Raw genomic sequence first — 57,671 nt, forward strand, 5'->3', positions numbered from 1 at the left:
TCTTCCTTGCAAGAAATCCTGACTCCAGTGTATTCAAGATCGTTTCCTTCGCATGGGCAGGCTTCGGCGGTGCATTTGGTGCTGTTGTGCTTTGTTCTTTATTCTGGAAACGTTGTAATCTTGCAGGTGCGATCGCCGGTATCATATCCGGTGGTGCTACCGTGTTTATCTGGAAGTACCTGGTTCGTCCACTTGGCGGAATTCTTGATATCTACGAACTGCTTCCTGCATTTATCGTATCCCTGATCTTCATTATTGTGGTCAGCCTGCTTACAAAAGCTCCTGATGAAGAAATCGTCCGGGAGTTTGAAGCAGCCGGCAAGAAGGCGTAGGAATCCCTACGAAAAAGGAAACCGATATACATATTATTACGCAAGTCGTTTGCACTCTATTTCAACGCAACGGTGCTAAGTTTCTCGCCTATAAGGCGACTCACTAAGTACCGGCGTTGAAAAAGGCTTGCTTTATAATAGTATATCGGTTTCCTTTTTCTTATGTATATTTTGAAATAACTTACATTTCCAAAATTACGGCTCTGTTATAGTTCACATATTATTACGCAAGTCGCTCTCGCTCTACCCTCATGTAGCGGTTCTAAGCTCACTGCTTACAGCAGTTCACTAAGTACCGACATTCGGGCAGGCTTGCTTCATAATAGTGAATCTATAACAGAGCCATAATTTTTATCTATATTAACTTTGCTCCAAAAAATATTTTTATATAATGAGAATGATTTGTAATATTTTACTATCAATTCTCTTCTTAATTATCTCCGATTATCTTTTAACGCTTTCTTTCCACACATAAATAAGTTGATTTTATCTGCTTTTGTTATATATCAGTGAGAAATAACTATTTTCGACAGGATGATTTTTATATGGCTGATTATATTACAACTTATACCGGGGATCATTTTGATCCAACTCTGCCGGAGGCAGAACATCTTCATATCGAGGACATCGCACACGCATTATCACTAATTTGTCGTGGAAATGGTCATGTAAAGACCTTCTTTTCCGTCGGCAGTCATTGTATCAACTGTGCAAAGGAAGCGGCTGCCCGTGGGTATTCCGGCCGACTGGTGCTTGCCTGTCTGCTTCACGATGCAAGCGAAGCCTACCTGTCAGATGTTCCAAGACCTTTTAAAAAACATCTTCCCGCATACAAGAAACTGGAACAAAATCTGTTAGATGTGATCTATACAAAATATCTGGGGTCTCCTCTGACAGAGGAAGAAGAACGCAGGATCAAATGTATCGACGACGACATGCTCTATTTCGATCTTCTCACTCTGCTAAATGAGCCCTCGGACAGACCGGAGCCTGAGCTTCACATCAACCTTTCTTATGAGGTCCGTTCGTTTGAGGATGTCGAACAGGAATATCTGCAGTTGTTTCATATGCTGTATAAATAGTATTTATTTTTCCTCTTTCGGCAAAATGATATTTAAAAGAATTGCTACCATTGCTGCCGGTACAATTCCAGATCCGCCAAACACCAACTGTACCACCTCCGGTGTATGTACCAGAATTCCGGGATTAGCTCCCATTCCATATCCAACGCCCAGTGCTACTGATACAATGGAAAGATTTCTGGCATTCAACGGATTCTTCGTGATCAACTGAATACCACTGATTACAATTGACGAAAACATCATGACTGCTGCGCCACCAAGTACAGACTGTGGCATGATTGATACCAACGCAGCAAGCTTTGGACACAAGCCGCAAAGGACAAGGAAAATGGCTCCGGTTGCAAGAGCAAACCGGTTTACAACCTTTGTCATGGCTACCAATCCAACATTCTGACTGAATGATGTGTTTGGCAGGACACCAAATATTGCTGCAAATGAAGAACCCAGTCCGTCACACATAACACCGCCTGCAAGTTCTTTATCTGTTGCTTCTCTGTCCAATCCGCCTTCCATAACACCTGATATATCTCCAACCGTCTCAACTGCAGTTACAATGAACATAATAAGAACCGGAAGAATCGCACGCAGATCGAAAACGGGTTTTACAGGCAAAAGCTTTGGAACCGCAAACCAGGAGGCTTCCGCAACTTTATCCCAGTTTAGCACCCATGCCTTTGTATATTCTACACCATCTGCCGTCACTCCGGTTTTCGGCAAAACAAAGCCCATGATCATTGCTGCAATGTATCCGAAAATAATGCCAAATAAAATAGATGAAGAACTCAAAAAGCCTTTTGTCGCATGTTTGAAAAACAAGATCGCAATAAGTACAAACAACGCAAGTAACAGATTCTCAATGGAGCCAAAATCTTCTGCTTTATTTCCTCCACCAAAAGAATTGATACCTACCGAAATCAGGCTTAATCCGATCGACATTACCACGGTACCGGTTACAACCGATGGAAAGAACTTACGAAGGGGCTTTAAGAAAAAGCCAAGCACTGTTTCAAAAAGACCACCTATAATAGATGCTCCCATGATCGCACCATATGCCAGTATACCACCACCCATGGTTGCTGCTACACTGTTAAAGACACCTATAAATCCGGAAGATGTTCCCATTATGATCGGTACCCGGCCTCCTACCGGACCAATTCCGAACAACTGTACCAATGTCACAATTCCTGCGATCAGCATCGCATTCTGAAGCAAAGAAAGCTGTAGATCTGCGAACTCACCGCCTGCCAGACCACATGCTCCTGTGATGATCAGAAGTGGGGTCAGGTTTCCTACAAACATTGCCAAAACATGCTGTAATCCTAACGGAATCGCCTGCGAAAGTGGCATCTTTCCATCCATCTGAAATGCTGTCTCAGACAGCTTAAATATTTTTTTCATTTGTGAATTCTCCTCATCTTTATTCTTTTTCATCCAACATGGACATCAATATCTTTTCCGGAGTGATCGGAAGTTCTCTGTGCCATACGCCTGTTGCACGATAGATTGCATGTGCAATTGCAGGTGCAGGTGTATTGATCACTATCTCTCCTATAGACTTGGCTCCAAATGGGCCTGTCGGTTCATAACTGTGTTCAAATTCTACCTGAAGATGTCCCATATCAAGGCGGGTTGGAATCTTATACTGCATGAAACTGGATTCAATCGGACCTCCTCTTTCATTGTAGGTGACATTCTCAAACAGTGTATGCCCGATTCCCTGTACGATGCCGCCTTCTGCCTGAATGCGTGCCAATGCCGGGTTGATAGGAATTCCACAATCAACAACAGCTACATAATCCAAAATTTTACCTCTCCTGTATATCGGTCTAACTCAATCTCAACCATGCCGACCATATAAGGCGGAGGCGATACAGGTGAAGAATGGGAAACCGTTGCTACTGCTGCGATATCATTTGCAATCTGGTCTTTTACACTAATCTCGGCAAGTGACACACTTTGATCTGTATTGACCCGACATGCCCTTCCATTTTCAAAGATCATTTCCTCCGGACTGCAGGAAAGCATACCGGCTGCTATCGCACAAAGCTTTTTTTTCAGTTTCTCACAGGCAAGTTCTACGGCCTTACCCGTAACATATGTTGTAGATGATGCATACGAACCGGAATCATATGGTGATGCATCTGTATCTGCCCCAAATACAGCTACATCATCCACGGAACAATCCATACATTCTGCCACCATCTGAGCCAGGATCGTGTCACATCCGGTTCCCATATCTGCAGCACCGATGATCAGATTAAATGTTCCGTCATCGGCCAGCTTTACCGTTGCCGATCCGACATCCAGATTGGAGATACAGGAACCTTGCATCGCCATAGCTACTCCGGCTGTTCTGACCTTTCCATCTCCTATCTCACGAACAGGATATTTCTCGTCCCAATGAAAGAGTTCTTTGCATTTTGCCATACATTTATCAAGTGCGCAGGCATTTGCTGTCTCTCCATAATATGCCGGCATCTTCATTCCTTCACGGATCATGTTGTTTTCACGGATTACCGTCGGATCAATTCCAAGTCTTTCTGCAAGTTCATTTACAGCACTTTCCAGTGCAAATATACCCTGTGTCGCACCATATCCCCGGTAAGCACCGGCTGCCATCGTATTGGTATATACTACATCATAATTAAACCGATATGCTTCAAGTCCACCTGTATAAAGGGGAATCGATTTATGTCCGCTCAGACCAACTGTTGTAGGTCCGTGTTCTCCATATGCTCCTGTATTTGAAAGTGTATACAGATCCAGTCCGCGGATATGTCCATCCCGGTCTGCTCCCAGACGTACACGGACTTCCATCTCATGCCGCGGAGAACCGGCAATCTGACTCTCTTCTCTTGTAAATATAAGTTTGGCGGGTTGTCCGGTCTTCAGTGTGACAAACGCCGGATATACTTCACTGACTGCTGTCTGTTTTGCTCCAAAACCCCCACCGATTCTTGGTTTCTCAACACGTATCCTGCTCTTTGGAATGCCCAGTGCTCTGGAAAGGATACGACGCACATGAAATACAATCTGTGTAGATGAGATCACATGAAGCCTTCCATATCGGTCAAAACAGGTATATGTGCGGAAAGTTTCCATCATTGCCTGGTTAAACGCCCGCATATGATATGTGTGTTCGAACACCTCATCACAATCCGCTATTACAGCATCCACATCACCATCTCCGTTTTTTTCACTTGCAACCAGATTTCGTCCGGGATCTCCTCCAACTTCCATAGGTGGAAACCAGTCCTCCTCCGGGTGTACAAGGACAGCACTATCCTTTGCCTGATGAAAATCAAGAACCGGTTCGAGAATATCATATTTCACTTTTATCAGCTTCATTGCTTTTAAAGCAGCTTTCTCATCCGTAGCCGCAATAATAGCAACAACATCCCCTACAAAACGTACATGCCGGTCTATGATCAGCCGATCATAGGGAGATGGTTCCGGATATGTCTGTCCTGCAATCGCAAACCTCTGCTTTGGAACATCCTTCCATGTATAAACATCTACAACTCCCGGAACTTTTTTTGCTATTGCTACGTTGATATCTTCTACAATAGCATTGGCATATGGGCTTCTTAAAAGCTTTACCGTCAAAGCATCTGATGATGTAATATCATCAACATAAACCGGTTTTCCCAAAAGGAGCTGCATTGCATCTTTTTTACGAACCGAATGATTGACTGAATTATACTTCTTTTCTTCCATGAATGCCCTCCTTTGATCTCTTATGTTCCAGATAATTTCGAATTCCCCGCAACTGACCTTCATATCCGGAACATCTGCAAAGATTTCCTGCCAGATAAGCACGGATCTCATCATCTGTAGGATCCGGATTCTCTCGCAATAATGCAATCGTGTTCATGACAAATCCGGGATTGCAAAATCCGCACTGATCAGCTCCCTGATCTGCAATAAATCCGACAAATTCAGAAGCTTCCTCCTGAAGTCCCTCTAATGTCTGTACCTCATGACCAGCTGCCCTTGCTGCCGGCACTGAACAGGAAAGCACAGGAATGCCGTCCAAAAAGACTGTACATAATCCGCAATTTGCAGTTTCACAGCCTCGCTTTACACTGTAGCAACCATGCTTTCTCAGAAAATCGATCAGAAGCAGATCCGGTTCAATAGAATCCACCAGTTTTTTTCCATTTACAATTATTGTTATCTCCATTTCTGCTCCTCTCTCAATTTATTTAATAATCGCTGACTTAATACACGAACCAATCTGGAACGATACTTTGCTCCGGCTCGATGATTACTTCCTGTCGGAATATGTTTCTCTGCCCACATAGCAAAGTTCTCTATAGAGTCTTCTGTCAGTCCCTCTGACAGAAGTCCTTCTTCATCCAGAAGAAGCATCGCTCGTCCCGGTCTTGCTCCCACTGATAAACGATATTCCCCACCTACAACAGAAGCCGCACATGCGATCACCGGAAAATCAGTACTTTGATTTCTTACAGATGCATAAGAGAAGCACCCGGACGTTTTCTTTATAACAAGACGAACCAGAATATCCTGATCCGGTTTCTGCCCCACAAATTCTCTAAGTGGTATTCTCCCACCCTGATATAATTCCACATATGTATCCATGGCAAGAAATACCGTCAGCACATCAGAGAAACCAAAACGTCCCCAGATACTTCCACCTACCGTTGCCAAGTTACGAAACTGTACACCGACAATATCTTTTACAGCGTCTCTGACAGAATTTTGTGTATAATTATTTAAGCCTCTATGCAATTCAAGCTGTCGTAGAGATACCATCGAACCGATAATGATCTCATTCTCTGTCTCCTCGATCTGATCCAGTTTCAGATCACACAGATCAATTGCTGTCAATATCGTCCGGTTCTGCATCTTTGTCCATAACATTCCACCGATTATACAGCTACCTTTTTTTTGATTTAACTGATAAGCCTCTTCCAGACTTTTAACACGTATATAATTCTGAATTGTTACCATAAAAAGCTCCTTTAAATGTTGCCTTAGCCGCACTATATCAAAATATATTATAGTAAAAATACTTGTTTTTGAAAAGATGCTTTGCTACAATACCGTTGTATTATTCGAAATATAACGAAAAGGAGTTATTATGAAAAACACACTAAAAAAATACTTATCCTTATTATTAATCTGTTCCCTGCTTTTATCTCTGGCAGGCTGTAATACTTCATCAAAGCCTGCAGACACAGGGACAACCGCTTCATCAGAAGCAACCTCAGAATTATCATCAGAAGCTTCTTCAGATGATGTGTCTACAGAAGCTGCCGAAAAAGAAACCTCTTATCCGATCACAGTTACGGATCAGGCAGACCGCACCGTTACCATTGAAAAAGAGCCAACTAAGATTGTAAGCGGATATTACATTCCTTCCAGTCTTCTGATCGCACTTGGATTATCGGACAAGGTGGTAGGCATTGAGGCAAAGGCAGACAAAAGACCAATCTACAAACTGGCTGCTCCGGAGCTTCTGGAACTTCCAAATGTCGGAACAGCAAAGGAATTCGATCTGGAAACCTGTGCTTCTCTTTCACCGGATCTTGTGATTTTACCGTTAAAGCTAAAAGATGCCGCAAAGAGTCTGACAGAGCTTGGTATTCCTGTGTTACTGGTAAATCCAGAAAGTCCGGATCAGTTATCCGATATGATCAGTCTTATTGCCACAGCTACAAATACCCAGGATAAAGCAGACCAACTGCTTGACTTCATTAATCAGGAAAAAGAAATGCTTACTACTTCTCTTGCAACCGCAGACGACACTCCGAATATTTACCTTGCAGGTAATTCTTCTCTCCTGTCAACTGCCGGTCCAGCTATGTACCAATCAGGTATTATCGAACTTGCAGGCGGTAAAAATGTAGCATCTGATATCTCTGATACCTATTGGGCCGAGATTAGCTATGAACAGCTTCTCTCCTGGAATCCTGATTATATTATTCTTGCTTCCGATGCAGAATATACAGTAGACGATGTATTAAGCGATCCGAACCTGAAAGACTGCACAGCAGTAAAAAATAACCACGTTTATGCCATTCCGGGAGATATCGAAGCACTGGATAGTCCTGTACCTGCTAGTATTCTGGCTTCCATCTGGCTTGCCGGAATCCTGCATCCTGATCAGGTTTCAACTGATACTTATACGAAAGAGATGAATTCTTTCTATGAAACATTCTATGGAATCAAAAAATAAAGTAAATTTATATCTTATTGCCGGAAGCGTAGGTCTGATTCTTCTGACAGCAGCTTCCCTGTTTATCGGAAAATACAGGATCACCCTGACCGGTCTGATAGCCGGAGACTCCATGCAATGGCGAGTATTTCTTACGCTCCGCGCCAGCCGCGCTGTTATCGGTGCTATCGGAGGATTTGTCCTTGGCATGGCAGGTTTTGTCTATCAGACCGTTTTTCGGAATCCTCTGGCCTCCCCTGATATCATTGGCGTATCTTCGGGAGCCAGTGCCGGTGCAGCATTTGGAATTCTGTTCTTATCCGGTTCTATGGCGATCACAGTCTCTGCTTTTGCAGGGGCTGTTTGTTCTGTTATCCTTGCACTGGTATTATCTTCCTTAACCGCAGACCGGGATGGTCACAGCATTGTACTTGCCGGAATCGCTGTTCACAGTCTCGCACAGACGGCGCTGGTTTGTCTGAAATTAATCGCAGATCCGGAAAAACAACTGGCATCAATTGAATATTGGATCATGGGAAGCCTAAATGGAATCAGCATCTACTCCATAAAAGGAAATATTATCCTATGTCTTTTCTGTTCAGTCATTCTATTCTTATTATATCGACAGATCATTCTTCTCTCTTTAGATGATAATGAAGGAAAAATGCTCGGTGTAAATGTACAGCAGATTCGTCTGATTGTTTTATTGATTGCGACACTGGCTGTTTCCAGTGTGATCAGTATGACTGGACTGATCAGCTTCGTATCTCTTCTGGCACCACACGGAGCACGTTTATTACTAAAAAATAACCGGCTATCCACCATGCTGTTAAGCGGACTGATCGGTGGATGTCTGCTAACCATGGGAGATATATTTGCTCGTAGTATAGCATCCACAGAACTGCCTGTAAGTATCTTTACAAGTCTTTTAGGAGTCCCATTCTTAATCTATTTATGTATAAGGAGAAATGATCGAATATGAAATTACTGACTGTAAACAATCTGTCTGCCGGATATAATGGAACAGACATTATCAAAAATATCAGTTTTTCCGTCGACTCCAGTCAGATTATTGGTATACTTGGGGCAAACGGTTGCGGAAAAACCACCTTGATCAAGTCCCTGGCAAATCTGCTTCCCCATACGGGGAACTGTCAGCTTGATACAATTACCGTAGAATCAGTTTCCCCAAAAGAACTGGCAAGGCTTTGTGGATATATACCACAAAATAACAGTATCTCTTTAGATCTCACGCTTTTTGATGTAGTTATGATGGGGTTCAACCCTGAACTGAAACTGTTGCAGACTCCAACCCGGCAAATGAAAGAAACAGCTATACAGGCACTTATCGATGTTGGTCTTGGCAACCGGATGTATGATAATTTTCAAAGTCTGAGTGCCGGTCAGAAACAGTTATGTATATTAGCACGTACATTTGCAGGCAAACGAAAACTTCTTCTTTTGGATGAACCGGAAAGTGCCTTAGATTTTCGGCTACGTTATCAGGCAATGGATCTTTTACAGGATTATATCCAACAAAATCATGCTTCTGCCCTGATCACACTACATGATTCAGCTCTGGCGCTAAATTATTGTGATTCACTTCTGATCCTGTCAGACGGCAGATTGATCGGTACGATCATTCCATCCGAAACATCAATTTCCGATATGGAACAGCTTCTTTCCAAAATATATGGTACAATCAGTCTGTCAAAGCTTAACGATCGTCTTGGAAATAGCAGGCTTGTTATGATGAAGGAGGCTGAAACATCTTGAAAGCAATAACAAAAATTTACTTTGTAAATGATAATAACGAAAAATTTTTTGGGGCCGGACCATGCCAACTGCTTCATATGATCGAAGAAACCGGCTCTCTCCGTTCTGCATCAATCTCTATGGGACTTGCCTATACAAAGGCACTCCGTATGATCAATAAGGCAGAAAAAGAACTAGGATTTTCTCTGACAAAACGTAGCACCGGCGGCAGATCCGGTGGTGGAAGTACTCTGACTCCAGAGGGAAAGGAATGGCTGAAAAAATATGAAACCTACCGGAATGCCTGTAACGAGGCCAACAGCAAACTCTATATGGAGATCTTTTCAGACTAGTGGAAAAAAACATCTGGTTCTGACAGGAGCATCCGGAAGTGGAAAAACAACACTTCTGTCATCTCTCTTTTCCTCCCCGATGCCCGGTGTTACCTCCTGGGTAGTACCGGAAAAAGGAGTCTACCTGAAAAACAACTGGTCAAAAGAAATAATCCAGATTGGACGTTATCATCCGGATCCAACCCATAAGAGAAATCAGATGCTTGCTATTCCCGAAAGCTTTGATGAAAAAGGAACCGCATTCTTACATTCCTGTCTGCATACAACTTCCGAATGGATCACGATTGATGAAATCGGCTTTCTGGAAAGTAATTCCTGCAAATACCGGCAAGCTATACGAACCTTAATGAAGCACAAACAGCTTCTCATGGTCGTGCGAAAACAAAAGCTTCCGTTTCTGGAGGAACTGCGTAACCATAAGGATGTTTTCCTTGTGGATCTCGATCAACCATATGGAAATGCAGGCTGTATCATCATGGCATCCGGTCAGGGTACCCGCTTTGGTGGAAATAAGCTGCTTGCTGATTTCAATGGACAACCATTGATCGATTTCTCTCTTAACATTATTAAGAATCTGTTTACAACATCTGTCGTGGTAACCATTCACAAGGAAATTCAGAGCCTATGTATAAAACAAAATATTCCGGTACTGCTTCATACCTTTCCGCATCGAAACGATATGATTCGCCTCGGTCTGGAAACCATTGGTGATCATATCGATCGCTGCGTCTTTCTCCCCGCCGACCAGCCTTTGCTTCAAAAAGAATCCATGATCTCGCTGCTTCTTTGTGCGGAAAATGACAGAAACTCAATCTGGCGAACCTGTTATGGCGATATAGTCGGTTCTCCTGTTATCTTTCCGGCTGAATTTTTTGAGGAACTTCAGAATCTTCCTTTAAGAAAAGGCGGCAGTCTGGTAATAAATAATCATCCTGATCGTATCCGTACCTTTTCTGTTTCAGATATAAACGAACTAAGGGATATTGATACACCTGATGATTTATCCCAATTACTCCACGGGAACCTTTAATCATTCTTGACATTTTATTTTATCGTTCTATAATTCATCATGTCATAAAAAAAGAAATGAGGACGAATAAAAATGAACAAGGATCTGACCGTAGGGAAACCGGAATCTGTGCTGTGGCGTTTCTGTCTGCCACTATTTGGAAGTGTGATCTTCCAGCAGCTCTATAACATTGCCGACAGTCTGGTTGCCGGAAAATTTATCAATGAAAGTGCTCTTGCCGCTGTTGGCAACAGTTACGAGATCACATTGATCTTTATCGCATTTGCATTTGGATGCAATATGGGATGCTCGGTTATCGTATCCAGATTATTTGGAGCAAAAGAATATCGGAATATGAAGACGGCTGTATCGACCACCTTTATCTTTACGGCTGTTTTACTGGCTGTTATGGTGATCGCAGGTCTGTTCACCAGCCGGGAACTGCTTGCTCTGATTCACACTCCTGACGATATCATGGACGCTTCCCTGCTGTATCTGAACATCTATATCTATGGTCTTCCATTTATGTTCTTTTACAACATTGCAACCGGAATCTTTTCCGCTCTCGGTGATTCCAGAACTCCATTTATCTTTCTTGCAATATCATCCGTTTCCAATATATTTGTCGATATCTTATTTGTAAAATCCTTTCAGATGGGAATCGCAGGTGTTGCCTGGGCAACCTTCCTCTGTCAGGGTGTCAGTGCTATTCTGGCTGTCGCTGTTGTGATACGCCGTCTTACCAGTATCAAGACAGACGGCCGTTTCCGGTTCTTTGATGGCAGCATCTTAAAACAGATCTTGGTCGTTGCTATCCCAAGCACCTTACAGCAGAGCTTATATCCATCGGAAATATTATCATCCAGAGCGTTATCAACGACTTCGGAACCAGCGTTATCGCCGGATATTCTGCGGCTGTCAAGCTGAACAATCTGGTCATCACCTCTCTCACCACACTGGGAAATGGTATCTCGAACTATACCGCCCAGAATATCGGTGCAGGCAAGATCGACCGTATCCGTTCCGGCTTCAAGGCTTCCTTAAAGCTGGTCTGGCTGTTATGTATTCCATTTGCATTGTTGTATTTCACCTGCGGAAGATGGCTGTTGCTGCTCTTTCTTGATAACCCGACTGCAACTGCGATCAAGACAGGTATCGTTTTCCTGTGTATCCTTGCACCATTTTATTTCATCGTTTCCATCAAATTAATGGCAGACGGAATCCTGCGTGGCGCAGGTATCATGAACAAATTCATGATCTCCACCTTTACCGATCTGATCCTTCGAGTAGTCTTATCCATCATCTTTTCAAAGATGTTCGGTTCTGTCGGTATCTGGTGCTCCTGGCCGGTCGGCTGGTGCTGCGGAACTGCAGTCTCCGTCCTCTTTTACCGCGGTGAACAGAAACGGAATTTTAAAAACGCATTTGAAGCATAGAGAAGCTATAACTTCTTTTAGCAGCTTTAAAGCGACTTGTCTCTCATCTTCTTATTCATATGAATATAGAAGATGATATTGATCACAATACCAAATATCGTTGCAACCGGTGCTGCAAGTCCGATCTTCGTCAGGCTGGCATCCGGCTGGATACTCATATAATAGGCCAGCGGCAGGCGGACAAGCAGGGTCTGGATCAATCCCTGTATCATAACCCACAGCGTCTTGTCATGTCCATTGAAATATCCGATCATGCTAAACAACACCGCTGTTACGATGGTCTCCAATGCGAAGCCCCGCAGATAATCATATCCTTTCTGAACAACGATTCTATCAGTTGTAAAGATTCCTGTCAGAAGATCTCCTTTAAACATTACAAAGATAAATACGATACATCCGATCACGAGGCCAACACCGATTCCGGAATACATTGCTTTCTTCGCCCGCTTCTCATTTCCGGCTCCCACATTCTGCGAAACAAAGGATGCCATCGACTGCATCAGGGAGCTTGGTATCAGCATGGCAAAATTTACAACCTTACAGGCTACACCATAACCCGATGATGCTTCCAGTCCCAGACGATTCACGAACGCACATAATGCTAGAAAGGATCCCTGGGTCAGGCACTCCTGAAGTGCCAGTGGCAGTCCTGTTTTCAGTGCTTTTCTACAATGCTCATTCAATCTGAAATCTGCCTTCGTGATCGTAAATGAAAGCTGCTTCTTTATAAGCAGACAGATCGCAAATACCACGCTCACTGCCTGTGCTGCTACAGTTGCGATCGCAGCTCCTGTCGCATCCATATGACAGCCTGCTACCAGGATCAGATCCCCAATGACATTTACCACACAGGCAACTGCCACAAAGATCAATGGGGATTTACTGTCTCCGAGTCCACGAAATATCGCCGCCAACAGGTTATATGCAACAATAAAGAAAATGCCTGCTCCACAGATACGGACATAACTTGCGGTAAGTCCTACTGCCTTTTCCGGCGCCTGCATCAGTATCGCGATTGGCCGCGAAAAGGCAATCATCACAACAAACAGCACGGCTGAGATCACCGCAAATACGATGGCAGATCCACCGATCAATGCTCCGATCTGTTCCGGCTTCTTCTCACCGATATATCTCGCGATCAATACTGTAATTCCCATAGCAAGCTGTGTGATCACAAATGTAACCAGATTTAAAACCTGACTTCCGGTCGATACCGCAGACAGACCGGAGGTACTGCCAAATCGTCCAACCACCAGAAGGTCAACTGCTCCATATGCCGCCTGTAATACAAGTGCACCAAGCACCGGCATCATAAACGGAATTAACTTCCCAAGTATACTTCCCTGTGTAAAATCTGACTTTGAACTATTCAATGGTAACCCTCCTCTCACTCATGACCTTATAGAATTTACTGATCGTATCGATCATACAGTCCGCTTCATCATCTGAAATGTCATCCATATATCGAACTAAACGACTGTAATAATTCTTATCATATTTATCTGACAGCAATTCACCTTTCTCTGTGATCTGAATATAAGTGATCCTGCCGTCCTCCTCTGAAGCATATTTGCTGAGATACCCTTTGCTTTCCATCTCTTTTACCGTCCTTGTCACGCCCGGTCTTGGCAGCTTCAGATAGTCACTGATATCGGAAATCTTTACATGCTCCTGCTGCTCCTTAATGATATGTATGACATCCATGTACTGAATATATGCTGGTGTAACACCCTCTGGCAGCTCCGGAAGCAATTCCCGGATACGTTTTGCCAGATAACAGGCATCTAACATCCGTTTGATCTTATCTGCATTCATGCTCTGATACTCCCTTCTGATCTTAATTTGTTGAAAAAATCTCTCATAAAAACTGCTCTTTCCCTGCAAATAATGATATAAATTTACTTTCATTTGATAATTACCTTTGTTAATTACCATAGGTAATTATATGGGTGTGTACATAAAATGTCAATACAAAATTCTTGAAAACAAAAAATCTCCCTTTGACTGCGATATATTTTCCACAGTCAACAACTGCGGTCATAATACAGACAATGGGGAGATTTTATTTATATTTTTAAATGAAGTTTTGCTTTTTATCCTACATCGAGATCCAGCCAAGTGCATTTGCAACCGAGCTTGCAAGAATGATCAGGGCGAAGACCGGACATATGTATTTGATCATCACAACAAAGATCTTCTTTCTGCGGAATGCACCCTCGCCATGACGAATCTCTTCTTCTATCTTATCGATTCCCACAACTCTTGAAACCAGTAAGCAGGTCATAAGTGCTGCGATCGGCATCATAACCGAATTCGTCAGGAAATCAAACAGATCTAAGAACTGCATACCGATGATCTTTACACAGGCGAGCGGTCCATATCCAAGTGATGACAGACTTCCAAGGATCAGCATGATCACACCTACAAAAACAGTTGCTTTCTTTCTGCTCCAACCGATCTCATCCTCAAATGTAGATACTGCACTCTCTGTCAGTGCGATTGAGCTGGTTACTGCTGCAAATAAAACCAACAGGAAAAACAGAATACCGACTATTGTTCCAAGTCCCATATTCTGAAATACCTTAGGGATCGTTATAAACATCAATGAAGGACCTGCCTGTAAGGTGTCAGGATTACCGCCTGAAAATGCGAATACCGCAGGAATGATCATAAGTCCTGCCATGATCGCAATCGCCGTATCAAACACCTCAACATTCCTTGTAGCATCCTCGATCGCCGTATCCTTTTTCATATAAGAACCAAATGTGATCAGAATACCCATTGCGATCGACAGGGAATAAAACATCTGTCCCATCGCCGCTACCACAGTCATCCATGAGAAATTATCAAAATTCGGAACAAGAAAATACTTCACGCCCTTTAATGCCCCCGGTCTTGTCACTGAATATACAGCAATAAGAATCGATAACACGATCAGTACCGGCATCATAATCTTTGATACACGCTCAATACCATTCTGAACACCTGCAAAGATGATCCCAAGCGTAAACAGACAGAATACGATGAAACAAAGCTCTGTCGAAACGCCATTCGAGATAAAGTCCGTAAAATATCCATCCCTTGCCAGATTCTTTCCATTTCCTTTGACATATTCCACCAGATATTTGATAACCCAACCACCGATCACCGAATAATACGGTACGATCAGCACCGGTATGATCGCATTGATCCAGCCGCCAAAGGACAACCATTTCTTCTTACCAAATGACCGAAACGCTCCGACCGGACTCTTTCTTGTCATACGACCGATCGCAGACTCAGCAACAATCATCGTATATCCAAATGTGAGTGCCAGCAGAATATAGATCAGAAGAAAGATTCCTCCTCCGTACTTTGCTGCCAGATACGGGAACCGCCATATATTTCCAAGACCGACCGACGCTCCTGCCGCCGACAGCACATATCCTATCTTCCCCGAAAATGAACTTCTGTTGTTATTGTTTTGTATATCCATCGTACTCTAACTTCTGCTCCATGTACCCTGAAGCAAAATATCCCTTCTCTTTTTTCTTTTAACAGTGTACAGCTTCGATTCTAACATGAATGATCGATTAAGTCACTACTTTATCATATTTTCAATAAATACAGCATACCCTTCCGTAGGATCATCCACAAGCACATGTGTAACCGCACCGATCAGCTTGCCATTCTGTACGATCGGGCTTCCACTCATGCCCTGACAGACACCGCCGGTAAGTGCGATCAGATCCTCGTCCTCTACCTTAAATTCCATATTTTTATTGGCTGTATCGGTATGAACCGCCAGAATGTTGATCTTGTATTTTTTCAGATTCCCATCCAATCTGGAATAAATATATGCCTCTCCGGTCTGAACTTCATCAGGATCTGCGATATACATGGCTTCTGCAGCTTTGTAATGCTTCGCCACATATTCTTCATCGAGATATCCGCCGATTCCGTTATCATAATTACCTTCTACAATTCCGATCAGATCCTTCTTGTAAAGGATCGTTCCCTGAAGCTGCCCCGGCATCGACACAAAGGATCGGTTGATCTTCGTTATATGTGTAGTATAGATACCCCCACCGGTGCTGCTGATCTTAAGCCCGGTATCATTATCCGATACGCTGTGTCCAAGTGCCATAAACTGATTGCCACATAGGAAGGTCACTGTTCCGATACCCGATATATCATCCTTCACCCACAGTCCTAACATATAAGCATTCTTATTTGTTTTCACAGGTGTAACCTCTGCTACCTGTGACTTTCCGTCCCGCAGAAATGTAAGTCTCATAGTTCTGGTATTATTCCCGGATAAAGCCTGCATCAGTTCCTTTTTTGTTGATATGGCTGTTTCATTCACAGCTGTGATGTAATCTCCTGTCTGAAGCAGGCCGTTACAGGGAGAGCAAATCTCTCCCTGTGCAGTTTCCACCTCGTCACAATCTACGACCATAACGCCATCTGTTTTCAGATAGATCCCGACCGGTTCGCCGGACGGTATTACTTTCTGTCCGGACAGATCATCGAATACAAGCTCCGCATCTTCATACCTGATCTCCTGATCTCCGATATTTTCATTCCAGAAATAAGCCACTGCCAACAGTGTAAATGCGATCAGATCCAAAATCAAAAATCCAATCAGCAACGAACGGTAACGACTTGAAGTTTTACTTTCTTCCATCCTAACTTCTCCTTTCCATTTACAGGCTGCTCTCAGAAAATCCACCGTAGAGACTTTGGCTCGTTGTCCGCGTAAACCATAAAAAAGAGCAGCAACTGATTTATTGCTACTCTTAGTATTGGTTATTTTGTTCTGTTTTTAATTAGTGTATTTTTGCTTTGTCTGCCAGTTCTTTCATATCCCTGGCATTTTCAACCGCGGCATTTGTGATCTCTGCACCGCCAAGCAGTCTGGCAATCTCAAGCACAGATTCTTCCCGGTCTAACTTGGAGATCTGCGTGATCGTCTTGCCATCCTTTACCACTTTTTCAATTCTGTAATGGCTGTCCGCCATTGCTGCAATCTGTGGCAGATGCGTAATACTGATCACCTGATGCGCTTTTGATATAACCGCAAGCTTTGCTGCCACACTTGATGCTGCTCTGCCGCTGATACCAACATCAATCTCATCAAATATCAGAGTATCAATGTTATCTTCCGATGCCATGCAGGATTTGATCGCCAGCATGATCCTCGAAAGCTCACCGCCGGATGCAACCTCATAAAGCGGACGTTCCTTTTCTCCGACATTTGTCGATACAACAAAGTAACAGTCGTCGATACCGGAAGTTCCCGGATGTGTCAGACGATCAAAATGCATATCGAACCGGATCTGATTAAAACTCAGATCTTCCAGTGCCTCTGATACCCGCTTACATAATTCTTTTGCCTGAATCTTTCGTTCTGCACTTAAAGCTTCCGCCGCCTGATCCAGTTCTTTTTTTGCTGTTTTCACTTTCTGTTGCAATTCTTCCGCATATTCCTCATACTGCACAAGCTTTGCTTCATCCTGCTTCAGCTGCTCCAGATAAGCAAGTACATCATCTAGGGTTCTTCCATATTTTCCTTTTAAATTATTAATGGTATTCAGCCGATCTTCAACCTCATGGAATTCAGACTCATCGAATTCCATACTCTGCATATAATCACTGACCGATACATTAAAATCATTTAACAGCGAATCAATATTTGTAAGCTCACTGAAGATGCTCTCTATCTCCTCATCCAGACCTTTTATCGCTTTTAAGCTTGCAAGCGCACGTCCGATCTCATTTCCGGCAGATGCGTTCCGGTTATACCCTGTGATCGAATAAACCTCAGAAACTGCTTCTACAATATCCTTGGCATTCACCATCTTACGGTACTGCTTCTCCAGTTCTTCATCTTCACCCGGAACCAGCCTGGCACCTTCGATCTCTCCTGCTTCAAACCGGATATATTCCAGTTTCCGTTTCCGCTCGCCTTCATCCATCTGTCCTTCTTCCAGTTCTTTTCGAAGATCTTCAAATGTTTTATAGCAGTCTTCATATTTCTGTTTTAATGAAGCAAGCGGTCTTTTTGCAAATTTATCCATAATATTCAAATGCTCTGCCTTCTTCAACAGGATCTGCTGCTCATGCTGTGCATGCATATCCACAAGAAGTGCCGAAACATCTTTTAACTTTGCTGCTGTTACTGTCTGGTCATTAATAGTATTCATGGTTCTGCCATTTACTATTCGTCTGGTTATGATGATCTCTCCATCCTCTGACGGTGTAACCCCAAGCTCCTGCAGCTGCTTCACCAGTGATTCATCATCAATAAAAAATAATAACTGACAGAAGCCTTCTTTTTCCGGATCTCTCAGCATATCTTTGGGAAGCTTGCCTCCCATACCAATCTTTAAAGCTCCCATAATAATAGACTTACCTGCACCGGTCTCACCGGTTAAGATATTCAGTCCATCTGTAAAATTGATATTTGCATCTTCAATCAATGCAATATTTTTTATGTGTACATTTAAAAGCATATGTCCTCCTGTGTATTCCATGCACAAAATAACAGAATTTACATCTTTTCAATCTGCGCCTTGATCGACATCGTCAGGTTCTTATCCTTCACAGCAAGGAAGATCGTATCATCTCCTGCGATACAGCCCATCAGCCATCAATAGCCATATGATCCAGTGCAGCCGCTACAGCCATGGCAACACCGGAGATTGTCTTGATCACGATCAGGTTCTCTGCTGCATCTACAGAAATAATTCCTGTGCTCAGAACCTTCTTATAGGAATCCAGCGTCTCATAACGATTGTTCTTCTCAACGGCATACTTCTGTCTGGCTCCCGGTACGGATACCTTGGTCAGATTCATTTCCCGAATATCTCTGGAAACAGTTGCCTGTGTTGCCTGAAATCCCTCTTCCTTCAGTTTCTCCAGAAGATCATCCTGTGTTTCAATATCATATTTTTCAACAAGCTCCAGTATCTTTGCCTGTCTTTGATATTTCATCTCAGTTTCCTCCTAATTTATTTCTAAGTATCTCATAAAAATTTACATTACTTGCTTTGATCAGTCTGGTTATCTTCTCCGCCTTGCGGATATCTACCCGGTCACCAACAGATAATTCCACATCATTACCACCATCAAAAGAACAGATCGCCTCTGTATCCTGTGTCTTACGCTTCTTGGTGATCTCTATCGTAATCTCCTCTTTACCGGATAATACGATACTCTTTGCAGTCAATGAATGTGGTGATACCGGCGTGATCACTAATAGCTCTGCATCCGGGCTGACGATTGGCCCTCCCGCTGACAGATTATAGCCGGTTGAGCCTGTCGGTGTCGATATCACAACACCATCTGCCTCATATGTATCAAGCACCTGTCCATCAACAGACACATTAAGTCCGATCAGTCTGGAAAATCCTGCCCGGCTGATCACGATATCATTTAAAGCACTCTTGCGATACGTTGTGCCATCCGCTTTCGTAACCGTACCTGTGACCATCATTCGTTCTTCAATCGTAAAATCATCCGTCAGCAGCCGATCCAGTATCTCTTCGATATTTGCAACTTCCCCTTCTGTCAGAAAGCCTACCGTACCCAGATTAATGCCAAATAACGGTATATCAATATCTTCCGTCTCACCTGCCATGCGCAAAAGCGTTCCATCACCACCAAGAACCAGTACACAGTCAAACTGCTCTTTCTTTAAAGCTTCCCAGTCCGAAGACTCCAGATGGAATACATCCCGCACCATACAGGCTGCTCCATGCGCTTCCAGATAACTCTGTATTCTGTTTGTAACTGTCGAATCGGTGTCCTTATCGGGATTCACCACGATCATAAAACGATTCATCGGATCTTTACTCCTCTTACAGGCATCTGTGTGATTCTTCCACCATAGCCTTTATATCAAATTCTTTATTTTCCTTCGTCTGATCCTTTGTTATGTACAAAAGATACTCGATATTTCCTTCCGGTCCCTTGATCGGTGAATAGCTTAAGTCAAGTGTTTTAAATCCGATCTGTCTTGCGAAGTCAACGATCATCTCAACCACTTCTACATGCACCTTCTGATCTCTGACAACGCCCTTCTTACCGACCTTTTCTCTGCCGGCTTCAAACTGCGGCTTGATCAGACACACGATCTCTCCGTCGTCTGTCAGAAGCTCTTTTACCGGAGGAAGCACCTTTGTCAAAGAGATAAAGGATACATCAATCGATGCAAATGCAATCCTGTCTTCGATATCATCCGGTGTCACATAACGGATATTTGTTTTCTCCATACAGACAACCCGCTCATCGTTTCGAAGCTTCCATGCAAGCTGTCCATGTCCGACATCCACCGAATACACCTTGACTGCACCATTTTGCAACATACAGTCCGTAAATCCACCGGTTGAAGATCCAACATCCATTGCCACTTTTCCTGCAAGACTTACTCCGAAGCAATCCATTGCCTTTTCAAGCTTTAAACCACCGCGGCTCACATATTTTAATGTGTTGCCTCTTACTTCTATCTGTGCTTTCTCATCAAATGTCGATCCTGCCTTGTCTTCCTTTATGTTATCTACATAGACAATGCCCGACATGATGATCGCCTTTGCTTTTTCTCTGGACTCTGCAAGTCCACGATTTACCATCATTACATCCAGTCGTTCTTTCATCTCTACTCCATTATGTCCCGAATCCGTCTGTATATGGATTCAGCATCTATCTTCAACATCTTTCTCAGTTCTTCTACACTTCCATGACGGACAAAGGTATCTTCGATTGCGATCGGAAGCACCTTCACATCACTTGCCTTTGATTCCAGATATTCCTCAACCAGAGCACCATAACCGCCATGCAGAATACCTTCCTCGATCGTTACGATCAGCTTATGGGTCTCTGCCAGATGGTCGATCATCTCTTTATCTAATGGCTTGATAAATCTTGCATTGACAAAGGTCACCTGTCTGCCTTCCTGTAGGAACCGGTTATATAATTTCTCGGTTTCTTCCACCATATTTCCAACCGCTACTAATGCGATCTCACTTCCCTCACGGAGGATCTCGCTCTTTCCGTATTCGACCGGCTCATTATAATCTTTCAAACCGTAATATGCCTGTCCTCTGGCGTATTTGATCGCAATCGGTCCGTCATAGGTTACTGCCCATTCCATCGCTCTGGTCAGCTCATAGCGGTTCTTCGGAGCCATAATGACCAGATTCGGAATATGCGATAAAAATGCTGTATCAAAGATTCCCTGATGTGTCTCACCGTCTGCCCCGACCAGCCCTGACCGGTCGATTGCAAATATAACATGCAGATTCTGCATACAGACATCATGCAGGATCTGATCGTAAGCCCGCTGTAAGAAGGAAGAATATACCGCTACCACAGGGATCATGCCCTCCGCAGCAAGTCCTGCCGCAAATGTTACCGCATGTTCTTCTGCAATTCCCACATCAAAGGTTCGATCCGGGAATTCCTCTGCAAATTTATTGACTCCGGTTCCCTTGCTCATTGCAGCCGTGATCGCAACGATTCGATTATTTTCTATTCCAAGTTCTACCAGTTTTCTCGCAAATACAGCAGTATAAGATAAACCTTTTTCTACATTTTTCACTTTTCCGGTTGCAACATCAAAAGAACTGATCCCATGGAAATAGCATGGATGCTTCTCCGCATATTTATACCCTTTTCCTTTGATCGTTTTCACATGAACCAGAATCGGTTTATTTAACTTAAATGCACGCCGGAAGGTTTCTTCCATCATGCGTATATTATGACCATCGATCGGTCCGATATAAGTAACACCCATTTCTTCAAAGAACATTCCGGGAACGAATATCTGCTTTAAAGAGTCCTTTGACCGCTTCAATCCTTTCGCAAGCTTCTCACCTGCTACCGGTATATGCATCAGCGCTTTCTCGATTCCGTTTTTCAGATCATTATATGGCTGACCGACACGAAGCTTACTCAGGTAGCTTGACATTCCACCTACATTGTGGTCAATCGACATCTCATTGTCATTCAGCACGACCAGACATCCGGTCTTGACCTCTGCCATGTTATTTAGCGCTTCATAAACCATACCACCGGTGAAAGAACCGTCACCAACAACGGCTGCGATCTTCTCCTGTGTTCCTTTGATTCCTCTTGCACATGCCATACCAAGTGCTGCTGACATCGCAGTCGAACTGTGTCCTGTATTAAAAGCATCACAATCACTCTCACTGGTCTTGGGAAATCCGCTTAAACCGCCAAACTTCCGTAACGTTGTCATCTGATCTTTTCGTCCGGTCAGGATCTTATGCACATAGGACTGATGTCCTACATCCCATACCAGCTTATCAGCCGGGAAATCCATCGCACGGTGAAGTGCGATTGTAAGTTCCACGCACCCAAGGTTTGACGCCAAATGCCCACCCGTCTCGCTGACATTTGCAATCAGAAACTCTCGGATATCCTGTGCCAGCTCCGGCAGATCTTTCTCATCTATTTTCTTTATGTCATTTGGTTCTTGTATTCGATCCAGTATACTCATATCTTTCATCTCTGTTATTTCTTTCTGTTGACCAGTTCCAGAATCAATTCATCCAGAAATTCATTCTTATACGGAAGCTGATCCAGTCTTGTAACCGCACGCCTGGATATCTCCGCGACATCCTTCTTGGACTCCTCAAGTCCGTGGACCGTGACATAAGTTACTTTACCATTTTCTTCATCTGAGCAGACAGGTTTTCCAAGCACTGCGCTGTCACCCAAAATATCCAGAAGATCATCCTGGATTTGGAATGCCAGTCCGATATCCGATGCGATCATCTCAACCTGCTTCAATTCGTCTTCCGTTGCTCCGGCAAGAACTGCACCGATCATCATGGATGCTTCGATCAACGCACCGGTCTTATTCTCATACACAAAATGAAGCTGATCACCACTCATCTGCTTCCCTGTCATCTCTACATCTACAACCTGGCCACCGATCATTCCGTTTACACCTGCTTTTTTTGCAAGGATCGTGAATGCTCTGGCAACAGTCTGATCACCCGGTTCCAGCTCAAATGCCTTACAGGCTGTCTCAAATGCATAATTTAAAAGCGCATCACCAGCAAGGATCGCCATTGCCTCACCAAATACCACATGCGAAGTCTTTCTTCCTCTGCGGTATTCATCATTATCCAATGCCGGCAGATCATCATGGATCAGGGAATAGGTATGTATCATCTCGATTGCTGCCATAAACGGCTCTACAACTTTTCCTGTTCCGCCAAACAAGCGGTAGGTTTCCTGCATTAATAACGGACGTAGTCTCTTTCCGCCTGCCTGAAAGGAATAATTCATTGCCGTAAAGATAGTTTTCTGAAACCCTTCTTCTGCCGGTGCATATGTGTATATAATATCCTGTACTTCTTTTGTCCGAAGTTCTAATTTATTCTTTTCCACTGTTCTCTCCACTCAATACGATCATTTCTTTTTCTACATCACACAGATTGTCCTTACATGCCTGAACAAGCTGTACGCCCTCTGCATAGGCTGCCAGACTGTCCTTTAACGATGTCGCAGGATTCTCTAAGACAGCCGTGATCGCTTCTATTTTCTTCAGGGATTCCTCGATCGAGAAATCCTCCTTTTCCATCTTCTCTGCCATTTCTAATCTTCCTCTTTCACATCCGTTACTCTTGTCTCGATCAGGCCATCATGAACACGGATGGTAATGTGGTCGTCTTTTTCTATCTCTTTTATCGTTGTTACCGGCATTCCGGTCTTTTCGATATATCCAAATCCGTTTATAAGCTTCGCCGATGGTGACAGACCATGCAGACGTTCTGCAAGAAGCATCACCCGGTGTTCGTATCTGTCATATTTGTTCTTCATAGCACGGTTTAAACGATCTGACAGATCATCCAGATAGATCTGCTGCTGTGCCAGTCGTTGTTTTGGATTCAGTATACGAAGATGCCGTTCTGCTACCTGTAACTTCTCCTGATATGCTGCAAGTCTCCGTTTCATCAGATAATCCATCTGTCTGCCCTGATTTATGACCTGATGAACCGTGGACATCACATCCGGTATTGCCTGCTCACAGGCGGCTGATGGTGTCGGAGCTCGAAGATCTGCCGCATAATCTGCGATGGTATTATCAATCTCATGACCTGTACCGGAAATGATCGGCGTCTTTGCATGATAGATTGCCCATGCAACGACCTCCTCATTAAATGCCCAGAGATCTTCGATCGAACCGCCGCCACGACCGATAATGATCGTATCTACGCCCAAAGTATCCAACACTTCGATTCCATGTGCAATATCCTCTGCTGCCCCATCTCCCTGTACCTTTGCCGGATACAGGATAAGCTGGACATATGGATTTCTTCTCTTTGCGATGTTTCTGATATCCTGGATCGCCGCACCTGTCTGTGCTGTCACGATGCCTACCCGCTTCGGATATGCCGGTATCGGCTTCTTGATATCGAATTCAAACAGTCCCTGTTCATACAGCTTCTGTTTCAACTGTTCATACCGCTCATAGAGATTTCCAATCCCATCCAGCTTGATCTCTTTTACATATAACTGATATCTGCCATCCCGTTCGTAGATATTCACACTTCCGTGGCAGACTACCTGCTGCCCGTTTTCCAGTTTGAAATCAAGACCGGAATATGCATAACTTTTAAACATAACAGCCATGATCGAACCGGTCTCATCCTTCAATGAAAAATAGATATGCCCGGAACTGTGATATTTGCAGTTAGAGACTTCTCCCTTCACATAAATATCACCAAGCAGATAATCACTGCTGATCAGATTCTTGATATATCCATTTACCTGTCCGACGGTATAGCTTTTCTTTGCCATATTCTCACCTAATCTGCAAGCTTTGCAAGAAGTGCATTAATGAAGCTCTTTGCTTCTACATCGCAGTATGTCTTTGCAAGCTCTACTGCTTCATTGATCGCTACCTTTACAGGAATATCTTCATCAAATTTGATCTCGTATACAGCCAGTCTTAAGATAGCAAGCTCTGCTTTTCCGATTCTGCCAAGCTTCCATCCCTGTGAAATACCACTGATCGTTTCATCGATCTCTGTAATATGGGCTACGACTGCCTCTACTCGATCTATAACATAGGCTTTTTCTTCCTCTGTCATGGCTACTGCATCCATCTTGTTATCGTCTTCATCATAAAGGCTGGCATGCTCCAGTTCGAGTTCTGCTTCTTCTCTGATCTCTGAAATGTCATTGAATTCCAGACTGAATAAAATTTTAAATACGGTTTCTCTTATCTCTCGTCTTGTCATATGTTCCTCTCTAGTTTGCGTCTGCCATGCGAACGCCGGCTACACGTATATTTACCTTGGTTACATTAAGACCTGTCATAGTCTCGATTGCCTGCTTTACTTTATCCTGAACTTGTGTTGTCACAGTTGGAATGCTGTACTCATATAATACGTCAATTGCCAGATCTACCTTTACTTCGCCCGGCAGTAATTCTACTTTCACGCCCTTTGCCGGATTCTTCTTGCCAAGACGGCTTGCGAGTTCATTTGATAGTGAGCCGGCAAGTCTTGATACACCGTCTACTTCAGTTGCTGCCAGACCTGCAATGATCGCGATTACCTCGCCTGCGATCTGTACATGACCGATGGAATTTTCTTCTTCTATATTTTCATACGTGCTTGTATTTTCTTCACTCATTCTGTATACCTCCAGACTTCCTATATTTGTACATATTGATTCAATATTATACCGCAATTATGAAAAACATTCAACACCCGGAATTGGCGGGGATAATTCAGAATTAGCCACTAGTTTTGTGAGGGATATGCAGGTATGTTGTGTCGGCTGGTGCTTGTATCCTATAACAACACACTTCTCTTCCTATGAACTGCACATGTCTTATCCGCACATACTCCTGTGCAAACTCGCCTGCGGCTCAAACATGCACCCGTATGTGCTGACAATGTGCACTTCATAACGGAAGCTTCGCTAATGTTGTTATAGGATACAAGCACCAGCCGACACAGCATACCTGCATATCCATTCACTTTTGTATAATAGCTAATTCTGAATTTACGCATATTCTTTGAACTATTTTTTTAGTGTTATACAAATCCATAGTTTCTATCATAGTATCTGCATTGTTAATGTTGTTTATTTATATTTTTATATAATATAAATAAAATATATACACATTGCCATATTTACAGCTTTGACAAAAATACAATTTTTCACATAAAAAAACGAATACCTACTATAATGTGATATGTGCATCAAATCATTATAACAGGTATCCGTCGCATAATTATAATCTTTTACGATTATTATTCTTTTGTTTTATTTTGCCACTACATGTGCCTTTACGGTTGTGGATCGTGTTTTATCTGTTACTGTTACGTTTAATGTAGCAGTATATTCTACACCATCTATAGTGGCGGTGCTTGTCCAGATATGGGTTCCGGCTGTAAGATATATTACGTTTCCATATATTGTTTTTCTCTCATTGGATCTCCATTTTGTAAAATTACGAATGTCGATTGCCGGATTGTCCGATCCGATCGTGATCTGATATACCGGAAGTACAATTTTCTGATATGGGGTAGATGCGGTTACCTTGCTGTCGCATACCCAGGTTCCTATATCTTGTGCCTCGCTTGCTACAAAGACATCATAGGTTCCGTCCGGAACAAAAATCTGAAATGATCCATCTGATTTCGGATCATTAAATTCTGACGCATCACACAACGTATCTTTTTCTTTTGCATATAAAGATATATAGTATGGTGCAGCCACATCCGCGACCGTTGATGTAATCTTGTGTCCGTCCAGATCATACACACAGCCCTTAAATGCTACACTATCCTTCACAATTATTGTAACTGATAAAATCGTTGTTATTGAAGCATCTTCGGTATCTGTTACTTTGGCTTTCAGTGTATAGGTGCCTGTTTTTTCTGTATCCAGAATGCAGTTAAGTCCAAATGCACTTTTGCTGTAACTTATTTCATTTGAACATTCAAGTATCTCATATTTCACACTTCCGTTTCCGCCATAAACTGAGGCATCCAGATCAACATGGCATGATTTCTTTGTTTCTCCTTTTTCCTGCCGCAGATAATCATATTGCACAATATCTGCTGCCATTAACCGGTTCTCATCGGCTATCTTCCATGTGATCGTATGATGAACCTTATTGCCGATCTCGTCTTCTACCTCAATTTTCGTGGTATAAATTCCGCCTTTTGTAAAACTTCCTGAAAACTCCAGACAATCGGTTATACCATTAAACATATCATCGTCTTTTATTATCTTATATGTAATTCCCTGAGGAAGCTCTCCTGTTATCTTAAACGAACACAGCCCGACCAGTCCCGGTTCATAATATTTTTCATCGGAATAGTGATTGATACTATCTCCAACACTTTTTATGATCTCGGACTTTGTCGTCTGCTCTCTTATGATTCCCTTATATGCAGCCTCTCCCTTATAATTCATTTTGGCAATCACAACCTGTACCATATCTCCTGTTACAAGTGCATCTAAAGTATCCAGTGTTATCTTGTATGTTATCTTATCGGAAGTCTTAACCGAATCAATATTACATTCCTTCTTATAACTGCCAAAAGAGTACTTTCTTTTATAGATTTTAAAATCCGAACTGCTTAATTCCTTGGTACCTGTCAATTCTACCTGAACCTGCATCATTCCAATCGCCTTCACACTTTTTACAGTTACAGGTGTCGGAGCCGGCTTTACCTGGTTCTTTACTGTAATCTTGCAGGCTGCTTTCTTTCCGGAACCATCCTTTGCGGTTGCTGTGATCGTAACGGTTCCGGCTTTCTTTGCCGTTACAACGCCTTTGCCTGATACTGTTGCAACCTTTGTGTTGGATGACTTCCATACAACTGCCTTATTGCTGGCTTTCTTCGGTGTAATCGTTGCCTTTAAGGTCTGCTTCTTACCAACTGTCATAGTTGATTTTGTCTTATTCAGCTTTACTTTGGTAACCGGTGTACCGACGGTTACTGTGATCGTGCATTTTTTCTTTTTATTTGCCTTTGAGATCACATAAATCTTTGCTGTTCCCTTTTTCTTTGCTGTGATCTTACCCTTTGCATTTACTGTCACGATTTTTTTATTGCTTGTCTTATAAGTAACCTTCTTTGAAGCTTTTCCGGTTACGGTTACCTTTGATTTCAAGGTAAATGTTTTTCCTTTTTTCAGTGTCAACTGCTTTGCCGGAAGATTTGTTACAGCAATTGACTTCACCGTTCCTGCAGCAGCATAGCTCTCTCCCTGTGGAATAGTCAGGATAGACAGTACAACTGTTACAGCAAGCACCCATGCAAGGATCCGTTTGGCATAGCTCATATTATGTATTCGATTCATATCCTGTCCTCCTTACTGACGATCATACGCATTTACTGTCAGACTCTTGCCGTTCACAGTAAATCTGGCATAACTTTTACCATCTTCCGTCTTAATATAATAAGTACCATTTGGAAGATAGAGCGTATCTCCTGATTCATATCCATACGCATTTGCACCATTCACATCTACCCAATATCCAAATGATGTGGCTGTACTCTTTTCCGGATCCGGAACGATCGTTACCGGATAGACCGGAAGTGTCACATCAAAAGTCATCGGCTCATCACCGGAATTCACCGGACATTTCTGATTGTAAAATGTATACTTCGCTGTATGACTTGCATTATAAAAGGTAATATTATAATTTCCCGGAATAATGGTATAAGACATTGTACCATCTTGTATTGAACCACTGGTAGAATTCAATTTCTGTGATGGATCATCCGAATATCCATGTAAGGAATAATTTCCTCTTCGAATCGGATCACCATTTGCATCCCGGACAATCGCACTGATATGTGCTCCATCAATAATTGTATATGTAATTGTCGCAACCGTATATAGAGCAGGGTTATTCTTATCTGTTATCTTAACCTGAATCTGATATTCACCGGCATCTACATTTTCAAATGATACCCTCATATAGCCTGATGTACTGATTGTCGTCTGGAAAAGTTCATAATCACCCCCGGCTAATTCATATGTATACTGTCCACTTCCACCGTATACAGAATATGGCTTATGATAGACGCCATTCTCCCGTGAAAAATACTGACATGTCGTACTACGTGAATACAACTGATTTTCATCATAGATCATCCAGATAATGGTCGTCTGATATTTATTTCCCAGTTCATCTTCGCAGGTCAACAAGCTCTGAGTCTCACCTGCTTCTGTCGGTGATCCTGTAAACACAATACTTTCATCAATCATATCATTCAATATATAATAATCCATTCCTACAGGCAGCTTATCAATTGAATACGTCCTGTAACCGGTTCCATAAGTAAGATCATCATTGTAGCTTTCCAATGCTCCATTTACTTTGATCGCATAGTATCTGGTTTTCTGAATATTAACTGTCTTATCCCGATATATACACTCCTTATACACACCGCTGGTTTTGACTGCTACCTTGATATATGTATTTTTCTGAAACTCATCTTCATCGTTGATATGCAGTATATATGTGATATGATCACTAGTTTCTGCCTGAACTACTTGATACGGTTTCTTATAGGTACCATATGAATACTGCTTTGCAAAGATTTCAAAGTCTGCCTTTGTAAGTACAACCGCCTTGGAAAATGTGATTTCTATGCTCTCCACTCCAAGAACCTTCATACTTTTGATCGCATAGTCCGGAGCAGCCGGAGTTGGATCAGCCGGCTTTGCTGCAGATGCTTTCTTTACTGTTACCTTGCAGGTGGCTTTCTTACCGGAGCCGTCCTTTGCTGTTGCTGTAATCGTAGCTGTTCCTGCTTTCTTTGCCTTTACAACACCTTTGCTGGTTACAGTTGCAACCTTCTTATTGGATGACTTCCATACGACTGCCTTGCTGCTGGCTTTCTTCGGTGTAACCGTTGCCTTTAAGGTCTGCTTTTTGCCAATTGTCATCGTAGACTTGATCTTGTTCAGCTTTACCTTGGTAACCGGTGTACCGACTGTCACTGTGACCGTGCATTTTTTCTTCTTATCTGCCTTTGAGATCACATAGATCTTAGCGGTTCCCTTTTTCTTTGCTGTGATCTTACCTTTTGCATTTACCGTCGCAATCTTTTTATTGCTTGTCTTATATGTAACCTTCTTTGAAGCCTTTCCGGTTACCGTTACCTTTGATTTCAAGGTAAATGTCTTTCCTTTTTTAAGTGTCAGTTGTTTTGCGGGCAGGTTGGTAACCGCTACAGATTTTACTTTACCGGTTGCCGCACTTACTTCCGCCTCCGGAACTGTAAGTATGGAAACCGCTACTGCTGCTGCGATCACAATTGCCAGGATACGTTTTAGCACTGACGTCTTTGCGTGTTTTTTCATAAACATAGCCTCCCTTTACTACCTTCTTCTCCCGATTTTATTTGCTCGGAATATTATATTACCCACAGGTTATCATAATTTCAGGTATACCTGTGGGTAGTACTTTTTTATTTCGCCACTACATGTGCGGTCACTGTCGCAGACCGTGTAGTGTTCGTAACTGATATCTTGAGAGTTGCCTGATAGGTTACCCCAGCTTTCTCTGCAGTACTGGTTAATGTATAATTACCAACCGGCAGATACAGATACTCACCTTTTCCTCTCAAAGTACCATCTGCTTCTTCCCATTCTCCAAAAGATGAAACACCTAATGCTGTATTATCCGATGCAACCGTAATCTGATATAACGGAAGCACAATCTGGTAATTATTGCTTGTTGATGCACTTACCGTATAATTTTCAAGATATTTTTCTACCCCTCCGGTTTTATTTACCACTCTTATGTCGTAATTGCCTTCCGGGACATCAAAATATACCGTTCCGGTACTACTATTGTACTTTCCGATCTCTTTTTTCAGATCAATGGAGTATGCCCGATCCGTCCACTTGGACTTGATATAACACCAAAAGGTATCTGAAACTGTATTCTTGATCTTATGACCATCCAGATCCACAAATGTTCCTTTCACACGAATTCCCTTTGTAATGACAAATGTCACTGTACAGTATGTAAAGATAGCAGAATCTTTCTTGTCTGTGATCTTTACTTTCATAGAATAAGTTCCCGCCTGCCTGGTATCTATCGTACCATAAGCATAAAATCCATCCGGTGTCAGTTCCATGCAGTCTGCCTTCGAAACAACTTCATATGTGTAAGTACTGCTTCCGCCTCGTGGTAAAATTTGTGCATCAGATTTGGATGTATACGCACCATCCGGTTTACCGGCTGCTGCATCCGGATTCTGTAAATAGCCATATTGTATAATGTCTTCTGCAACGATCGTCTGAGCATCCCATATCTTCCAGGTGATCGTATGATGTATCTTATTACCAAGTTCATCTACTACATCGATCTTTGTTGTATAGATCCCGCTCGCAGTAAATACGCCTGTAAATTCAAGATAATTTGAATTACTGCCTGTCTGTACCTCTTTATAAGAAACGCCCGGCGGCAATTCTCCAACTGTAATAACAGCAAGTCCTGATATATCCGGTTTATAATAGGTTACATCCTTCTTTGTGTTAAATCCGTCACCCTTTGCAAATATCTTTACTTCGCTGGTCGTTATTGTACTGGCAGCTTTTCGATATACCGCTTCTTTACTGGTCTTCAATTTTGAAACAGATACCTGAACCATATTACTGTTAAAGAGCACATCCTGTCTGTTCAAATGAATCCGATATGTGATCTGATCTGTTGTTGTCACACTGTCAAGTACACATTTTCTTACATATTTACCATATCCATTCACTTTACTGGAAACTGTAAAATCCGATGCCTTTAATGCCTGTTTGGCACTTAACACCACCTGAATATCTGCATTTCCAAGGATTGTCAGACTCTTGATCACGACCGGTTCGACCGGCGTCGGTGTTATAGGTGCAGGATTCACTGTTTTTTTCTTTACTGTAACCTTACAGGTTGCTTTCTTACCGGAGCCATCCTTAGCAGTTGCTGTGATCGTAACCGTTCCAGCTTTCTTTGCCTTTACAACACCTTTGCTCGTAACCGTTGCAACCTTTGTGTTGGATGACTTCCACACAACTGCCTTGCTGCTTGCTTTCTTCGGTGTGACCGTTGCCTTTAAGGTCTGCTTTTTCCCGACTGTCATTGTCGACTTGGTCTTGTTCAGCTTCACCTTGGTAACCGGTGTTCCGACCGTTACTGTGATCGTGCATTTTTTCTTCTTATCTGCCTTTGAGATCACATAGATCTTTGCTGTTCCTTTTTTCTTTGCTGTGATCTTACCTTTTGCATTCACTGCCACAACCTTTTTGTTGCTTGTCTTATAAGTAACCTTCTTTGAAATTTTTCCGGTTACTGTTACCTTTGGCTTTAAAGTAAATGTTTTCCCTTTTTTCAGTGTCAGCTGCTTTGCCGGAAGATTGGATACCGCTACCTTTGTTACCTTACCCCCTGCCGCATAACTTTCTGTCTGTGGAATGGTAAGAATGGATACTGCCACTGCAGCTGCGATCACCCATGCAAGTATTCTCCCTACCGTCGAATTCTTTCGTCTTTCTTTCATTTATACTCTTGTCTCCTTCCATGTTTCTCATGACTCATGTAACATCCATTCCCATATCTTATTCTTTTACATAAGCATATGCTGTTTTATTGCTGCCATTCACGGTTATATCCACATAAAAGACATATTTTGTGCCATTCACCGTACCGGTACAGCTCAGATGATAAGTTCCGTTTGGAAGGTATTGTGTTGTTCCTTCATTGTAATATTTCGATCCGGCTACATCGCGCCAGGTAGCGAATTTCGTAAATCCCTGTACTTCTTCCGGCGCATTTGGGTCCATCTCAATCTTGATCTTATAAACAGGAAGTGTGACATCAAACATCATCTTCAGATCCGTATCCGTCGATGTCTGCCCTTCCTTTCTTGGTAATGCTGTCAGATTATAAATGCTCTGACTTACAGACCCGCTTCGATCGGATATCGTGATATCATATGTGCCGCTTTCCAGACCTTCATCGTAAAACGTACCATCATATTTTTTGGTACTGAGATTATAGGTGCTATACCTTACTCCGCTTATCGTATTTGAATATTCCGCATATCTATTCTTATTAATTATTGAATAACGGTACTGCTCTATCGGATCTCCATTCGCATCTCTTACAATTCCCTTGATATAATAGGAATCTACAATTGTAAAAGTAAGTGTTCCCGTTCCTGTCTTTGTACCATCCTTCTGATCTATGACACGGATACGGATCTTATATACTCCTGATGCAATCCCTTTTGCATTGATATTGATCTTATCTAAATCATCTACAATCTTACAGTTATTCAGAATCGCACTGTCACTTTCTGCTCTTATGATCTCATATGTATAAGAACCGCTTCCTCCATATGCATACACCGGTGTAAATAAACTACTCCAATTAGTATTTAATGCCCCTTCTTCTTTATCACATACGATCAGATTGTCCGCGTCATATATGATCCAACGGATTGTCAAACGATATTTACTGCCAATCTCATCTTCGTAAACCAGAACGCTGTCATACACCCCAGCCTTTCTCGGTGATCCTGAAAATTCCATCACCCGTTTCGTTGCCTCTGTTGTGACCTCATATTGAATACCGGCAGGAAGCCCGCTGATCGAATAATTCGCATAACCTGTTCCCAGTCTTTGTCTTATATCTTTTACTGTAGCTCCTACTTTATATGATAATGTTACAGAATTTTCGACATTGTATGTATCTTCCATATACACACACTCTTTTGACAACTTTAACTTTGGTACCTCTACCTTGATATAAAGCCCTTTGCCAAATACCATATCTCCCGTGATATACACCTTGTAAGTAATGGAATCCGTTGTCGTTACCTGACTTACTGTATATTTCTTCAGATAATCTGCATTTTCATATCGTTTTGCCCATACATTAAAATCTGCTGCCGTAAGTGCTGTTGCCTTTGTAAAGGTAACCTCCATCATATCATCCTGTACGATTTTCACACTCTTGATACCAAGCGGCGTTACTGGAACTGGATTGTCCGGTTTCGCTGCAGACACTTTCTTTACTGTTACCTTGCAGGATGCCTTCTTACCGGAGCCGTCCTTTGCTGTTGCTGTAATCTTAACCGTTCCGGCTTTCTTTGCCTTTACGACACCCTTGCTGGTTACAGTTGCAACCTTCTTATTGGATGACTGCCATACGACTGCCTTGCTACTTGCTTTCTTCGGTGTAACCGTTGCCTTTAAGGTCTGCTTCTTGCCGACTGTCATTGTAGACTTGGTCTTATTCAGCTTCACTTTGGTAACCGGTGTTCCGACGGTTACTGTGATCGTGCATTTTTTCTTCTTATCTGCCTTTGAGATCACATAGATCTTAGCGGTTCCTTTTTTCTTTGCTGTAATCTTACCTTTTGCATTTACCGTTGCAATCTTTTTATTGCTTGTCTTATATGTAACCTTCTTTGAAGCCTTTCCGGTTACTGTTACCTTTGATTTTAAGGTAAATGTTTTCCCTTTTTTGAGTGTCAGTTGTTTTGCCGGCAGGTTTGTAACCGCTACAGATTTTACTTTACCGGTTGCCGCACTTACTTCCACATCCGGAACCGTAAGTATGGAAACCGCTACTGCTGCTGCGATCACAATTGCCAGGATACGTTTTAGCATTGACATTTTCGTATGTTTTTTCATAAAATAGTCTCCCCTTTTATTTATTGAGCCACTACATGGGCGGTTACCATATTGGCCCGTGTAGTATTTGTAACTGATATCTTAAGAGTTGCCTGATAAGTCACACCATCTTTCTCCGCGGTACCGGTCAGTGTATAATTACCAACCGCCAGATAGAGGTATCCGCCTTTGCCCTGTACAACTCCATTCTCATCCTTCCACTCTCCCATCTGGCTAAGATCTGCAAAATCCGTATTATCCGATACGACAGTCTGCTGATATACAGGAAGAGCAAACGTAACTTCATTCGTAGCTGCAGCACTTACATAGTAATCACTTGCATAGACTCCTGTTCCGCCTCTTTCATCCTCAATCGAGATATCATAGACTCCTTCCGGTACATAGCTGTATATTGCCATTCCATCTTCAATCTCCCCGACCTCTCGTGCATAGCTGATCTCACTGTATGAATTATCCTTCCACTGGGATTTAAGTCTGCACAAATAAGTATCTATACCGGTATATTTGATCTTATTTCCATCCAGATCGGTAGCTGTAATCTGGAGCAGGACTCCCGGTTTTATAATAAAAGTCACTGTGCAGTATGTGAAAACTGCAGCATCTCTGCTGTCAGAGATCTTTATCTTCATGGTATATTCACCAGCCTGATCTGTATCAATCGAACAATACTGTACTCCGGTTGTTGACATCACCAAATCCAGACAATCTGCTTTTGACACAACTTCATATTTGTAACTGCCATTACCACCAATAGGACTTATCTGTGCTCCATACTTTACTGTATAAGTTCCATTTGGTTTGTTTGGAGCTGGAAAACTCAGGCATCCATATTTTGTAATATCCTGTGCTATGACTGCCCTTTCATCATATACTTTCCATACCTTGATATAATGAATCTTATTTCCAAATTCATCTACGACATCAACCTTTGTCTCCCAGATTCCTGTCTCTTTCAAGGTACCATAAAACTGCAGATAACCGGATTGGTCTGCGTCATCTACCACCTTATACGAAAGACCGGTTGGAAGATTGCTTACTGTATATACAGCATAGCCCTGTACATCCGGATCATAAACGCCTGAAGTATCTAAGGAACTGGTCCCTACCACTGTTCCTTTCTTACGTCGTACTTCCGATCTTATTGTTATCTCTGTCGGCTTTGTCCGATATGTCAGTTCTTTTGTACTGTTTAATGTCGGAACAGATACCTGAACAATATCTCCATTATAAAAAATATCCTGTTTGTCCAGATAAAGCTTATATGTAATGTTATTTGTTGTTTCCAGATGATCAATCACACACTTTCTTACAAAGTTCCCGTATCCATATACCTTACTGGATACTGCAAAATCCGATGTCTGTAATATTTTTGCCTTATTTAATGTCACCTGGATCACTGCTTTATTCACAATACTCACGTTCCGGATCACAACCGGTACTTCCGGAACAACCGGAGTCACCGCTGCTTTCTTTACAGTGATCTTACAGGCTGCTTTCTTACCGGAACCATCCTTTGCTGTCGCTGTGATCGTAACGGTTCCCGCTTTCTTTGCCTTTACGACACCTTTGCTGGTTACAGTTGCAACCTTGGTATTTGAACTTTTCCAAATGATTCCTTTATTGCTTGGTTTCTTCGGTGAAAGGGTTGTCTTTAAGGTCAGTGATTTACCGACATTTAAGTTTGCCTTTGTCTTATTTAACTTCACCTTGGTAACCGGGGTACCAACTGTCACCTTGATCTTACAGGTCTTTTTCTTATCTGCTTTGGAGTAAACGGTGATCGTAGCGGTTCCCTTCTTCTTTGCCGTGATCTTACCCTTTGCATTTACAGTTGCAACTTTCTTGTTACTCGATTTATATGCGACCTTTTTGGAAATCTTTCCTGTCGCTGTTACCTTTGTCTTTAAGGTAAAGGATTTTCCTTTTTTTAAGGTTAACTGCTTTGCCGGCAGATTCGTAACCGCTATGGTTTTGATCTTACCACCGGCTGCATAGCTCTCTGTCTGTGGGACAGTCAGAATGGATACTGCAACTGCGATCGCTATCACCCATGCCAGAAATCTTTTCACAGACAAATTATATCGTCTTTCTTTCATCTATACTCTCCTTCTGTAGATTCCCTAATCTATTCTCATACGAACCTTATTCTTTGACATATGCATATGCGGTCGTATTACTTCCGTTCACCGTCACATCCAGATAAAAATTATAAATTTCACCACTTATACTCTTTCGACAGGTTAAATGATGAGTTCCATTTTCCAGATAAACGGTTTTGGTCGATCCATAATAACTTCCATCCGAAACATCCTGCCAATTGCCAAACCGGTTATATTTTTCACTGCATCTGGCACATCCGGGTCCAGCTCTATAGTAACCTTATATACCGGGAGTGTGACATCAAATGACCAGACCGGATGCACATCATCTGTTCCATATGCCGCTTTCTGAGTCTTCAGATTATAAACAGTAGTACCTACTGTTCCACTATAACTGGATACCGCAACATCATAAGTACCGGCTTCCAGATCATCCATTAAAATGACTCCATCCTTACTAACACCATTCCATCTGCCGCTTACCTCATCCGTATACTCGGCATATTCATTTTGGTTCTTCATAGTGAATTGAAAACTGGTCAGTGGATCGCCATTTGCATCTTTTACTTTACCCTGTAAATAACCGCCTTCTATAATTTTTAGTGTAAGAGTTCCTGTGCTTGTCATAGAAGTGTCTGTCTTATCTGTTGCACGGATACGAAGCTTGTAGGTTCCGGTTGACAGTTTTGGGGATGATACCTGTATCCCGGCTCCACCATTGATGAGTGAAGAAACTGCTAATGCAGCACTGTCACTTTCTTCTCGTAAAATCTCATATGTATAATCGCTCGTATCAGTACCGTTTCCGCCATATACCTTAAGCTGTGGAAGCGTAGTTCCCCATGCAGTTGTCAGAACCTTTTCCGCATCCTTTACAAGCAGTTCCGTTCCATCATAAACCAGCCAGATGATAGTCATACTGAATTTGTTACCAAGTTCATCTTCATAGACTAATTTACTTGTATATTTCCCTTGCTTTGTCACGTTACCGTTAAATTTAAGTGTACATGTGGCAGCAGCTGTCTTGATCTGATATTTAACCCCTGCCGGCAGTCCGCTGACAGAGCAATTGGAATAGCCCTTTCCAAGTGTCTGACTCTTATCAACAGAATCTCCAAGTTTGTATACATATGTTTCTGATTTTTCTATCGTATAAGTTTCATCCCGATAGATACATTCTCTTGACAGATTTAATTTTGGAACTACTACTTTTATATAGGAGTTTTTCTGTAACACCGAATCTCCTGTAAGCTTAATCTTATAAGTAAGCGAATCCGTTGTTGTTATCTGTCCGATCGTATACTGTTTCAGATAGTCTGCACTTTCATATTTCTTTGCCCATACCTGAAAGTCCGAAGCCGTGAGTGCTGCCTGCTTTGTTAATGTAATGGTTAACAGATCCGGCTGTGCTATATTCAGGCTCTTAACGATCAGTGGTTCTTCCGGTGTCGGGATTGGTATGATCGAAGCTGCTTTCTTCACTGTAATCTTACAGGTGGCTTTCTTACCGGATCCGTCCTTTGCTGTTGCCGTAATCGTGACGGTTCCTTCCTTCTTTGCCTTTACAACACCTTTGCTGGTTACAGTTGCAACCTTCTTATTGGATGACTTCCATACGACTGCCTTGCTGCTGGCTTTCTTCGGTGTAACCGTTGCCTTTAAGGTCTGCTTTTTGCCAATTGTCATCGTAGACTTGGTCTTGTTCAGCTTTACCTTGGTAACTGGTGTACCGACTGTCACTGTGATCGTGCATTTTTTCTTCTTATCTGCCTTTGAGATCACATAGATCTTAGCGGTTCCTTTTTTCTTCGCTGTGATCTTACCTTTTGCATTTACCGTCGCAATCTTTTTGTTGCTTGTCTTATATGTAACCTTCTTTGAAGCCTTTCTGGTTACTGTTACCTTTGATTTTAAGGTAAATGTCTTTCCTTTTTTAAGTGTCAGTTGTTTTGCGGGCAGGTTTGTAACTGCCACCGTTTTTACCTTGCCACCGGCTGCATACGCTTCCTGTACCGGCACTGTCAGGATCGAGACAGCTACCGCAAATGCCAGCGTCACGGCAAAAATCCTTTTTATCATTGTTGTTCTTCCGTTTTTCATTCATACCTCCCTGTAAAAAAACTTGTTTTTCATGTTATTCTGCATCTTTTTCTGCTATATAGACATATAGTTTCATTATATCTGACACCCTACATAAAAACAAGGTAACACATTCTATTTATACAAAATATCCAGTTGTTTTTGTGCAGTTTTACACCAAACGAACAGCACTGCAACAAACACCGGAGCCACATTGTAAATGACCTGCTGTGCTTTCGATCCGAAGTAAATGCCCTATTTGTAAATACTCCTGTGCCAACTCGCCTTCGGCTCAGACAGGCACCCGTATTTACAGGCAATTTACTTCTCTTGTCGAAATGCTCGCGGATGTCATCTTACAATGTGGCTCCGGTGTTTGTTGTAGTGCCTGTTAATTTCTATATAAAATATATAAGCTCCAAATCTTTAAATTTAATCTCACTTATTTATTTTCCGTTGTGACATATCACAACTTGTAATTACACCTGCTGGGCTTTATAACATAAAAAAATGATGCCCTTTATAATATGACATTTGCGAGCATTTCGACTGAAAAAGCACATTGTCAGTAAATACGGGTGCCTGTTTGAGCCGAAGGCGAGTTGGCACAGGAGTATTTACGAATAGGCCATTTACTTCGAATCGAAAGCGCTGCTAGTCATTTACAATGGAGTATCCGGTTCTTGTTTATAGTGCCGTCCGCTGTGCTTTGAGTCGAAAGCGCAGCAAGTCATTTATAGAGGGCATCATATTTATGTCATAATTCTAGCAGGTGTATTCCTACTTATCTTCGGCAACTGTTATTACAAGCTGGGATACGTCGTAGCCGGTTTTTCTGGTTACGATGTCCTCCACCTGTGCGCGTTCGGTGTCGGACAGGGTGGCAACAGGGAGGGTGACATCGACTGTATCATCATTTACGGTTACAATGCAATCGGTATAGCCTTTTGCTGTCAGGACAGTTTCTGCATCCGTCTCCTTCTCGATCGTATCGGTAAGTTTTACATAGCTGCTTACTGCTTCATCTTTTGCTGCACTGTCCATAGTTTCATCGTTGATGATCGCAAGCAGTGCTTCCTTACTTTTTGCCCGGTTCTGTTCCCGGTTCAGCTTTGCGGTTGCGAGATTCGTTCTCATTGCCTGCGCACTGGTAAGGACTGCTTCTCCGATGTCTTCTTCATCACTGTTTAACTCCACATTTTCCTCTAAAGCTGCCTGTTCCAGATATGTAGGATCGATATTCTCCGATGCAGCTTCTCCGCCTGCTTCTGTATTATCCGCAGCTCCCATCGTTTCTTTATCTGCCTGATCTGTAAGCTCTTTTTCTGAAGTGTCGGAAGCGTCAGCTTTCTCACTGTCATAGCTGATAACTTCGGCATCCGCATTTGTCTCCTTTGCCTTTTGCCGCAACAGGTCGTCTCTTTTCCCTGCATTGAAATTCAGATAGCCTGCAACTCCGATCATAACCGACAGGGCAAGTATCACCAGACGGTTTTTCTTAAAGATCTTTTTCTTCATCCATATCCTCCATGCTTTATTCTTGTTCTAATACAACTATCTTATGCGCCGGAACACCAAATAATGCCTGCACCGCTTCGGTTATTTTCATTGCAACAGTTGGATCGGAAGCCCCCGTACAACTGACCAGAACCCCCTCAATCTCCGGCTCCAGTGTTTTGCTCACATAGGGATATTCGCCGCTGTCTGCGTTTGTCATAACAGAGGTCTCGCTCCTGCTCTTCTGACTGCTGCCATCTGACTCACTATCGGACTTCGTCACATCCTTCTCTATGATCTTCTCGCCTCCATCTTTTAATGTGATCATGACACTTACCGTTCCGACACCCTTCACCTGAGACAGTATCCCTCGCAGCTTCTCCTCCTGAAATACTATATAGTCTTCATAGCCGCTGTTCGCCGATAATATTTCTCCGGAAGTTTCCTGTCCATTATCCGTAGCAGCCTCCCCGTTCTGTTGTTTTCCAGTCACTCCACCGGGCGTTTTATCCTGCTTCGTTCCGGTTAAAGCATCAAGTCCGGAAAATCCGTTTTCCTTATCAGACGGCCAGAGAATGACCAGCAGACAAATACCTGCAAGCAAAATCCCCATGCACTTTCGAAGTGCCGCATTTTTGTCTTTTTTCAGTTCCTGCAGCTTTTGTTTGATGTTATTCCATATTCCTTCCATGCTCTCTCACTCCATTATATGTAACATGTCCGCTTTTAGTACATGTTATTTTGTCTGATATCCATTTACAAATATTTCTATCCTGTCCTCACTGATCTTATACTCTTTTGCGATCTCCTGACGGAGTTTTGCTACATCCACGGTTGTATCTGCTACACTGTCTGATGTTGTAGAAACAACATCCACCTCAACCGCTGTGACCGTATAACTCTCATCAAAGGTAATCGTTACCTTACTATCCAATTGAAATGTATCACGCAAATGATCTTCGATCATAGTCTCCATGACATCTGTATAATATGTAACATCGCCATTTCCCGGTGCGCCTGCAATAGATTCATAGTAATAATCAAAGCTTAGAATGTCGTTCAAGCCTCCCGCACTTAATACAGGTGTCAGGACAATGATCGCCAGTACAAAACCAACCGCCGTCTGCATATATTTTCTGTATTTCTCATCCGGAAGCAAGAAAAATACCAGCGAGGAGAATAATATAAAAAGGACGATATTTTTGATCCAAGCTAACAACATCCAGCACTCCTTTCCACCAATTTCTGAAAAACGGTTATGCATGTACCCGGATGGACAACCAGCTTTTCACCTCGCAAGCAACGTCATAAGTGTGAGGGAGATGATAAATAAAAAGGAAGCACACCAGATGCCACGCAGCATCAAACCGATGGTCTGTGCCATAATGTTAATGCCGTCGGAAAACCTTTTATCTCCCAAGGGCTGTACAAATGCAGATACGATACGGAGAGTCAGATAGATCACCGCGATCTTGGTAACCGGCAGAAGCACTGCCAGCAATACGACGACCGCGCCCGCAATTCCGATAGCATTTTTCAAAACCATACCCGAACCGAGCAGGATATCCGAGACGTTCTTGACCGTATTTCCACCTGGCAGCATCCCGAACGCTTTTAAGACGGCATTTCGTTCCAACTTGTCCACAGATGGAACAATCACACCCTTTATCACATTCATTCCTGTTACAACTGCAAACATGGTTTTCAGGATCCATCCTGCAATATTCCTCAACAACGTAACTGTCCTTGAAAAATGATCCTCGGCATTTAACTTATTCACCAGTCCAACCACCCCACTGCATTTGGCAAGCGGAAATACGATCTGAATGATCACCTTCTCGCACAGAAAAATGATCAGCACCGTGATCTGATAGGTAAATTCCGCCGTGCCTGCACCATTTGTATAGGAGACAGCCAACGTATAAGCAGGTATAAAGGTGATCATCAGATCCGTAAGATCCGAGACTGCCGACACCGCTATATCGGAAACGATCGCAAACATTCCGAGCAGGATGGATACCACCATCAGATAGGTGACAAAGAAGCCGTTTCCACCTACCATCTTTCCAAACTTTCCGGACAGATTCGTGAACACCGAACCAAGAATGACAACGGCAAGAAGCTGCAGGAGCAGGCGATTATTGCTCTTTATCTCCCCCGTAAGTGTCTGTTGTATGGTTTTCAGACTGTAGTCAAGCAGTCCCTGAAGGTTTCCGTTTCGTATATAGGATACGACCTCCCGAAAAGAGAGTCCTGCCTGTTCTTCTGTCAGCATGTCCATCTCGTCAAAAGTGTTTTCATCAAGTCCCAGATCCGTCTCATCGACATCTGAGGTAGCTGCCCTGCTGGTCTGCCCGCCAAACCACACCACAGATAATAGGATCGTGAACGCCATTACGCCTGCTATAATCATTTTCGCTTTTTGTCCTCTCATAGTTCTACCCCATCAGCCGAACAACCATATCGATCACATGGAACAGGATTGGCAGACTCATCACCACCATTGTCACCCGTCCGGCAAGCTCAATATGCGAAGCGATCGCACCATAGCCTGCGTCCTTACAGATATTTGTCGCAAATTCACAGATATAGGAAATGCCAAGCATCTTAAGCAGGATCGATATATACTCCATATTGATATTGATGTATCCGGTGATGCGGTCGATGGAATCCAGTACATTTCCAAGTCTTCCTATGATAAAGCTGACAATAAATAAACACGCTCCAATACTTAAGAGCGTGCTGTATTCTGCATTCATTTTCTTTAGTTTTATCGCTACTAAAACGACCAGAACCGATGCCATACATACCGTAACAAGACTCATGCCTTTTCTCCCCTATCCACCGATATTTACAAGCTTCATAATGTCATTAAAGAATTCTACGATATATGGAATGATCCAAGAAAGTACAAGAATCAGTCCTGCCAGATTCAGCAGGAATGCCAGCTCGTCCTTCCCCGAATGCTTTAATATCTGATTCAACAGTGCTACAAGGATTCCTACCGCACCTATCTTCAATAATAACTGTATCGTCATAAGCTCCTGCCACCCTTACCCTATCAGTATTATCAAAAAGATCCCTCCGAGTAATCCAAGTGATCTGGATACTTTATTTATCCTGCGTGCCCTGTCCTTTTGTTCCTCATACTCTGCCTGCATGTTCTGTTCCCACAGCTTCAGATTCCTGATCTGCATATCGACATCCATATAACACAGCCATTTTCCAAGCTCTTTTACCGCACCGATCTGTGCGTCCGTCAGATAGCTGTGTTCCATCAGACTTCCGATACTGCCTGTCCAGATCTGCTCAAAAGAAGAAGCATATTCTTCCGTCCGGAACTGCAAAGCCAGCCCGGCAAGCCAGTCTCCGATCCTTCCCCCTGCTTTATCCGATCCTTCCCGAATGATCTCGGTGATCTCCGATGCACTGTATGCCAGATGCCCATTTGCCATCCGGACAAATATCAGAAGCTCGTAGATATCTTCCACTCGCCGGTTTTGATAAACTCCTATCGTCTTTCCTATCCCATAGGAAGCTGCGACCACCAGAAGCATTCCAAGAATCTTTATATATAACATATGTACGCCTCCCTGCACTTATGACAGTTCTGCTACAGCCGCTTCATTTTCATATGCCGATGTCAGGCGTTCATCCTCTGCCATAAAGAGAACACTTCCCCGATCGTCAAATATCGTCCGGATCTCTCCTGTCCGTTTGCGATTGCTCAGCACGATATATCGTTCAAATATCCTCTCATCGACCAGCTTCCGAAGTCCCGGACGATTTCTGATATCATCAATGGAATTGCCATGTACGGTTGCGATCAGCTTACAGCCGCAGTTGATCACGCTGTAGATCGCATCGATATCATCCCGGCTGCCAATCTCATCCACCGCTATGATCTGCGGTGACATCGAACGGATCAGCATCAGCATTCCATATGATTTTGGACAACAGTCAAGAATATCCGTCCGTATGCCGATATCATTTTGTGGTACGCCTTTATAACAGGCTCCGATCTCAGATCGTTCATCTACGACACCGATAGTATTTCCTTTGAATCCTGGAAATCCATCCGACAACATCCGGATCATATCTCTAAGAAGTGTGGTTTTGCCACATCGTGGTGGGGAAATGATCAGTGTATGAAATGTCTCATTTCCATTTATTATGTACGGAAGAACCTTCTTACAGCATCCCTTAACCTGATGTGACAAACGGATATTGATAAATGATATATGTCTGACACTCTTGATCATTCCAGATTCCAGAATGACTTTTCCTGCAAGCCCTACACGATGTCCCCCTTGAATCGTTATAAATCCCTGCCGGATCTCATCCTCATATGCATAGAGTGAATAGTTACTGATATATTCCAGCGTTTCCCTTATATCGGCAGGTGCTACCATATATGCTTTCTTACATTCTGTGGTTCGCTTTCCCTTCTCCGTCACAAAATATTCCCGATTATCATAGATCACGATCAAGGGTTCATTCATCCTAAGCCTTATCTCCTGAAGCTTGTTATAATCATATATCTCACTCGAAAATATTCTCCTTAACGCTACGGATAATATCTTCAATATTTCATTCTCTCTGCTTTTTTCCAAACTGATCCACCTCATGCATATGCCATCTGTAACCATTTTCACCTGTCAGTTCCATCATCTGCCAATACTCGAAAAGCATCTGCTTTTCTGATATGATCTGATACCTAAAGTAGGCTGTTACACACTTCTGATAGTTATAATGTATGCATGACAAATGAAAATTAGAACAAAAAAATACCACATTTCTTTCTGAATTTTTCAGAGTGAAATGTGGTATCTGCTTTTACAGATTATCGTATAAATCTTCGGTAAAGGTCAGGCTTCCCCGATATCCCGCATATGTCCGGTTAAATACCAGCCGTTCATTCATCGGGAAGGAGGTCAGGATGAACTGACAGTCCTTTGTCAAGGCCACTTCGCGATCATTGCTGCTGCCAAGAATCAATGTGATCTCCTTTTCTTCATGTCGCAAATGTCTATCATATATTAAATAACGTACTGGTCTACCATCAGGTTGTTTTGCCAGTCAACGAGATCGGCTAAGGTGATTCCCTCAAGTACATCCTGTATTGCCTGATCAAGTTTCTCCCAGATCAGTACGCTGACACACATACTTCTGTTTTCGCAGTAAGCTGCGTTATCGCCGACACAGTCTGCAGGTGCCAGACTTCCTTCTACTGTTTCTAAGATCTGCCGCACCGTATAATTCTCCGGTGAAGCATATAACATGTATCCTCCACGCGCTCCACGGATACTTTTTACCAGTGATGCCTTATTTAATATTGCAACGATCTGCTCCAGATATTTGTCTGAAATATGCTGTCTTCTTGCAATATCCTTTATCTTAACCGGCTCACCATTATAATAGGTGGCCAGATCCAACATCAGTTTTATCGCATATCTTCCTTTTGTTGATATCTTCATCTTGACCTCCCTGTCGTTGTTATCTGATTCAAATGATTCCATACATCTATACATCATCTGAATCTCATCTACTTTTTCTGCAAACATGATAAATTATCATTTTACATTATAGTATACTATTTCTATAGGCTTTATCAAGTACAAATTTATTTTTTATGGCAATCCATCCGGTGTTCCACATCCACAGCCACCATGACCACCATGTCCACCACAACAGCCTGCTTCTGTATGATCACCTTTGATGTTACGCCCGGTCGCTCCTCCACATCATTGATCGTCCGCTCACAAAAACGGCATCCGATGTTGCATCCCGGACTCACCGGCATATGAATCCGCCCGGCATTATTTTTCTGTCCTCCAAAACACGGATGTGAGTTCTGAAGATCCTTATATGTATTGCTTCCCATTTACTTCGCCTCGTTTATCCTGAACCATAAAAAAGACTTTGTCCAAAACAGCTGCTCTCTTTATATCCCCAAAGAGCCTGCTGTTTCAGGCAAAGTCTTTTTCATTGTATTATATTTTCTCTTTCATCTTCTTAATGATCTCTTCATTTGCAGTACTTACTTTGCGTACTCAAAAAATCCGGAATCCGCGGATTTATTATAGATTGCATAACAGTCAAGTGTTGCTGATCCATCAGCACTTTCCTGCCACCAGGAAAGGAATGCTTCCGGCAATTCTGAGACAGGTGCATCCGGAGTGTAGAAATAGATCTCCGTTCCACTGTCCATGCCGGATGGTTCACCCGCTTTATAACGGATACCATCTTCGATTTTTTCCTCATCTTCTGCTACTTTCACGCTATCCAGAGTCATCGAATATGTATAATCGTTTACCTTCTTGATATCTTTGAACTGTCCGCTGAAATTACAAACATATACGGTCCCATTTGGGTATTCATTCTCATCTCGTTCTCCCATTTCGGAATCAGAAAATGCTCCTGTAAATGATCCATCCTGTGATAATGTTAATGTTGTACTCCATCCACCGGCTCCACTGCTAAAGATCATGTCTATCGGATATGTACCCGGCAGAGCGGATACAGCTTCTTCCTGTAATTCTGCTGTAGAAGTACCTTCCTCTGTAGCACCGGCATCTTCTTCGGAAGAAGCCGCTTCAGTGGTCTGTGTCTCAGTCTTAGCTTCTGTGCTGGCTGCCTCTGTTGTCTGCGCTTCCATCCCGGCTTCTGTACTGGCTGCCTCTGTTGCCTGTGCTTCCGTCTTCTCTGTCGTTGCTTCGGTTGATACCTCGGTTGTTCCTTTGTTCTTTTCTGTTGACTCTGAGTCTGCGCCATTGCATCCTGCCAGCAAACTAACTGCAAATGTTGCTGCAAGTGCTACCGTCATAATCTTTCCCGACTTGGTTCTATTCTTTCTCATACCTTACAATCCTCCTGCATTCATCTGTAAATACATTTCCGGAATTCTTATTGTGAATCTCATCACAACGCTTTTCTTCGGCTGTTTTTCGAATATACAAAGTATATGTCCGTTATCTGATTTTGTCAGCTTAATTATTCTTTATAGATGTTGCATTTCATTTACGATTGTTACGGTTCTTTAACCAATCTTTGAACTCCGGCAAAGTCTTTCTTCCGGCTTCTGTAACCGGCTTCACCCATTTGCCTGATCTGGTATAGACAAGCTCGATTGCCAGGCGCACCAGCTCATCCGTATATACAAATGAAAATACAGCAAGGAAAGGCAGATGTAAGACCATGCCTGCGATCCATGTCGCCGGAACGCTGACTAAGAATAAACCGCCAATCTCCACATAGGTTCCGACTCTCGTCTCGCCTGCTGCCCGGTATCCCTCATTCATAATATAGTTACAGGTTCGAACCGCACCGAAGAACAAGTAAATGTATAACATATACATGCCATACCGAAGTGCCTGATCACCCAATCCAAATAAGCCAAACAATGGTTCATGTAATAACGCACAGATCAACACGATCCCGAAAGTAACTGCCGGGCAAAACAATGCCGACCGCTTCATAAACCGATATGCCCCCTTATGGTCACCGGCACCGACAGACTGTCCGATCACAACGCTGGTTGCATTTGATAAGCCGCCAAAAAATGCATAGACAAAGCCCTCGCATACACGGAACGCTGCCATGGCGGCGATCGCAGATTCATTCTGGTGTCCGATCACGATATTGATCAGCATTTGTCCAACTCCATAAAACAATTCGTTACAGAGGATTGGAAATGCATTTGCCAGATACACCCTGATAAATCCGCCATGGAATAAGAACATCTGACTCAGACGGATCCGCACCTTACATTCCGAACGCATCAGATAGATAAACAGCAGTAATAAATTGATGATTGCAGATGCAAGTGTTCCGACTGCCGCACCGGCAGCCCCCATTTTCGGTGCGCCGAATTTACCGTATATCAATACAAAGTTCAAGCAGAAATTCACTACCAATCCTACGATGGAACAGATAAGCGGCGCTTTCACCCGCTCTGTCGAACGGAGCAGGAAGCTGATAAGTACAGCAAATACCTGAAGCGGATATGCCCATCCGACAATCCGCATATACGGCTTTCCGATTCGGATAAATACTTCTTTATCTGTATATACCCCCAATAAGAATTCCGGTCTGATGATACACAGGGCTGCAAATGCAAAGCCCACGATTGCCATGCAGATGAAAGTGATACCGAATGTACGATTAATTCCCTTTTCATCATCTGCTCCCCAGTACTGGGAGAAAAACAGGATCGATGCGCTGGCAAATCCCCAGTAGCAGCTGAAGAACAGCGAGCTGATCTGCGAACAGATACCAACTGCTGCCACGCACGACTCTCCCAGCCTTCCAATCATGATCGTATCGACCATACTGGCTGTTGTAGTTAATAAATTCTGTAATGCGATGGGAAATGCAATCGTTAACATCACATACAGAAATGATCTTTTATTTTTCATATGTATCTAATATTGCTCAGGAAACCTTAATCGTTATCTTCTTCGATTTTCCTCTATATTTTGAAGTTCCTTTTGCCTTTACCGTAATTGTATAGGTTCCCTTTGGCGTTCCTTTCCTTACTGTTACCTTTCCTTTTTTGCTAACAGTAATATATGCTTTCGAAGCCTTTGATCTGGAATATGTCACCTTACCCTTTGCATTCTTTACCCCGATTATAAAGGAATGCTTTTTGTTAAGCTTTCCGGTTGATTTTTTTGCTTTGTAGGTTTTTGAAGCCACCTTTACCTTCATTGGATTCGACTTTTTAATCATTAATTTCGCTACATTGGATTTCGCTGAATTGCTGGTTGCTGTTGCTTTTGCACTTGCAATTACATAATAGGTTCCAACCTTGGAAGGATATGTAGATAACCGCTTCGTACACTTCGAATCTGAATAATATTTATAGGTAATCTTCCCTGCCGCGCCTTTTACGCTTGCAGCACCTATCTTTTTTCCCTTTCCAGTATAGGTAACTGTCTTATTCTTCAGTGTCAATGTTGGTGTGGTCTTTGTAACCTGTAACTTACCCTGCACCGTCAAGGTAAGTGACGTTTCATGATATTTTGTTTTTGCTGTGATAGTTACTTTACCACCGCCCACAAATGTAATCTTTCCATTTTTATCTACCGTTGCTACACTCTTCTTATCTGAGCTCCAGGTGATATTCCCGCTTGTAAATGGACAATACATGCTAAAAACGGGATTTACCAGAACGACCTTCGCATTTACGCTCTTGCCTGCAGTATAAGTATCCTTGTCCGTCTGTATAACAAATTTATAAGAATATGTCTCAACATCACCCCAAACAATACCGTCCGTCGTAATTGCTTCTGTAAATTTCTTTTTCGGAATATTGATATTCTGTGTTATGGTACGGTCTGCCTGCTTCTCTGCTGCCTGAGCATCTGTATTTGAACCAAAGCACTGTACCCAGGTATAAATACCATTTATATAAAAGCAGCCAACTCCTATCGTAGTTGCATTTTTACTTAAAATATTCGCCTTGTGTCCCGATGAATTCATCCAGTCATTCATGACTGCTGTTGCAGAAGACTGATTGATCGCAACATTTTCTGTATTCATATTCTTATTTGCTGAAAAGCAGCTTGCACCATCCGGCCTGGTATGTGAAAACAATACTGCCTGCTCACCGGCACGAATCATAGCCGTTTCTAACAATCCGGTATCCATCGTCAATGCATCAAGACCATTCTTTGCACGTTCTGCATTTACCTTGTCTAATACCTCAAATGCCTTCGTATAATCTCTTTTTCCTTTAATCTGAATTGTTTCTGCATAACGGAATCCATTGTAACCAAACCGCACCAGTTGATTATTGTTGCAGGTGATCACAACATCCTTTGCAAATGCATTTTCATCTACAAACTGCGTAGATGCAGGCAGCGTTATCTGTTTCAGGGATGGACAATTTGCAAATGCCTGACGATATATCTCTTTTACTTTTGGAAGATATACATCTGTTAATGCATAGCATTGTGCAAAATCAGCATATGTCACATATTCCAGTCCCATACCACGAAATGTTACAAGCTTCTGGCAACTGTTAAAGACCGATCCGTCCCAGCTTTTTATCGTTGCCGGAACTGTCACCTCGACCAGACTGTTACAACCTAAAAATGTCCGCATACCAAGTGATGTCAGGCCACCAAAATCAATGGAAGTAATCCCTGTACATTTTTCAAACATTGAATAAGCGCTTTCTTTCATGCCTTTGCCAAACTTTACTGTTGTTATCTTGGTACAGCCCTGAAATGCAAAATTACCTGCTTCACTGATCTTATCCGAAAGTGTCAAGGTTCCGGATAAGCCGGACATATAAAATGCACCTTCTCCTAATGTTGTTACATTGGAAAAGTTTACCGTGTTCAAGCTGACATTATTATAAAATGCATAATCTCCGATCTCCTTCACATTCGAAGGTATCGTAAATGAGCCTGTTCCTCCATTAAACGGATACATCACTAATTCGGACTGATCCTTGGAATATACAACTCCATTCCGTGCAACATAGGCTGTGTTACCTGCTGCAACCGTATAACTCTCTATCGTTGTATTTCCAAAAAATACGAGCGGCGATATAGAGGTTACACCTGCAGGTATTGTAAATGTTGTCGGACAGTTATTTTGAAATGCATAGCTTCCTAAATCCGTTACCCCCGGTATCTCAATCCGGGTAACAGCTTTACAGTCACAATATGCTCCAGATCGAATCGTCTTCACAGAAGATGGCAAAACCACCTCTTGCAGTTTCGTACATCCATAAAATGCAGCCTCTCCAATCTCTTTCAGAGTATTCGGATAGGTTACATCTGTAATATCATACATTTCCACAAAATTCTGGCTTCCGATTTTTGTAATACCACTTTTTATTACAACCTTTTCAACATCTAAAGTATACCATGGTGCCTTATCAGAAGAACTGGCGTCCGGCATATCTCCTTTTCCTGATATCGTAAGTGTTGTGCCAGAAAGCGTCCATGTTATATTCTCCCAGGTTCCACTTTGTGAAGTATCATTTGATGTACTCTGCAATGCAAGTTCCTCATCACTTGTATATAATTCCGGTCCTGCATTTTCCGACACCTCATATCCCGTTGCAGGCGTAATATCCCCTGTGCTTTCTTCAATAGCTGCAGTAGCAGTTGTCATATTTTCTGCATATACATACCTGCCTGTTGTACCTAACATGCCGCAAATAGCCCCTATTCCTAATAATACCGCAATCCTGCTTCTCCCTTTTTTTCTCATAATACCCTCTCTTTCTGCAATTACTATTCTTCGTGTAGTTATTTTTTCTCAAAAGCTTCAGCTCATCTCAACTTGCACAAATACTTATTCATCCTATCTGGAAATAATCATCTCCCACCATTTCCTATTATCTAAATACCAACGGATTGTCTCCTTTATCCCATCCTCAAACTTTGTTTCCGGCAACCAGCCTAATTCATTATGTATCTTTGTTGGATCAATAGCATAACGCAAGTCATGACCTTTGCGGTCTGTTACATGCGTGATCAGACTTTCCGGCTTGCCTAGTTTCTTGCAAATAAGCTTTACAATGTCAATATTCTTCATTTCATTATGTCCGCCAACATTATAAACTTCTCCAACGCGACCCTTATGAATGATCAGATCAATTGCCCGGCAGTGATCCTTTACATACAGCCAGTCACGTACATTCACACCCTCCCCATAAACAGGTAAAGGCTTGTCTGATAATGCATTAATAATCATAAATGGAATCAGCTTCTCTGGAAATTGATATGGTCCATAATTATTCGAACAACGGCTGATCGTAACAGGAAGTCCGTATGTCCTATAATATGCAAGCACTAACAAATCAGCAGATGCTTTTGAACTGCTGTACGGCGAACTCGTACGAATCGGAGTCTCCTCTGTAAAAAACAAATCCGGTCTGTTCAACGGAAGATCTCCATATACTTCATCTGTACTTACCTGGTGATACCTTGCAATACCATATTTACGGCAGGCATCCATCAACACCGCCGTTCCTTTGACATTCGTATCTAAGAAAATCTCCGGATTCTCGATGGAACGGTCTACATGACTTTCGGCTGCGAAGTTCACTACCATATCCGGATGTTCTTCTTCAAATAGCCTATAGACTGCCTCTCTGTCGCAGATATCAATCTTACAAAAACGGAAATGCGGATTATCCATCGCCGAAGCTAGTGTAGATAAATTTCCCGCATATGTAAGCTTGTCCATACATACGATACGATCCTCCGGATAACTGTCCAGCATATAAAATATAAAATTGCTTCCAATAAATCCGGCTCCTCCGGTTACGATAATTGTCATGGTGTTTATCTCTTATCTATCCTATCTATGGTCTCAAATCTGCCCATGTTCGATGATTTTATATTAATCCTAATCATATTCCAAGTCAACTTATCGCATAAAATCGGAGTTAAATTACCAAAAGTTACACCCAGACATGCTGTTTATTACATCAAAGGGTTTTTTCACCCTTTTTCTACTATGCTTTTCCTGTCGACAAAACAGGCGCCAGCTCTTTCCTACCCGTACGGAAAAGGAATGTCTTACTGAGCTCCGGAAGCATCCGCAAAGTTACTTTGCTTATCAGAACATGACGCAGGAACGGAAGAACCGCTTTCTTGAATTTATGGAGGGTACGAAAACTCTGCCTTTAACCTATGATCCGTTTTTCAAGAAGCTATTCAATCCGGATATCTATCCGGAACGGTTATCCAGTCTGATCAGCAGTATCATCGGCACAAGAGTAACGGTTCAGTGTATCCTGTCAAATGAAGACAGCATGCTAGCCTATACGCATCTTCTCCTCTCTAAATTTGGGTATAAAAATACCCTGCCGGTTTTCACCAGTAGGGCTGACATCGAGTTGTTTACTTGTAAAGGTCCTCCAAGGTGATCAGCTGAACTTCACCTCGCTCCCGTGCTTGGAGCAGTCCATCCGTAAATCCACCTTTAGAGAAAATATAGTAGTGATAGGTGTTTCCTTTTCCGAAAACTGATGCATAATCCCTAATCAGCTCAAGCTCATCCACACCAATCTTCTCATTCCTATATTTGCAGGAGCCAATAATATACTCTTTTCCTTCTACGGGAGTTCCAACGATGTCGATCTGTATCTGCTTTTTCTTCTTGGAATCAGTTCCCCACCACTGACCAATTTCATTTAGTTCAATGGGGAGCTTGTCGGCATAGTACAACAGATAGTCCTGACACATCTTTTCAAATATCAAACCCATGTAATCGGGAAGATATTGTTTTACGGTGTGTGGATAGGTCTTTGCAATTCTGCCTGAATCAATTGCACTCATATTGACTGGGACAAAACGATACCAGAACCGGAAGAAGTTATCTGCCAGCAGGTAGATTGTTTTCTTACCAGGTTTTTCACTAATTGGAGTCTCCTTTTTTGCAATGCCTAGGTCAATCAAGGTTTTGAGATATTTCGATACAACAGAATTATCCTCCCCGACCTTCATCGTAATATCATTCAGTCGTGATGCTCCCTCAGCAATTGCCTTAATGATGGCATTATAAATGGCCGGCTCTCGCAGTTCCTGTTTGAGAAGATTTGCCGGCTCCTCATACAGATAGCTGGAGCGGTCAAACAGATTGTCGAGCAATGCTTCATCTACGCTGTCTCTTACATCCAGCTTGTTAATATAATGCGGAACACCACCTGTGATACCGTAAATCAGCGAATTATCCTCATCCGACAGATTCGGATGGAACACAGCTGTTTCCTTATAATCCAACGGTGCAATCTTAAATTGAGCTGTTCTTCTCCCATACAATGGGCTTTCTTTCCCAAGCACCTGACTTTCCATAAAGCTCATTGAAGAACCGCAGAGAATCAGGTACATCTTGGATTCCATCCACTTATGATCAATAATGTGCTGTAGCATAGCCGAAATAGCTGGTTTTGCCTTTGCTAGATAAGGATATTCATCAATAACAAAAACCATTCGTTTTTCTTTGGAAAGTGCTGTCAGCTCGTCCAGCGCAGCATCATATGACCGAAATTCCGGTGCAGATTCCATATCCGGTCTCTCAAAAGTCATGATTGATTTTGAAAGTGCCTCCAGATTTTCCTTCCCTGTCGTGTTGAGTGCCGAGAAGAAAATGGTCGGTTTTCCTTTACAGAACTCATTGATCAAGGCGGTTTTACCAACTCGCCGTCTTCCGTAGATGACGATGCATTCAAACTTGTCACCTTCATATCGCTTATTCAGCTTTCTAAGCTCATTCTCACGGCAATAAAACTGACTCATTCGCCCACCTCCAATTTATTACACTCGTGAGTTACTAACTCGTAAGTTACTTTCTTACGAGTATAATAACTCAATGGATGATCGAAGTCAAGCGAAATGGCGTGACCGCCATGGCTTAAAGGCTTCACAGTCAGGAGGCTCTCATGAATAATTATTGTGCATTTAGCAACAATTTATGGATATATACTACATATTTTCTCCACGCATTATCCTTTAAGCTGCAATGCATTCCAAATGTCCACATAAACATCTCCTGCACCAGTAATCATCACAAGCTGTGTTGCACACATATCTAAAAAAACATCCAGTGTATCGTACACGCGAAGCATCGTCCATACCTGCTGCAGACTCCGAAACAGAGAATTAAAAAATACATCTCTGGTTGTATATTTCATACCATCAAACAGCCTCGCCGCTGCCAGCTGGATATTCGCTATCCTTTTATTTAATCGATCCAGATTTTTCTCCTTTGTCTGATCCTGTGCATGATATGTAACCCGTAGTACACTCTCTAAAAAATTCTCAGTCATCATGCGATCTGTCAGGAAATCGTACTCCGGCATACAGATACTCATCGCCATTATCGGTTTCCTGCCAGGTATATAATCCTGTATATGATTTCCCAACTTATCATATAGCGCAATCAGTCCCTTCTCTTTCAAGCGTATCCTATGCCACAAAATCTGCTCCTGTGCATACAGCATACCATCGCCAAGTACACTCAATACACTTACATCATCTGCTTTCTCGTAGTTTCCGGGAAGCGGACATTTCTTGATTTCAACAAACATCACACGCTCCTTTCCTTCCAAGATCATATCGCAATCACGTTCTGCAAGATCTCCATCCTTATAATATTGCCCTGTGATATATGGAAAACGCTTCTCCCGAAACATTTGATAGACCAGCTGCTCCAGATACTCTCCCTGATTCCTGCTAAACTTCGTTCCATACTTTGCAAATAAGATCTGAAACATCACTTCATAAAATCCATATCCCGCCATCCTGCCATCCAGACAGAAATAAGTATCCGCATCCAGCCTGACAAGAGGCTTTCTCCAGCTATTTGTCTCATCCAGATAATACACAAAATCCTGATTCACCATATCAGCATCCAATGCAGTATCCAGCAAGATCTGTTCTAATTTGTAAGTGCTGATTCCCAGACGTTCCGATAATTCCTGCCTTTTAAATATCCTGGGCCCCTTTGCTGCATCCATCACATATATAGCAAATTCCAAATAATTATGAAAAGAATATACTCTCATTTTATCTCTGCCTGTACCATAAAATGGTTCCAGCATGTTTTGCAAAAGAAGCCTTACAAACTCCGGATGATATTGCCTTGGAATACAAAGTTTTTCAAAACATAGATTTTTCGCCAGCCGATATGGAAAATCCTCCAGATCAATAAAAACATCTTCCCAGGTCATATACCCCTGCAGCTGTAGAACCTCCAGATAATTCTGTGCCATCCGGATCAGCTCCTGATATCTGTGCTCTTTATATGCATTTGTGAATATTGATTCTGTTTTCAGAAATTTTAGCGACAGCTGAAGTAAATATTGATACGGTATTCTTACTTTGATATGGCGTTTTTCTCCCATTGATATCTTATTTCGATAGATCAGATATCTTCCAAGCTTCTCATGATATCGTGCACGAATCTCCCTGTCAAATAACTGACGGATCACATACATTCCACCAAGCTCTTTTATCCGTCTTTCTAATTCCGCAACCAAACACTGTTCGGAATCCTGTTCAAACTCCGGCTCTCCATTTACGATCTGAAATGAAAAACCTGCATTGATCAGATTTCTCGTTGATTCGATCAATACTGCTGTCTCTTCTGACATTTTCGGTGCATAGGGCTTACCGGACTTCTTCGATGCCCCATAAAGATGTCTGATGGTCTCCATGACCTGTGGCAGGTTGCCCATCTTAAAATAGGTTCCATTTGGCAGATACGCAAGCACATGCCCCAGAATATCCAGTTCAAGCTGCATATCCCGATTATTTATTGCTTCCTCTAGCTGCATATGTACAATGATCCGGCGAAAATCAACACTTTGAAACCATGTCCCTTTCAATGTTTTTTCTCTTGCCTCTTCCCGTTTGTCCGTACAATCCGCCTTTCCATCGTCAATGAAAGCTGCCAGACTTTTTATTGCTGCTTCGCATTCTTCTATTGACCGGTCACTGTTCGTCCATTCACCTCTCCGGAGTCTATCCGCCAGATCGCATGCTGCTTGATATAATTTGTTAAATGTTGTTTTATTTTTTAAATCCATATTAGCCTTGTCCCCCTGTTTGGTTATTTATAGTCTGAAGACCGTTTACACAAATCGTGATATATGAAAAAAGTCCGGATGCATGTCAAGGGATCTGAGAACTCCGGCAAAGCTGTCTATACCATACCTCAGATCTGTTCTGCCACATACTATGTTTATTTCAGAAAAACCAACTGCATCATTCAGCATCTACAAGGGCCTCCATGATGGAGCGGATCACTGCGGGAGCAGCACCGCCATCGATCTCTATGTGTATGCTACCGCGGTTTATCCTTATTCTTGAATTGCTGCATGAATCAAAGTTATTCTGATAATCAGCGCATTCCAACTTGACTATCTGTGGCTTCTCCGATTCAACTGGCAATTTTGGTTGAGGACCAGAGGACTGCATGCACGCCGCAAGTCTCAGCTGCTTGAACCAGTAGTAATACTGATCCTTTGATATGTTATTTTCAGCAAGCCAGTCCTTTGTTTTCATACCGCTGTTCCTGCATTCCTGAATAATCGCAGTCCAAGTCTCTAACTGCTTTTCCCGAATAGCAAGTCGTGTTGCCATAATCTACCTCCCGAATATTTGGATTTTTCGCTCTTATTTTCCAAC

At 42.5% G+C, this 57,671-nt stretch carries 49 protein-coding genes and 2 pseudogenes (1 of these 51 only partly in view); 8 read left to right on the forward strand and 43 right to left on the reverse strand.

What is annotated here, in order from left to right:
- A protein-coding gene (locus DW959_RS08260) for a sodium/proline symporter (protein ID WP_117823506.1) crosses the window boundary here: on the forward strand, positions 1-332 show its end. 1,204 nt of this gene lie to the left of the window's left edge; only the last 332 of its 1,536 coding nucleotides appear in the window; the start codon falls outside the window, past its left edge; its stop codon occupies positions 330-332.
- A gap of 545 nt (positions 333-877) precedes the next feature.
- Positions 878-1,414, forward strand: a complete 537-nt coding sequence (locus DW959_RS08265) for a hypothetical protein (RefSeq protein WP_117823504.1) — start codon at positions 878-880, stop codon at positions 1,412-1,414.
- A 3-nt stretch (positions 1,415-1,417) separates the two neighbouring features.
- On the opposite strand, the gene DW959_RS08270 is transcribed toward DW959_RS08265, so the two are convergent.
- The 4 genes and pseudogenes from DW959_RS08270 to DW959_RS08285 form a co-directional block, all read right to left on the reverse strand.
- Complete coding sequence (locus tag DW959_RS08270; RefSeq protein WP_021944738.1) at positions 1,418-2,812, reverse strand: nucleobase:cation symporter-2 family protein; 1,395 nt, start codon at positions 2,810-2,812, stop codon at positions 1,418-1,420.
- A gap of 19 nt (positions 2,813-2,831) precedes the next feature.
- A pseudogene (locus tag DW959_RS08275) lies at positions 2,832-5,131 on the reverse strand (molybdopterin cofactor-binding domain-containing protein).
- Complete coding sequence (locus DW959_RS08280; protein WP_118615862.1) at positions 5,112-5,597, reverse strand: (2Fe-2S)-binding protein; 486 nt, start codon at positions 5,595-5,597, stop codon at positions 5,112-5,114. Before DW959_RS08280 ends, DW959_RS08275 begins: the two are co-directional and overlap by 20 nt.
- On the reverse strand, positions 5,588-6,388 hold the full coding sequence (locus DW959_RS08285; RefSeq protein WP_118615864.1) for an FAD binding domain-containing protein: 801 nt from the start codon (positions 6,386-6,388) through the stop codon (positions 5,588-5,590). Before DW959_RS08285 ends, DW959_RS08280 begins: the two co-directional genes overlap by 10 nt.
- Positions 6,389-6,518: 130 nt before the next feature.
- Between DW959_RS08285 and DW959_RS08290 the strand changes: the two genes are divergently transcribed.
- From DW959_RS08290 to DW959_RS08315, 6 genes and pseudogenes are all read left to right on the forward strand, one after another.
- Positions 6,519-7,616 carry an ABC transporter substrate-binding protein gene (locus DW959_RS08290; RefSeq protein ID WP_117808417.1) on the forward strand — a complete coding sequence of 366 codons (1,098 nt, stop codon included), beginning with the start codon at positions 6,519-6,521 and terminating at the stop codon, positions 7,614-7,616.
- A complete protein-coding gene (locus tag DW959_RS08295) occupies positions 7,600-8,577 on the forward strand; it encodes an iron ABC transporter permease (RefSeq protein WP_118615914.1) in 978 nt (325 codons plus the stop codon). Before DW959_RS08290 ends, DW959_RS08295 begins: the two co-directional genes overlap by 17 nt.
- Entirely contained in the window at positions 8,574-9,371 is a 798-nt protein-coding gene (locus DW959_RS08300; protein WP_118615866.1) for an ABC transporter ATP-binding protein, read from the forward strand. Before DW959_RS08295 ends, DW959_RS08300 begins: the two co-directional genes overlap by 4 nt.
- On the forward strand, positions 9,368-9,703 hold the full coding sequence (locus tag DW959_RS08305) for a LysR family transcriptional regulator (protein ID WP_008401492.1): 336 nt from the start codon (positions 9,368-9,370) through the stop codon (positions 9,701-9,703). Before DW959_RS08300 ends, DW959_RS08305 begins: the two co-directional genes overlap by 4 nt.
- Positions 9,636-10,733: an NTP transferase domain-containing protein gene (locus DW959_RS08310; protein ID WP_243023368.1), complete on the forward strand. Its 1,098-nt coding sequence runs from the start codon at positions 9,636-9,638 to the stop codon at positions 10,731-10,733. The genes DW959_RS08305 and DW959_RS08310 overlap by 68 nt, the downstream gene beginning before the upstream one ends.
- A 72-nt stretch (positions 10,734-10,805) precedes the next feature.
- A pseudogene (locus tag DW959_RS08315) lies at positions 10,806-12,148 on the forward strand (MATE family efflux transporter).
- 26 nt (positions 12,149-12,174) lie between these two features.
- On the opposite strand, the gene DW959_RS08320 reads toward DW959_RS08315, so the two are convergent.
- The 39 genes from DW959_RS08320 to DW959_RS08520 form a co-directional block, all read right to left on the reverse strand.
- Entirely contained in the window at positions 12,175-13,521 is a 1,347-nt protein-coding gene (locus DW959_RS08320) for an MATE family efflux transporter (RefSeq protein ID WP_118615870.1), read from the reverse strand.
- Complete coding sequence (locus DW959_RS08325) at positions 13,514-13,963, reverse strand: MarR family transcriptional regulator (protein WP_021944748.1); 450 nt, start codon at positions 13,961-13,963, stop codon at positions 13,514-13,516. Before DW959_RS08325 ends, DW959_RS08320 begins: the two co-directional genes overlap by 8 nt.
- 283 nt (positions 13,964-14,246) lie before the next feature.
- Positions 14,247-15,623, reverse strand: coding sequence for a sodium-dependent transporter (locus tag DW959_RS08330; protein WP_118615872.1), 1,377 nt, complete (start codon positions 15,621-15,623; stop codon positions 14,247-14,249).
- A 105-nt stretch (positions 15,624-15,728) separates the two neighbouring features.
- Positions 15,729-16,814 (reverse strand): SpoIVB peptidase S55 domain-containing protein, encoded by a 1,086-nt coding sequence (locus DW959_RS08335; protein ID WP_118615874.1) that lies wholly within the window; start codon positions 16,812-16,814, stop codon positions 15,729-15,731.
- Positions 16,815-16,956: 142 nt separating this feature from the next.
- Positions 16,957-18,642, reverse strand: a complete 1,686-nt coding sequence (recN, locus tag DW959_RS08340) for a DNA repair protein RecN (protein WP_243013914.1) — start codon at positions 18,640-18,642, stop codon at positions 16,957-16,959.
- A 130-nt stretch (positions 18,643-18,772) separates the two neighbouring features.
- Positions 18,773-19,123, reverse strand: a complete 351-nt coding sequence (locus tag DW959_RS08345) for an arginine repressor (protein WP_347475342.1) — start codon at positions 19,121-19,123, stop codon at positions 18,773-18,775.
- Position 19,124: 1 nt separating this feature from the next.
- Positions 19,125-19,973: an NAD(+)/NADH kinase gene (locus DW959_RS08350; RefSeq protein WP_226801086.1), complete on the reverse strand. Its 849-nt coding sequence runs from the start codon at positions 19,971-19,973 to the stop codon at positions 19,125-19,127.
- Positions 19,974-19,989: 16 nt separating this feature from the next.
- A complete protein-coding gene (locus DW959_RS08355) occupies positions 19,990-20,784 on the reverse strand; it encodes a TlyA family RNA methyltransferase (RefSeq protein WP_021944754.1) in 795 nt (264 codons plus the stop codon).
- A gap of 2 nt (positions 20,785-20,786) precedes the next feature.
- Positions 20,787-22,658: a 1-deoxy-D-xylulose-5-phosphate synthase gene (gene dxs, locus DW959_RS08360; protein WP_118615876.1), complete on the reverse strand. Its 1,872-nt coding sequence runs from the start codon at positions 22,656-22,658 to the stop codon at positions 20,787-20,789.
- A 5-nt stretch (positions 22,659-22,663) separates the two neighbouring features.
- The gene (locus DW959_RS08365) at positions 22,664-23,548 is read right to left on the reverse strand and encodes a polyprenyl synthetase family protein (RefSeq protein WP_242997365.1); all 885 of its coding nucleotides are present in this window, start codon (positions 23,546-23,548) and stop codon (positions 22,664-22,666) included.
- Positions 23,535-23,753: an exodeoxyribonuclease VII small subunit gene (gene xseB / locus DW959_RS08370; RefSeq protein ID WP_117823484.1), complete on the reverse strand. Its 219-nt coding sequence runs from the start codon at positions 23,751-23,753 to the stop codon at positions 23,535-23,537. Before xseB ends, DW959_RS08365 begins: the two co-directional genes overlap by 14 nt.
- Positions 23,754-23,755: 2 nt before the next feature.
- The gene (gene xseA / locus DW959_RS08375) at positions 23,756-24,961 is read right to left on the reverse strand and encodes an exodeoxyribonuclease VII large subunit (RefSeq protein WP_118483865.1); all 1,206 of its coding nucleotides are present in this window, start codon (positions 24,959-24,961) and stop codon (positions 23,756-23,758) included.
- 8 nt (positions 24,962-24,969) lie between these two features.
- Positions 24,970-25,404: a transcription antitermination factor NusB gene (gene nusB / locus DW959_RS08380; protein ID WP_021944759.1), complete on the reverse strand. Its 435-nt coding sequence runs from the start codon at positions 25,402-25,404 to the stop codon at positions 24,970-24,972.
- A 10-nt stretch (positions 25,405-25,414) separates the two neighbouring features.
- On the reverse strand, positions 25,415-25,801 hold the full coding sequence (locus tag DW959_RS08385; protein WP_008401476.1) for an Asp23/Gls24 family envelope stress response protein: 387 nt from the start codon (positions 25,799-25,801) through the stop codon (positions 25,415-25,417).
- A gap of 639 nt (positions 25,802-26,440) precedes the next feature.
- On the reverse strand, positions 26,441-28,492 hold the full coding sequence (locus DW959_RS08395; RefSeq protein ID WP_118615880.1) for an Ig-like domain-containing protein: 2,052 nt from the start codon (positions 28,490-28,492) through the stop codon (positions 26,441-26,443).
- 12 nt (positions 28,493-28,504) lie between these two features.
- Positions 28,505-30,508, reverse strand: a complete 2,004-nt coding sequence (locus tag DW959_RS08400) for an Ig-like domain-containing protein (protein WP_173783946.1) — start codon at positions 30,506-30,508, stop codon at positions 28,505-28,507.
- A 107-nt stretch (positions 30,509-30,615) separates the two neighbouring features.
- Positions 30,616-32,697: an Ig-like domain-containing protein gene (locus tag DW959_RS08405; RefSeq protein WP_118615884.1), complete on the reverse strand. Its 2,082-nt coding sequence runs from the start codon at positions 32,695-32,697 to the stop codon at positions 30,616-30,618.
- A gap of 58 nt (positions 32,698-32,755) precedes the next feature.
- Positions 32,756-34,837, reverse strand: coding sequence for an Ig-like domain-containing protein (locus tag DW959_RS08410; RefSeq protein ID WP_118483869.1), 2,082 nt, complete (start codon positions 34,835-34,837; stop codon positions 32,756-32,758).
- A gap of 20 nt (positions 34,838-34,857) precedes the next feature.
- Positions 34,858-36,933 carry an Ig-like domain-containing protein gene (locus tag DW959_RS08415; RefSeq protein WP_118483871.1) on the reverse strand — a complete coding sequence of 692 codons (2,076 nt, stop codon included), beginning with the start codon at positions 36,931-36,933 and terminating at the stop codon, positions 34,858-34,860.
- A 144-nt stretch (positions 36,934-37,077) separates the two neighbouring features.
- Positions 37,078-39,036 carry an Ig-like domain-containing protein gene (locus tag DW959_RS08420; RefSeq protein ID WP_118615886.1) on the reverse strand — a complete coding sequence of 653 codons (1,959 nt, stop codon included), beginning with the start codon at positions 39,034-39,036 and terminating at the stop codon, positions 37,078-37,080.
- 759 nt (positions 39,037-39,795) lie between these two features.
- Entirely contained in the window at positions 39,796-40,533 is a 738-nt protein-coding gene (locus DW959_RS08430; protein WP_117808433.1) for a SpoIIIAH-like family protein, read from the reverse strand.
- 16 nt (positions 40,534-40,549) lie between these two features.
- Positions 40,550-41,203: a hypothetical protein gene (locus DW959_RS08435; protein WP_117808434.1), complete on the reverse strand. Its 654-nt coding sequence runs from the start codon at positions 41,201-41,203 to the stop codon at positions 40,550-40,552.
- Positions 41,204-41,248: 45 nt separating this feature from the next.
- Positions 41,249-41,734 (reverse strand): stage III sporulation protein AF, encoded by a 486-nt coding sequence (locus DW959_RS08440; RefSeq protein ID WP_182430071.1) that lies wholly within the window; start codon positions 41,732-41,734, stop codon positions 41,249-41,251.
- A gap of 66 nt (positions 41,735-41,800) precedes the next feature.
- On the reverse strand, positions 41,801-42,946 hold the full coding sequence (locus tag DW959_RS08445) for a stage III sporulation protein AE (RefSeq protein ID WP_118615890.1): 1,146 nt from the start codon (positions 42,944-42,946) through the stop codon (positions 41,801-41,803).
- A 4-nt stretch (positions 42,947-42,950) separates the two neighbouring features.
- Complete coding sequence (locus DW959_RS08450; RefSeq protein WP_021944766.1) at positions 42,951-43,337, reverse strand: SpoIIIAC/SpoIIIAD family protein; 387 nt, start codon at positions 43,335-43,337, stop codon at positions 42,951-42,953.
- Between the two features lie 12 nt (positions 43,338-43,349).
- Positions 43,350-43,550 (reverse strand): stage III sporulation protein AC, encoded by a 201-nt coding sequence (gene spoIIIAC / locus DW959_RS08455; protein ID WP_008401466.1) that lies wholly within the window; start codon positions 43,548-43,550, stop codon positions 43,350-43,352.
- Between the two features lie 15 nt (positions 43,551-43,565).
- Positions 43,566-44,093, reverse strand: a complete 528-nt coding sequence (locus tag DW959_RS08460) for a stage III sporulation protein AB (RefSeq protein ID WP_021944767.1) — start codon at positions 44,091-44,093, stop codon at positions 43,566-43,568.
- An 18-nt stretch (positions 44,094-44,111) separates the two neighbouring features.
- Positions 44,112-45,125, reverse strand: coding sequence for a stage III sporulation protein AA (gene spoIIIAA, locus DW959_RS08465; RefSeq protein ID WP_117785196.1), 1,014 nt, complete (start codon positions 45,123-45,125; stop codon positions 44,112-44,114).
- Positions 45,126-45,348: 223 nt separating this feature from the next.
- Positions 45,349-45,537 (reverse strand): nitrogenase component 1, encoded by a 189-nt coding sequence (locus tag DW959_RS08470; protein ID WP_201815390.1) that lies wholly within the window; start codon positions 45,535-45,537, stop codon positions 45,349-45,351.
- 14 nt (positions 45,538-45,551) lie between these two features.
- Complete coding sequence (locus tag DW959_RS08475; RefSeq protein WP_117808494.1) at positions 45,552-45,989, reverse strand: Rrf2 family transcriptional regulator; 438 nt, start codon at positions 45,987-45,989, stop codon at positions 45,552-45,554.
- A gap of 146 nt (positions 45,990-46,135) precedes the next feature.
- On the reverse strand, positions 46,136-46,396 hold the full coding sequence (locus tag DW959_RS08480) for a hypothetical protein (protein ID WP_173788984.1): 261 nt from the start codon (positions 46,394-46,396) through the stop codon (positions 46,136-46,138).
- A gap of 156 nt (positions 46,397-46,552) precedes the next feature.
- Entirely contained in the window at positions 46,553-47,371 is an 819-nt protein-coding gene (locus DW959_RS08485) for a hypothetical protein (RefSeq protein WP_117823470.1), read from the reverse strand.
- A 157-nt stretch (positions 47,372-47,528) separates the two neighbouring features.
- Positions 47,529-48,929: an MATE family efflux transporter gene (locus DW959_RS08490; RefSeq protein WP_118615892.1), complete on the reverse strand. Its 1,401-nt coding sequence runs from the start codon at positions 48,927-48,929 to the stop codon at positions 47,529-47,531.
- Positions 48,930-48,945: 16 nt separating this feature from the next.
- Positions 48,946-51,741, reverse strand: coding sequence for a leucine-rich repeat protein (locus DW959_RS08495; RefSeq protein WP_118615894.1), 2,796 nt, complete (start codon positions 51,739-51,741; stop codon positions 48,946-48,948).
- A gap of 93 nt (positions 51,742-51,834) precedes the next feature.
- Complete coding sequence (gene rfbB / locus DW959_RS08500; protein ID WP_118615896.1) at positions 51,835-52,815, reverse strand: dTDP-glucose 4,6-dehydratase; 981 nt, start codon at positions 52,813-52,815, stop codon at positions 51,835-51,837.
- Positions 52,816-53,381: 566 nt separating this feature from the next.
- A complete protein-coding gene (locus tag DW959_RS08510; RefSeq protein WP_117823464.1) occupies positions 53,382-54,779 on the reverse strand; it encodes an ATP-binding protein in 1,398 nt (465 codons plus the stop codon).
- A 206-nt stretch (positions 54,780-54,985) separates the two neighbouring features.
- Positions 54,986-57,070 (reverse strand): hypothetical protein, encoded by a 2,085-nt coding sequence (locus DW959_RS08515; RefSeq protein ID WP_117823462.1) that lies wholly within the window; start codon positions 57,068-57,070, stop codon positions 54,986-54,988.
- A 45-nt stretch (positions 57,071-57,115) separates the two neighbouring features.
- Complete coding sequence (locus DW959_RS14190) at positions 57,116-57,259, reverse strand: hypothetical protein (protein WP_173783848.1); 144 nt, start codon at positions 57,257-57,259, stop codon at positions 57,116-57,118.
- Complete coding sequence (locus DW959_RS08520) at positions 57,249-57,626, reverse strand: hypothetical protein (protein ID WP_117823460.1); 378 nt, start codon at positions 57,624-57,626, stop codon at positions 57,249-57,251. Before DW959_RS08520 ends, DW959_RS14190 begins: the two co-directional genes overlap by 11 nt.
- Positions 57,627-57,671 lie beyond the last annotated feature (45 nt).

Source organism: Clostridium sp. AM46-21 (assembly GCF_003480025.1).
In the GTDB taxonomy this organism is placed as follows: Bacteria; Bacillota; Clostridia; order Lachnospirales; family Lachnospiraceae; genus Coprococcus; species Coprococcus ammoniilyticus.

Coding starts and splice junctions, on each gene's coding strand:
- DW959_RS08485 (WP_117823470.1), bottom strand. CDS start 47,371: ATGAGAAAGAATAGAACCAAGTCGGGAAAGATTATGACGGTAGCACTT.
- DW959_RS08310 (WP_243023368.1), top strand. CDS start 9,636: ATGAAACCTACCGGAATGCCTGTAACGAGGCCAACAGCAAACTCTATA.
- DW959_RS08285 (WP_118615864.1), bottom strand. CDS start 6,388: ATGGTAACAATTCAGAATTATATACGTGTTAAAAGTCTGGAAGAGGCT.
- DW959_RS08435 (WP_117808434.1), bottom strand. CDS start 41,203: ATGGAAGGAATATGGAATAACATCAAACAAAAGCTGCAGGAACTGAAA.
- DW959_RS08415 (WP_118483871.1), bottom strand. CDS start 36,933: ATGAAAGAAAGACGATATAATTTGTCTGTGAAAAGATTTCTGGCATGG.
- DW959_RS08445 (WP_118615890.1), bottom strand. CDS start 42,946: ATGAGAGGACAAAAAGCGAAAATGATTATAGCAGGCGTAATGGCGTTC.
- DW959_RS08480 (WP_173788984.1), bottom strand. CDS start 46,396: ATGGGAAGCAATACATATAAGGATCTTCAGAACTCACATCCGTGTTTT.
- DW959_RS08290 (WP_117808417.1), top strand. CDS start 6,519: ATGAAAAACACACTAAAAAAATACTTATCCTTATTATTAATCTGTTCC.
- DW959_RS08345 (WP_347475342.1), bottom strand. CDS start 19,123: ATGAAATATCAAAGACAGGCAAAGATACTGGAGCTTGTTGAAAAATAT.
- xseB (WP_117823484.1), bottom strand. CDS start 23,753: ATGGCAGAGAAGATGGAAAAGGAGGATTTCTCGATCGAGGAATCCCTG.
- xseA (WP_118483865.1), bottom strand. CDS start 24,961: ATGGCAAAGAAAAGCTATACCGTCGGACAGGTAAATGGATATATCAAG.
- DW959_RS08420 (WP_118615886.1), bottom strand. CDS start 39,036: ATGAAAAACGGAAGAACAACAATGATAAAAAGGATTTTTGCCGTGACG.
- DW959_RS08430 (WP_117808433.1), bottom strand. CDS start 40,533: ATGAAGAAAAAGATCTTTAAGAAAAACCGTCTGGTGATACTTGCCCTG.
- DW959_RS08515 (WP_117823462.1), bottom strand. CDS start 57,070: ATGGATTTAAAAAATAAAACAACATTTAACAAATTATATCAAGCAGCA.
- DW959_RS08450 (WP_021944766.1), bottom strand. CDS start 43,337: ATGAGTCTTGTTACGGTATGTATGGCATCGGTTCTGGTCGTTTTAGTA.
- DW959_RS08475 (WP_117808494.1), bottom strand. CDS start 45,989: ATGAAGATATCAACAAAAGGAAGATATGCGATAAAACTGATGTTGGAT.
- DW959_RS08355 (WP_021944754.1), bottom strand. CDS start 20,784: ATGAAAGAACGACTGGATGTAATGATGGTAAATCGTGGACTTGCAGAG.
- DW959_RS08325 (WP_021944748.1), bottom strand. CDS start 13,963: ATGAATGCAGATAAGATCAAACGGATGTTAGATGCCTGTTATCTGGCA.
- DW959_RS08510 (WP_117823464.1), bottom strand. CDS start 54,779: ATGAGTCAGTTTTATTGCCGTGAGAATGAGCTTAGAAAGCTGAATAAG.
- nusB (WP_021944759.1), bottom strand. CDS start 25,404: ATGACAAGACGAGAGATAAGAGAAACCGTATTTAAAATTTTATTCAGT.
- DW959_RS08295 (WP_118615914.1), top strand. CDS start 7,600: ATGGAATCAAAAAATAAAGTAAATTTATATCTTATTGCCGGAAGCGTA.
- DW959_RS08330 (WP_118615872.1), bottom strand. CDS start 15,623: ATGGATATACAAAACAATAACAACAGAAGTTCATTTTCGGGGAAGATA.
- DW959_RS08400 (WP_173783946.1), bottom strand. CDS start 30,508: ATGAAAAAACACGCAAAGACGTCAGTGCTAAAACGTATCCTGGCAATT.
- recN (WP_243013914.1), bottom strand. CDS start 18,642: ATGCTTTTAAATGTACACATAAAAAATATTGCATTGATTGAAGATGCA.
- DW959_RS08410 (WP_118483869.1), bottom strand. CDS start 34,837: ATGAAAAAACATACGAAAATGTCAATGCTAAAACGTATCCTGGCAATT.
- DW959_RS08395 (WP_118615880.1), bottom strand. CDS start 28,492: ATGAATCGAATACATAATATGAGCTATGCCAAACGGATCCTTGCATGG.
- DW959_RS08280 (WP_118615862.1), bottom strand. CDS start 5,597: ATGGAGATAACAATAATTGTAAATGGAAAAAAACTGGTGGATTCTATT.
- DW959_RS08490 (WP_118615892.1), bottom strand. CDS start 48,929: ATGAAAAATAAAAGATCATTTCTGTATGTGATGTTAACGATTGCATTT.
- DW959_RS08460 (WP_021944767.1), bottom strand. CDS start 44,093: ATGTTATATATAAAGATTCTTGGAATGCTTCTGGTGGTCGCAGCTTCC.
- rfbB (WP_118615896.1), bottom strand. CDS start 52,815: ATGACAATTATCGTAACCGGAGGAGCCGGATTTATTGGAAGCAATTTT.
- DW959_RS08335 (WP_118615874.1), bottom strand. CDS start 16,814: ATGGAAGAAAGTAAAACTTCAAGTCGTTACCGTTCGTTGCTGATTGGA.
- DW959_RS08440 (WP_182430071.1), bottom strand. CDS start 41,734: ATGTTGTTAGCTTGGATCAAAAATATCGTCCTTTTTATATTATTCTCC.
- DW959_RS08350 (WP_226801086.1), bottom strand. CDS start 19,973: ATGAATCGTTTTATGATCGTGGTGAATCCCGATAAGGACACCGATTCG.
- DW959_RS14190 (WP_173783848.1), bottom strand. CDS start 57,259: ATGCTGAATGATGCAGTTGGTTTTTCTGAAATAAACATAGTATGTGGC.
- DW959_RS08405 (WP_118615884.1), bottom strand. CDS start 32,697: ATGAAAGAAAGACGAAAGAATTCGACGGTAGGGAGAATACTTGCATGG.
- DW959_RS08520 (WP_117823460.1), bottom strand. CDS start 57,626: ATGGCAACACGACTTGCTATTCGGGAAAAGCAGTTAGAGACTTGGACT.
- DW959_RS08300 (WP_118615866.1), top strand. CDS start 8,574: ATGAAATTACTGACTGTAAACAATCTGTCTGCCGGATATAATGGAACA.
- spoIIIAC (WP_008401466.1), bottom strand. CDS start 43,550: ATGACGATACAGTTATTATTGAAGATAGGTGCGGTAGGAATCCTTGTA.
- DW959_RS08265 (WP_117823504.1), top strand. CDS start 878: ATGGCTGATTATATTACAACTTATACCGGGGATCATTTTGATCCAACT.
- DW959_RS08495 (WP_118615894.1), bottom strand. CDS start 51,741: ATGAGAAAAAAAGGGAGAAGCAGGATTGCGGTATTATTAGGAATAGGG.
- DW959_RS08385 (WP_008401476.1), bottom strand. CDS start 25,801: ATGAGTGAAGAAAATACAAGCACGTATGAAAATATAGAAGAAGAAAAT.
- dxs (WP_118615876.1), bottom strand. CDS start 22,658: ATGAAAGATATGAGTATACTGGATCGAATACAAGAACCAAATGACATA.
- DW959_RS08270 (WP_021944738.1), bottom strand. CDS start 2,812: ATGAAAAAAATATTTAAGCTGTCTGAGACAGCATTTCAGATGGATGGA.